Origin of the sequence: Leucobacter chromiisoli (genome assembly GCF_016522505.1) — a bacterium.
Classification (GTDB): domain Bacteria; phylum Actinomycetota; class Actinomycetes; order Actinomycetales; family Microbacteriaceae; genus Leucobacter; species Leucobacter chromiisoli.
Map to the genome: position 1 here is coordinate 57,228 of NZ_JAEHOH010000009.1, position 55,993 is coordinate 113,220.

Genomic DNA, 55,993 nt, shown 5'->3' on the forward strand with positions numbered 1-55,993 from the left:
CACCGCGACGATCGGCGGTGTTCCCTACGCGGACCTCGAGAGACCCGCCATCACGGTCGGTTCGTCCCTCTCGGCGAACTTCCATCCCGCGCACACCGGGAGGGCCCACCTCGACATCATGCGGCGAGGGATCGGGGTGTCGAAGCAGAGGGTCGACGAGGTGCTCGAGCTCGTGGGGATCGCCGACGCGGCCGACCGCAAGACCGGTGGCTACTCGCTCGGCATGCGGCAGCGTCTCGCGCTCGCGGCAGCGCTGCTCGGTGAGCCGCAGGTGATCCTGCTCGATGAGCCGATCAACGGGCTGGATCCCGAGGGGATCCGCTGGATCCGCATGTTCCTGCGGCACCTGGCGAGTGAGGGCCGCACCGTACTGCTCTCGTCGCACCTGCTCAGCGAGGTGCAGCAGACCGTCGACGACGTGATCGTGATCCGGCAGGGCCGGCTCGCCTTCGCCGGCACTCTCGAGGGGCTCCGCGGCGGCGAGGAACGCGCGGTGCTGGTCGCCGCCCCGGATCGCCAGGGGCTCGCGCGGGCGCTGCAGGCCGTCGGAGCAGAGGTGCACGGCCTGAGGGGCGAGACCATGCGTGTCACGGGGGCGGACGCCGAGCGCGTCGGCCTCGTGGCGCTCCAGGCCGGGATCCCGCTCACGCATCTCAGCGTCGAGGAGAGCGGGCTCGAGGAGAGCTTCCTCGAGCTCATCGACGGGGCGAGGGAGCCGGATCCTCGCGGGCTCGCCGACGGCATACCGCCGGGTGCGGTTCAGGATCCCGGTCCGGATGCCGCTTCCGCGACGGAAGGGGGTGCGCGATGAGCCGTTTCGGACGGACCCTGTCGGCGGAGTTCCGCAAGGTCACCGCGACGAAGATCTGGTGGATCCTCGCCGTCGTCCTCGCGGCGTACTCGGCCATGATGGCCGTGACCTTCGCCTTCCTGTTCGGCACGATGTCGGATCAGCTGGGCGAGGGCGTGCCGCTTCCCTCGGGCCAGGAGACCGCGAACATGGTCTACGCCTCGGTGGCGACCTTCGGATACGTCGTCCCGCTGCTGGTGGGGTCGCTCTTCGCGACCGGGGAGATCCGGCATCACATCCTCGGCCTCGCCTTCATCGCGGAGCCGAAGCGGGGCATCGTGCTGCTCAGCAAGACTCTCGTGCTGCTCGGCGTCGGAGCGCTGCTGGGCATCGCAGGGCTCATCGGGGCGGTACCCTCGGGCGCCGCGGTGATCGGTGCGACCGGTGGCGAGCCGATGCTCGGAACCACCGATACCTGGTCACTGATCACGCGCGTCGTCGCGGTGATCGCCGTGTGGGCCGTCATCGGGTTCGGCATCGGCCTGATCGTGCGCAACCAGGCATTCGCCATCGTCCTGGCCCTCGTGTTCACCCAGTTCCTCGAACCGGTGCTGCGCGCCGGCGCCCAGTTCTGGGACTGGAGCGCGAACATCGCCCGCTTCTTCCCCGGGGCCGCCACCGACGCATTCGTCGGCTCGAGCGCGATGAGCCTCGCCGCGGGCGACATGTCTGCGGCGGGCGGGGCGGATCCTCTCAGCTGGTGGCAGGGGCTTCTCGTGCTTCTCGTGTACGTGGTCGTGACCATCGCGGCGGGTTGGTGGCTTCGCTGGAGGCGAGACGTCGAGTAGACCTATGGTTCGGGGCGCCGCGGGGCGCGGGACTGCGTGCGCGCGCGGATCCGGGTAGCGGCGTCAAGCTCGCGGGCGAACCTACCGTGATCGCCGAGCTCATCATCGGGACCGGGATCCTCGAAGAGCGGGAGCCAGCGCTCGATCCTCGTGGTCTGAGCGACGTTATCGACCTCGGGATGCGCGATCGGGGCCAGGTTCATCATCGGCGATGCCGCCGAGGGCGAGACCGGCAGCGATCATGGTCCCACCGGGCTGGCGGGCGCGGTCAGTCGCTCGATCCAGCCCTTGGCGAGCCGCGCTCCCTCGGCCGGATCGGACACCCCGCTCGAACCGGCGATCAGATGGTGGATCGCATACCCGTCGACCAGCGCGACGATCTCGGCCGCGATCTCATCCACCGGGAGTGCCGGATCCATCGCGTCCCTCTCCTGACATCTTCGTATGGCTCGGGCAATGGTCCGTCGCCAATTCGCGAGATAGCTCGCGACCTCCTCACGAATACCGGCGTCATTGGTCGACTTCGCGTAGAAGTCGAGGAAGATGCTGATGGAGGCGACCCCCTGCGGGGGGAACGGCAGCCCCCGCTCCACCAGCAGTTGCAGCGCGCGCCGCGGATCTTCGCCGTGCTGCTCGTGGATCTGCCGGAAGAAGTCTCCCTCGATCTCGGCGGCTCGGCGGAGCGTGCCGAGCAGCAGCTCCTCGCGACTGGGGAAGTAGTAGGTCAGCGAGCCCGTGGAGCAGCCGGCCTCGGATGCGACGGTGCGATTGGTGATCTCGCTCAACCCCTGACGGGCGATCAGACGCAGTACGGCGTCTGCGAGTTCTCTTCGCTTCTCCGCGTGATCCACTATTTTCGGCATGAGAACTCAATGATATTCGCTCGTCACAAGCCCACAAACTCCCGCGTCCGCTGCAGGAGCGGCGCATCGATCACCTGCGCCGGAGGCCCCGACTCGACCACGTTCCCCTCCGAGAGGAAGTGGACCGTGTCGGCGATCCGCCGGGCGAAGCCGAGCTCGTGCGTCACGACGAGCATCGCGACGTTCTCCTCTTCGGCAATGCTGACGATCACCTCCAGCACACCGTCCACCAGCTGAGGGTCGAGAGCCGAGGTGACCTCGTCCAGGAGGAGCAACTGGGGTCGGGTCATGAGCGCGCGGGCGAGCGCCGCACGCTGCTGCTGGCCTCCGGAGAGCTCCGCCGGACGGCTGTCGACCTTCGCGCTGAGCCCGACTCGTTCGAGCAGGTCGTGCGCTCGCTCCACCGCCTGCTCGCGCGGCACCTTCTGCACGTGCACCGGAGCCTCGATGAGGTTCGCGAGTACCGTCATGTGCGGGAAGAGATTGTAGGACTGGAAGACGACGCCGAGCCCCGCCCGCACCTGCAGCAGGTTTCGGCGGATGTCACGGACGCTGCGCCCCTCGCCGACCGGGGTGCCGAGGGTCTCCACCGACCCCGAATCGGGAAACTCGAGACCGGCCGCCATCCGTAGCAGCGTGCTCTTCCCCGAGCCGCTCGGCCCGATCAGCGCCACCCGCTCATTGGCCTTCACGCTCAACGAGACCGCCTGGAGCACCTCGGTGGAACCGAACGCCTTGCGGACTCCCGCGAACCTCAGGACCTCGTTCATGTTCTTTTCTCCAATCGGCGGACGAGCAGCAGGGCGGGCACGGCGATCACGATGTAGATCAAACCGCAGATGGTGTAGGTCTCCAGGTACCGGAACGAGCTGTAGCCGATCTCCTGTGCGCGGCCCAGCAGCACGCCGAGGCCGATGGCCATGAGCACGGCGCTCTGCTGCAGCGCCATGATCAGGTAGTTCATCAGCGATGGCGAGGATCTCGGCACCGCGAGCGGCAGGATCACGCGCCGCCAGGCCTGGGCGGTCGTCAGATTGATCACGGCGCAGACCTCGATCAGGGTGGGGGAGACGGTCTGCACTCCGGAGATGAAGGCGTCGGCCATGTACACGCTGTAGTAGAGGCAGAGCACGATGACGCCCGTCCAGAAGGCGTCGATCCTGACGCCCCATTGCGGTAGCGCGTAGTAGACGAAGAAGAGCTGCACCAGGAACGGGGTGCCGCGCAGCAGCTTCGAGACGGTGCCTGAGCTTCTCGAAGCGAACGGATATGGCGAGAGCCGAGCGAGCGCGAGGAGCAGGCCGAGGACGATCGCGAGCACACCCCCTACCAGCGATACAACGAGCGTGAGCGGCAGGGCCTCCAGGATCTTCGGCAGGACCTCGACCGCGAATTCCCAGTCCCAGACGTCAGACATGGGCGTAACCTCCTCCCGCAGTGACGTTCACCGGCATCGCCGCGCGGGCGAGGCGGGCCTCTCGAGCGCCGCGACTCCGTCTCGGAGGCTCTGCGACGCCGAGCCCCAGACTCCGTCCGATCAGGCGATAGCCGGCGGCCACGCCGCGCCCGAGCAGGAAGTAGACGATCACAGCGATCACGTAGAGCATCGCGGTGTGCCCCGTCTGCGCTCGCGCCACCCCGATCCAGTAGAGGAAGTCGGGCACCGCCACGAGGCTCACGACCGCCGTCCACTTGAAGACCTCGACCGAGAGCGCCGAGAGCGAGGGAAGGGCGCTCGTGATGACCTGCGGCAGCACGATCCGCCCCTCCCTCGTCCAGAAGCCCATGTTCAGCACGGCGCATGCGTCGAGCTGCTGTACCGGGATCCCTTTCGCCGCACCGCGCAGGATCTCCGAGGCGTAGGCCCCGCCGCTGATCCCGAGCACGATGAGGGCGCTCACCGCGCCGCTCAGCTCCGCGCCCGGGATGAAGAGGGGGAGCGCGTAGAAGACCCAGAACACGCCGACGACGGCGGAGCCGCTCCGGAGGAACTCGATCAGGAAGGCTATGGCTCCCCCGACGACGCGGTGCTGCGTGCGCAGGAGCAGGAACAGCGCGACGCCGGTGACGAGCATCGTCAGGATCGATGCCAGGCCCACCCACACCGTGACCCAGAGCCCCTGGAGAAACCCTGGGAGGAAGTGCCAGAGGTCCGAGAGCATCAGCTATTCACAGCCCTCGGCGAACGGGTCCAGCGAGGTGGCTTCCGTCAGTCCGGGATTCTCCTCGCCGAACCACTCCTCGAACATCTGCTCCAGGGAGCCGTCGGAGCGGAGCTTCTCCAGCTGCTCGTTGAACTTGTCGCGGAAGTCACGATCCTCCTCGCGGAACGCAACTGCGGTCGCCGAGACGGGCGCTCCCTCGACGAGGTTGTACTCGAGCTGGTCCGCGTAGGGCTTGAGCAGCCCGACGATGCCGATGTTGCCGAGGGCGAAGGCGTCGGCTCGCCCGCTGACGACGCTGTCGATGAGGCCGCTGGAGTCGGAGACCTTGACGAGTCGCTCGGCGGGGACGCCTTGCTCGAGCGCGTACTTCTCCTGGCTGGAGCCGGTGAGCACCGCGAGGTTCAGTCCGGACTCGGTGGAGAAGTCGTCGTAGGAGGAGATATCGTCGGGATTCCCCGTCGGGTAGACCAGCGCCTCCTGGAGCACCGTCAGCGGGTTCGAGAAGAGCACCGCCTCGCAACGCTCCGAGGTCACGGTCAGGCCCGTAGTCACCATCGACCAGCGGCTGGCCTGGAGGCCGGGGATAAAGGCCTCGAACTCGGCGACAGAGCCGTTGAGCTTCGTGATGCCGTACTCCTCGAGCGCGGCGAGAGTGACTTCCGGGACGTATCCCGTCACCTCCCCACTCGGCGTGAGGTTGCTGTCCGGCTCGAGCGAGGCGAGAGCGACATCGACCTCGCCGGTCTTCTGGGCCTTCTCGAAGGTGGAGAGGTCCGCGTCGGAACTCCCCGAGCACGCCGCGAGCGACGTCGCCAATGCGACTGCGGCGATGGCCGCACCCGCTGTTCGCATGAGTTTCATGATGTTTCCTTTCTCAGGTTTTCCGGCATGCGCAAGTGATCAGGAGGCCTCGAGGTGACCGTGCTCCGCAGCGGTCATGGGGCGCGTCCTCCGGGTCGCGATATCCCAGACGACCACCCAGGATCGAGAGGTGAGGAGCACCTCCCCATCGGGAGAGGCGAGGGTCTCATCGAATCGCAGACTCTTGCGCCCGACATGGGTGAGCCGGACGGTGCAGTCGACATATCCCATCGCGAGGCTGATGGGGCGATGGTAGTCGGCTTCGACGCGCGCGATCACGTAGTCGGTGGTCTCTGCGTCGAAGCACCCTTCGAACCATCGCGCCCGCCCCTCGTCAACCAGGGATAGTGCGACGGCGTGGTATACGTGGCCCTGCGAGTCGATGTCGAGCCAGCGCAGCGGGATCCGATGCGAGGCGGACTGGGGATCGGGATCCAGCAGCGTGCTTTCCTCCACGGGGACAGCCTGCTCGTTCATTGGGCGCCCTCCGCGTCGTAGACGCCCTCGACGTCGCGTGAGAGCGCCGACTTGCGCACGCGCTGCGTCGCACCCCGAGGGAAGTCCTCGACGAACTCCACGTATCTGGGCACCTGGTAGTAGGCGAGGCGCTCTCTGCACCACTCGAGTACGGCCTCCGGTCCGATGTCCGATCCGGGCTCCCGACGAATGAAGATCTTAATGTCTTCCTCGCCCATCTCCGAGGGCACGCCGATTACGGCGGCCTCGGTGATCTCCGGGTTCTGCTCGGCGACCCGCTCGACCTCCCATGCCGAGACGTTCTCTCCCCGTCTGCGGAGGCTATCGGTGACACGTCCCTGGAACCCGAAGTAGCCGTCCTCCAGCTCCACGGCGAGATCACCCGTGCGCACCAGTCCGCCGCTGAGCACGCGCTCGCTCGCCTCGCCGTTCCGGAAGAACCCGGCCATCGTGAGCTTCTCGGCGTGCGGGCGCAGCACCAGCTCCCCGGGCGATCCCTGCGGAGCCCGGACTCCGGGCTGCGATTCCACCCAGGCCTCGAACTCGGGGATCGGCCGGCCCATCGACCCGACGGGGCCGTCGATGTTCAGCAGCGCGAAGTCGGCGCCCTCAGTCAGACCGTAGCCCTCGCGGACCTCGACTCCGAAGCGCTCCTCGAATCGGACCCAGCTGTCCTGCGGACAGGCCGCACCCCAGGCGATCTCAACCGGATTGTCAGCATCGTCGTCTCGCGGCTGCTGCTTCAAGAGCAGGTTCACGACCGCACCCAGGTAGTGCAGCCGGGTGCAGCCGAACTCGCGGGTCTGATCCCAGCAGCGGGAGGCGCTGAACTTCTCGACCATGGACACCGACGCGCCTGCGAGGATGGCGGCGTAGATGGCGGTCCAGCCGCCGCCGTGGTAGAGCGGTTCCCAGAGCAGCAGGTTGTCCGCAGGGCCGATCGAGGCCAGATCGCGCGCCGATCGCGCGCCGAGTTGCAGATAGCGATCGGTCAGCTTGGCGCCCTTCGGTGCTCCGGTGGTGCCCGAGGTGTACGAGACCTGATCCAGTCGATCGAGGTCGTACCAGACGGTGTCTACGGTCGGCCGGCCGCAGTCGAGCACCGCCCCCAGATCATCGCCTTCCCGCAGCAGCTCCTCGCTCGGTCGCCGCCACACCTGTCTCGGTCGCACCCGACTCCGCTGTGACGCGGCGCGCACTACGTCTGCAAACTCCGCCTCCGCGAAGAGGAGGTGGGGGCGCACATCGTCGAGCAGCAACTCGACCCCGGCCGACTTGAGGTGGATGCTGACCGGGACATGAACCGCGTTGACCCGTTTCAGGGCGTAGACGAGCACGAGGTGCTCGAAGTGGTTGCGGAGCATGACCGCGACACGGTCTCCCTCGCGTACGCCGATGAGGTCGAGGCCGGTCGCGCACCGCGACACGGCCGAGACGAACTCCTGATAGCTGAGCTCGCCGTCGGCGGAACGGACGAAGCATCTCTGCGGGTGCCGCTGCGCCTGTTCGCGAAGGGCGTCGATGAGGGTGTCCAAGATTACTCCCTTGGTTTATTCGACTGATCGATATAAAATAATTATCATGCCCTTCGAGGAACCCGCAAGGGTAACCTGCACCCGATGAGAGAGGAACGCCGTGACCGGAAAGATTCGCGTGGAGATCGATGACGAGGCGATCGCCACGCTCACAATCGACAATCCGCGCAAGCGCAACGCCTGGACCGAGCAGATGCGCGATGAGCTGATCCAGGCCGTCACGGAACTTTCCGCTGCTCCCCCGGACACTTGCCGGGCGATCGTGCTGACCGGAGAAGGCCCCGACGCCTTCTGCGCCGGCGAGGACCTGAGCGTCGCGATCGAGTTCACCCCGGAGAACGCCGGCGTCGACCAGTACCGGGATCTCTTCTCGCTCATCCGCAGAGCACCCAAGCCGATCATCGCTGCGATTCGCGGTGTCGCAGCCGGCTCGGGTATGCAGCTCGCCCTCTGCGCCGACTACCGCGTGAGCCACCCCGACGTCCGCTTTGGACAGCCTGAGGTGCGGACCGGGCAGGCGAGCGTGACGGGAAGTTGGCTGCTCGCGCAGAGCGTCGGCATCGCCAAGATGCGCTCTCTCGTCCTCAGCGGCGAGCTGGTCAGGGGCTCCGAAGCCTGGCGCCTCGGGCTGGTCGATCTCCTGACCGACTCCGATGCGGTCCACTCCACGGCGAGGACCGTCGCGCTCCGCCTCTCGGAGGCGCCGATCGAGGCCTATGCCGCCACCAAGCGAGCGATCTGCGACATGGAGGAGCAGAGCTTTCAGGCGGCGTTCGATATCGCGAACGAGACGCACGCCTGGGTGGCGAGTACCGACGCCGCTCAGCGGGGCATCTCGAAGTTCTTCGAGAGCAGGCCTTCGCGCGTGAAGTAGGGCGACTCTCGATCAGCGCTCGTCGTCGAGGCGCTCGGGCGGCAGCGTGCCGTATTCGATCCCCCACCGCACCGCCTGGCGCTCGACCCCTATCTTCCGGCAGGCCGACCGAATGTACGACTTGAGCGAGTTCATGCTGATGTAGCTCCGCGTCGCAATCTCCCAGTTAGTGAAGCCCTGGGTGATGAGTGAGATCACCTCATCCTCACGCGGGCTGAGGCCCTTGTTCTGCGCGTAGCGTGGACGTTCCGCTCTCGAGCTCTGGCCAGCCGGTCGTGAGGTAGGCCTCGAGGGCGCGGTGCCGGAAGGTGTACTTCCTGCCCCTGGAGATGATCCCGCGCACGGTGTCGAGCCGCTGCGCGAACGGGCCCGCGTTCGTGGCGTTGTCGTATCCCATCGCCCTGGCGATGCCGGTGAGGGTTCGATGCTTCGGATCCATCTCGGCCATGCGCGTCACGAATTCCTGCTCCTTCGGGGGCAGCCTGTCGAGAATGCGCTCGACGTGTGCCGTCGCCTCATGGCGAGCAGCCTCCCACCCGCTGACCACCTCGTCGAGCGTGATCACATCGCCCGTCCCCGCGTACCAGGCCCGCTCGCCCGCCAGCTGGAAGAGGAACGGCTCACCGCAGCTGACCGAGACGATCATCTCCGCGGCCTCGGGAGTCATCCGGATCGTGCTGATTCCACCGGTCTCGTCGGAAGATTCCCAGCCCGGGTCGATGAACGGGCTGAGGGCGAAGAGGAGATCCTCGTCCGATATCGGTTCGAGAGTGTTGGTCGCGAAGCGCCGGGCGAAGGTGGCGCCGCTTCGGGAAGAGGCCTTCTCGGCGAACTCGGGCAGGCCGGTGAGATAGACGGCGATCGGGAGCGCGCGCTGGTCGACGATGCCGCCCGGCAGTTCGACGGGCATCTTCGCGGTGATCGCGTCCCCCAGGCTGATCAGCAGCTGCGACAGCGCGTTCTCATCGGAGACGTTCTGGATTTCATCGATGTGGACGAGTACGACGCGTCCCGCCCGTCTCGCGGCCACCCCTACCTCGATGAGCAGCTCGGTGAGCACGGAGTACGGCTCGGGACCCGTAGCCCGGTCGATCGTCAGGGAGATCCCGCTCGCGGCGACCTGCCGCACTCGTTCGAGGATGCCGGTGATCCTCTGCTCGCGCGCGGCCGCCAGGCCTGCTTGATCGGAGAGTCGCAGGATCGCGGCGGCGACGGCCTTCAACGGATCCGCGCCTGCGGGAAGACGTACCTGCGGGGTCACCCAGTCGCCGTCCGCCGCGGCCTTCTCGGCGATGCGACGCACGAGTGTCGACTTGCCCAATCCGGGTTCGCCGAGGATGGTTCGACCGCGCTCCGGCATCCCGGCGTGCAGCCGCGGCCGCACGACCGCCGACCACTCGGTCAGTTGGCTGATCCGCCCGGCCCAGACAACGGGAACCGTGTCGGAGCCCGGGGTGAAGGGGTTATCGAGAGGGCTGCGCACGTATTAAAGTTATCACCGAACTGAGTAATTTAGTTAAGATTATCAGTGTCTTGGTTTCTGTCTGGAACTTCCTGTCGCTGAGAAAGAGGTTGCCCCTACCGCCGCGGAACCAGCGGCGAGTGCTGCTGCACCCAGCTGTACATCGCCACTGCGGCGGCGGCCGAGGCGTTGATGGAGCGGGTCGATCCGTACTGCGTGATCTCGACCACGGCCTCAGCGACCGCGACCGCCTCCGTGGTCAGCCCTGGGCCTTCCTGGCCGAACAGCATGACGCAGCGCTCGGGCCAGTCGAAGGTCTCCATCGGCACGCAGCCGGGCACGTTGTCGATCGCGATGATCGGGATCCCCTCGTCCCGCGCCCACGCCGCGAGCGCCGCGACGTCCTCGCGGTGCTCGACGTGCTGGTATCGGTCGGTGACCATGGCGCCGCGCTTGTTCCAGCGCCGCCGCCCCACGATGTGCACGGTGTCGGCCGCGAACGCGTTGGCGCTGCGCACGATCGAGCCGATGTTCATGTCGTGCTGCCAGTTCTCGATGGCCACGTGGAAGGGGTGCCGCTTCTCGTCGAGGTCGGCGACGATCGCCTCCATGCGCCAGTAGCGGTAGCGATCGATCACGTTCCGGGTGTCCCCGTGCTCGAGCAGCTCGGGATCGTAGCGATCCTCCGTCGGCCACGTCTCGCGCCCGCCCGGCCACGGCCCGACACCCGAGGTGGTGCGCTCCGGATGCCCGGTCGCAGCGGCCGCCGCGGGAAGGGCCGATCGACGGGGCGATGGATCCTCGAGGGCGGGATCGCGGTGCGGTGCGGAGGCGTCATCAGTCACCCGCCTATCCTCGCATTCCGCGCGGCTCGCCAGCGGCTACAGTGAAGCAATGGCACCCGCAGCTTCCCCACCCGATGCTCGCCCCGCGTCCCGTTCGCCGCTCCCTCCCGCGTTGACGACGCTGCTCGCTCTCGCCGCGGCGATCGTCGTGCTCGCCGGCATGTCCTTCGGGCGGGATCTCATCGGTCCGCTCGCCGTCGCCGCCGTCATCGTGGTGATCTGCCACCCGGTGCGCCACCCGCTCGAGCGCATCGGTTGCCCGCGCTGGCTCGCGACCACAGCGGTCATCGCGGTCGCCTACGCGGTCCTCGTCGCCATGGCGCTGCTGCTCACCTTCGCCGGGGTGGAGTTCACCGCCCTGGTGCTCGACTACGCCGGCGAGCTGCGTGCGACGGTCGACACGATCGTCGCCTGGCTGGGGGAGATGGGCCTGCACTCCCAGGCCTCAGACACCGTGGCCGCGATGCTCGCGCCGTCGTCGCTCATCCGCTTCATCACGTCGCTCGGCAGCGGCATGCTCGGAGTCGCCACCGCGCTCTTCTTCATCTTCGCCTACGTGCTGTTCATGGCGGCCGATGCCGCCCGCTACGATCGCGCGACATCGGACTTCGGGCCGTCGGCGAAGCCGGCCATGATCCGCTTCGAGGCCTTCAACCGGGGTGTGCGCCGCTACTACGTGGTCAACGCCTGCTTCGGTCTCGTCGTCGCGGTGATCGACGGGCTCGCCCTCTGGGCCCTCGGCGTACCCGCCCCTCTTGTCTGGGCGATCCTGTCGTTCGTCACCAATTTCGTGCCGAACATCGGTTTCGTGCTCGGGCTCGTGCCCCCGGCGGTGCTGGCGCTCGTGGTGGGAGGCTGGCCGCTGATGCTCGCGGTGATCGCCATCTACTGCGTCGTGAACGTCGTGCTGCAGGTGCTGGTGCAGCCGAAGTTCGTGAGCGACGCCGTCAATCTCAGCCTGACCCTGAGCTTCTTCTCGGTGCTGTTCTGGACCTTCGTGATCGGCCCTCTCGGTGCGATCCTCTCGATCCCGCTCACCCTGCTGCTGCGGGCGCTGATCCTCGAGAGGGATCCCGGCACCCGCTGGCTGCGCTGGCTCTCCGGGGACACCTCGGCGACGGAGGAGCAACTGGTCGCGGCCCGGAAGACCTCGTAGGCTGACGGTCATGGCCGGCCGTGCACCGCTGATCGTGATCGCCCCGGACTCGTTCAAGGGCAGTTGCTCCTCGCCCGAGGCCGGGAGTGCGCTCGCGCTCGGCGTGCGCGACGCGCTCGGGGACGGGATGCGGATCCGCGAGCTGCCCATGGCCGACGGCGGCGAGGGCACGCTCGACGCGCTCGCGGCGGCGTGGGGAGGCCGGGTGCTCGACGTCGAGACCGTCGATGCGCTGGGGCGGCCCTGTACGGCGCGGTTCGGTCTGAGCGCCGATGGTCGCACCGCGGTCGTCGAGGCCGCCGAGGCGAACGGGCTTCCTCGGGTGAGCGACGTGCCTGCGCAGCCGCTCCGCGCCGACACGTACGGCGTCGGTCTCATCGCGCTCGAGGCGCTGCGCCGAGGCGCCGAGGAGATCCTGCTCTGCGTCGGCGGTTCTGCCACGAGCGACGGCGGCTCGGGGTTCCTGCGGGCGCTGGGCGCTCGCCTGCTCGACGAATCCGGGGTCGAGATCGACCCCGGCGCGGCGGGGCTCCCGGCGCTGCGCAGCGTCGATCTCTCCGCCCTGGGTCCCGCCGCACGGGCCGCGCGGTGGCGGATCGCGGTGGACGTCGACAACCCCCTGGTCGGGCCGAGGGGCGCGGGTGCCGTCTTCGGGCCTCAGAAGGGCGCGGCGCCAGGCGACATCGCGGTGATCGACGCCGGCCTCGCGCGGCTGGCTGACGCGCTCGCCTCCCGCGGGGGAGCGAGCGCGGCCTCGCTGACCGCACGACCCGGTCTCGGCGCCGCCGGCGGCCTTCCCCTCGCGGCGGTGGCGGCGCTCGGCGCCGAGACCGTCCCGGGCGCGGAGCTCGTCGCAGGATCGATCGGCCTCGACGAGGCGCTGGCCGAGGCCTCGCTGGTGATCGCCGGGGAGGGGCGCCTCGATGCGCAGTCGCTCGGCGGCAAAGTGGTCTCGCGCATCCTCGAAGGGGCGAAGGCGGATCGGACCGGATCCGGGCGAACGCCGCCGGTCGTCGTCATCGCGGGATCCGTGGAGCTGAGCGCCGCCGAGTGCCGCGCGGCCGGGATCGCCGCGGCCCTCTCGATCGCCCGGGGGCCCGCGACGCTCGCTGAGCTCACCGACGACTGCGCCGAACTGCTGTCCGAGGCCGCGGCCCAGGCGTGCGGGCTGCTCGCCGCCGCGGCATCCGGCGTGCGTTCGCGCTGAGGGCCCGGCGGCGGGCCCGATCCCGCCCTAGGCGGACGCTGCGGCGGTGCTCAGCCGCTCGATCTCGGCCGGCGTCAACTCGAGTTCGAGCGAGGCGAGCAGCGCGCTCAGCTGCGACGTCGTGCGAGCGCTCGCGATCGGCGCCGCGATCGTGGGCTGCTGACGCAGCCACGCGAGCGACACCGACGCGAGCTCCACGTCGTGCGCACCGGCGACCTCGTCGAGTGCGGCAAGCACGGCGCGTCCGCGGTCGTCGAGGTAGGAGGAGGCGTCCTCGGCGCGTGGGCTCGCGTTCGCGGCGCTCGCGTCCGAGGCATCGCGGTACTTTCCCGCGAGGAAGCCCTTCGCCAGCGAGAAGTACGGGAACACCGCGAGATCCTCGCGCTCGGCGACATCGCGCAGCCCGTTTGTCTCGAAGTCGCGCTCCACCAGGTTGTAGTGGGGCTGAAGCGCGATGGGGAGGTGGTGACCGCCCGCACGGCCGATGCGGAACCACTCGTCGATCCGCTCGGCCGTGTAGTTCGAGACGGCGATCGCGAGGACCTTGCCCTCGTCGACGAGCTCGGAGAAGGAGACCACGGTCTCCTCGAGCGGTGTCTCGGCATCGTCGAAGTGCGCGTAGTAGAGGTCGATCCGGTCGGTCTGCAGACGCTGCAGCGATGCCTCGGCGGCGGCCTTCACATTCGCACCGGAGAGCCCCGAGAACTGCGGGTGCGTCGAGACCTTCGTCGCGATCGTCACTCGATCCCGGCCTCCCCGCGCTGCGAGCCACTCGCCGATGATCGTCTCCGATTCGCCCCCTCCGTTGCCGGGCGCCCAGCGCGAGTAGCCGTCGGCGGTGTCGAGGAAGTCGCCTCCGCCGGCGACGAACGCGTCGAGCACCCTGAACGACTCCTCCCGATCGGCGGTCCAGCCGAAGACATTGCCTCCGAGGGCGAGAGGGGTGATCTCGATGTCCGAAGCGCCGTTCTGCGCGTGAGTGGTGCTCATGCGATTCCCTTCATCATGCGTCTGGGTGCCGTGTGCACGGTCCAGTTCGACGCTATCAGCGCGCAAGCTGCGAAGGCCCTCAGATGACGAAGCGGGTCGGCTGTCTCCCGGCCCACTCGCTCGGGCAGGCAGGGATGGAGCCGATCCGTGCCCCGGTCGGCTGTCTTTCTCCGGTTCCTTCCACGCAGTGCTCCTCGACGGGAACCGTTTGGATCATCGGGATTCGCGGGTTCCTCGGAGATTGTCGGTGAGTACGGCGTCGTACTCGGCAGTGCGCCGGAGAAACTGCTCGCTCCGAAACCGCATGAGCCAGGTCCTCCGAGCGGCTGAGAGGAACGCGGGATCTGCCGCGGCCAGGTCCCTGAGAAGGGAATCGAGGTCGTGCTCGAATCCTCCCGGGGCCAGCACCGTGCTGATGAGCCCGAGCTGGAGGGCCTGTTGCGCCGTGACCCGTTCCTCGGTGAGGGCCAGCCAATGCGCCTGTCGCGGAGGCACTGTCTCTTCCAGATAGGCGAGCACCCGCCCGGGATACAGACCGAGGCGACGCTCGGGTAGCCAGAACGTCGCCTGCTCCCCCGCGACGGCGAGAGGACTGAGCGCGGCGAACATGAGGGCCCCGGCGAGCGCGGGGCCCTCGAAGACCGAGACGACGAACAGCTCCGTGCGCAGGAGAGTGTCGGCGATGACAAGCTCGGGGGAGTCTGAATCGAGGCGGATCGGTTCGCTGAGGTCGACGCCGGAGCTGAAGACGGGGATGGCCGAGCGGAGAACGAGGATGCGCGCTCCCCGATCCTCCGCCTCGTGCAGCGCACCGGCGATGGTGTGGGAAAAATCGGAGTCGAGGGCGTTGCGCTTCGCGGTGCGACGGAGAGTGACTGTCGCGATGGGGCCGTCTATGGAGAGGCGGATGTCGTCCTTGTGGCTCATCCGGGTGTCTCCGTCGCCGATCGATCGAGACGGTCGATGAGCTCCTGCCGCACGCGTCTGCGGTCGACCTTCCCGGAGTCGAGCATCGGGATGGTGTCCACCGCCTGCACGGTTCTCGGTGCCTTGAAGCCGGCCAGCTCACGGCGGCAGCGCGTGGCGATGCGGGTGATCGCAGCGCGCTGGTCGTCGGCGCCCTCGCGTGTGAGCTGGACCACGGCTGCCGGGATCTCGCCGAGGCGACGGTCGGGGATGCCGACGACGATCGCTTCCTCGATGAGGGGGTCGTCGCGCAGGAAGGACTCCACCTCGGCGACCGATACATTCTCGCCACCCGGTTTCAGACGGTCGTCGATGCGACCGGCGTAGCGGAGCACGTCGCCGTCGAAGCGCACGAGATCGCCGGTGCGCAGGCCTTCGGGGCCGAGCGGTGGCGATCCGAGATAACCGCGCATGACCATCGGCCCGCTGAGCCAGAGTTCTCCGATCTCTCCTGGCGCCACAGGGACATCCGTCTCGGGGTCCAGGACGCGGACCCGTGTTCCCGGCGTCGGGTGGCCGAGAGTGCCGAGGCGGACGGGCTCGGGGTCGGTCCGGACCGTGCAGGCGATCGTACCCGCCTCGCTGGATCCGAACATATTGACCAGTTCGCTCACGCCGAGTGTGTCCTGGATCTCCTGGAGCGAACCATGATCGCCGCTGGCCCACCCCCGCCGGAGGGAGGGGAGAGGGCGAGGCGCGGTGCGATAGGCGTCGAGCAGCATCCTCCACAGTGCACCGTGGCCCTGGAAGGCCGTGCATCCGCGTTCGATCTCCTGCAGCGCTGCCGCGGCGTCGAAGCGGCGAGGGATCACCATCGTGCAACCGCTGGTGATTGCGGCCAGGCATGTCGAGATCGTGCCGCCGATGTGGAAGAACGGCAGCGGGGAATACATCCGATCGTCGGGTCCGATGCCCAGGCATTCCGCTCCGTAGTGCGCAGCGGCGAGCGAGCCCGACTGTGTGATCAGTACGCCCTTCGGAGTCGACGTGCTCCCCGAGGTGAACTGGATGAGCGAAACCTCGTCATGATGCGGCGCAGGTACGTCGAGATCGCGTTCGCCCGCCGTGAGGTTGCCCAGGCGCGTCCCGAGCGGAGCTGTGACAAGAAGCTCTGCGTTCTCCGGTCCCAGGGCCTCGCGCAGGAGACCGGCGCTGTCGATGTCGAAGAAACCGGTCGCCGCCAGGACGAGGCGCGGCTGTAATGCGCCGAGCACCTGTGCGAGCTCTCCGGCCCGCAGGCGTGTGTTCAGTCCGCAGATCCGCGCGCCTATCCGCGCCGCACCGAGCATGGCCACGGGCCAGAGCGGCGATGGCGGTGACCAGACCGCTAAGGAATCACCCCGTGCGAGGCCGGCGTTCCGCAGAGCGGATGCGAAGTCAGCCGAGAGCTCGATGAGGTCACCCACGGTCAGTTGTGAATGCTCATCGGGGAACTCGTACAGGACGTGGTCTGCGCCGAAGCGTCGTTCAGCATCTGCGAGTGCCTCGGCATATCCCTGTCGCGGCATCGGGCGCAGACCCAGTCGATGCGCCTGGGTGAGCTCTCCCTCAGCGAACCCGGCACCAGCCGGCTGGTGCCGGGAGAGGGTGGACGCCACGGGATTCATCCGGGCCATCCTCAACATCCCCGGAAGCGGGGGGCGCGCTTCTCCTGCCACGCGGCGATGCCCTCCTTCGCGTCCTCGGTGTCCTGCAGCAGGCGCACCATGAGGTCCTCCATGCGGATCCCGTCGGAGAGGGTGGTGTCGTAGGCGCGCAGGGCGAGCTCCTTCGTCGCCTGGGCGGCGAGGGGCGATCGCTCGGCGACGGTCTTCGCGTACGCGATGGCCTGGGCGCGGACGTCGCCCTCGACGACGTGGGAGACGAGTCCGTGCCGGATGGCGTCCTCGGCCTGCAGGACGTCGCCACCGAGCAGCATCGACAGCGCGACGGCGTGCGGGATCTGACGCAGGAGGCGCTGAGTCCCGCCGAATGAGGCGAGTACTCCCCACCCGGTCTCTGGCGTCGCGAAGCGGGAGCGCGCGGACGCGAAGCGGATATCCGTCGCCAGCAGCAGGGTGAGTCCGCCGCCGAAGCACACTCCGTCGACTGCGGCGATCACGGGCTTGCGCAGTTCCAGGCCGCGATCGGGGCGAAGATCCGCGAACGGTGCGAGCAGCCGCTGAAGATCGACGGGATCCGAGAGATACTCGTCGATGTCCGCGCCGGCGCAGAACGCGCGACCCGCCCCGGTGAAAACGACGACGCGGACGTCCGCGCGGTCGCTCGCGATGCGCCAGGCCCGTTCAAGACCGTCGAGGAGCTCGAAGGTGAGGGCGTTGAGGCGTTCCGGCCTGTTCAAAGTGATGATCCCGACCTGATCCTCGATCCGCATGAGTACGGTCGGGGTGCCGAGTTCCAGATGTTCTGCGGTTTCTCGCACGTCTTCGTGTGGCATGGTTCCACACTCGATGCCGCGCCGCGATACGGCAACTGGCATTAGTGACAGCAGACGGCGGCACGGCCGATTGCGCGATCGGTCAGCCGGGCCCCACTGGTAGCCGGAGGGACGCACGGGTGCCGCCCGTGGTGAGGCTCTCGACGGTGAGCTCACCGCCTTGCGCCTCTGCACGCCGGTGCATGGCGCGCAGGCCGTGCTTCATCGTCTCAGGCCTGCGCGCCCGCTCGGACGTTCTCTTCCCGCCATCGAGCTCGCTGAGGCCGACTCCATCGTCCACGACGACGAGCTCGACGGACCGTCCGTCGTCGACGACGCGCACGGTGATCCGGACCCTGCTCGCGTCCGAGTGCTTGGCCGCGTTCACCAGACATTCGCGAGCGGCTCTCAGCAGTTCAGCGCCGGTCGGGTCCGAGACGCCGTCGACCGCCTGCTCGATGACGGACTCGATCGCCAGCCCCCACTGCTCGCGGACGGAGGCGAGTGTGCCTTCGATCTGCCGGGAGAGAGGATCGGGAGGTGCCTCGAGCAGGAAGATCGCGTCTCGCAGTGCCGCCTCGGCCGTGCGGACGAGTTCGATCGCCCGGGGTACTTCCGGCTCCGGTTCGGCGGTGAGGGCGAGTTGCGCGGCGAACAGCAGCTGCGAGACGTCGTCGTGCAGGTCATCGGCTATACGCTGGCGTTCGCGGTGCTGGGCGAGCTCCTCCTCTTGGCGGCGTGTCTGCTGCAGTGATGCCGCCTCACTCAGCACCTGGGCGAGGTCCGCCAACAGTGCGCGCTCGCTCCGTCCGAATCCGTTCGAGGCTCTCTCCGCGCGCAGGACCAGGTTCCCGGCGTTGCCGCCGCAGGGCAGCTCCATCAGCGAGCCGAGCGGTCCGCGGGACGGAATCTCCATTCTGCTGCCGGACGAGGAGGCCGCTCGACCCCGATGCACGGCGAGGTGATCGGCGGCCAGGAGGCGACGGGTCTCGTCCACGATCCCTGTGATCCGCGTCTCGTCCGGCGGGGAGGCGAGTGCCGCGATGCGGAGTGCGGCGACGATACCGTCTGCCTCATACGCGAATCGCCGACGCTCGGAGAGCCGTGTCAGCTCGACGGCGAGCGAGAGACGGGGGAGGACGGGGAGTACGACGCCCATGTCGTCCGCGTCGAAGCCGTTCTCCTTGTTGACGATCATCAGCACGCCGATCGAGCGGGCAGCGACAACGAGCGGGAGGGCCAGCATGCTCCGGATTCCGAATGCCTGCGGATAGTTCTGGAGGACGGCGGGATCGCCGATGACATGATTGCTGGCGAACGGCTGCTGCAGTTCGAACACGCGCGCAGCGTTGCTGTGCAGGTCGCCGGGGTCGATGGGGAAGCGGCGGGTGACGGATGCCGGGAGCCCGAAGGAGCCGTCTGCGGTGATCAGCAGCCCGGTGTCGTCGTCCGCGACGGAGAGCCCCACGCCGACTTCTCCCAGCTTCGCGGACAGAGCGACGGTCATCGCTTCGATGAGGGTCGTGAACGAGTCGGTCGACAACACGAGGGCGTCGAGGTCAGTGAGGTCCGGCGCCGCGGTGGGGGCTTGTCGATACTCGAGCGCCGATTCGCAGACGCGTGCGAGTGCGCTGAGAAGCGGGGGGTCGGGATGCCGGGGCTCCGCCGCCAGGACCACGAGGAGCCCGATCACCTGGTCGTCTCTGGTCACCGGAACCCGCGATGATGAGGTGAAGCCGAACTCGGTAAGGCGCTGGCGGAAGGAGCCGTCTGCGCTGCCCTGCGCGCCGCCCCCGCCCGCGCCGGTGTCGCGGGCGGGGAGGATGAGACGTGCGAGGTCGTTCGCGCGCGACTTGCTGATGCCGTGCGAGCCGACGGCCGGATCTCCGCTCTCTCCCCAGACGGTGAGGATTGCGGCGTCGAAGCGGGTCACGGTGGCCACCGTGACGCAGAGCCGTTCGAGCAGCCGCCGGTCGACGTGCCCTGTTCTCGGGTTCGTGCGGTTCATGGCGAATCGGGGGTGATGAGCTCGCGGCGGATGGCTTCGGCGATGACCTGCGTCTTCGATCGCGCCCCCAGGAGCTCCTTGGCCCGTTGCATGTGAAAGCGGACGGTCGATTCGCTGATGTGGAGGGTGTGTGCGACCTCCTTGTCCGTCGCGCCCTGGGCAGCGAGGGAGAGGACGCGTTCTTGCTGAGGGGTCAGTTGCGGTGAGAGCGGGGTGCCCCCGCGGAGGCGCTGCACCAGATCGGCGGGAGACTCCTCGCGGATATGCCCTTGCAGTACTCCGGTGAGCGCCGTGCGCAGCTCCTCGCTGCCCGCCGACTTGGCGACATAGACGTCGGCGCCTGCTTCGTACGAGGCCCGGACGCTCCGCTCGCTCAGGTGGGTGCTCAGCACGACGATCCGGAGCTCTGGATGCTCCTTCCGCAGGCTGGCGATGAGATCGTGCCCTGACATACCTGGCAGACGCAGATCGACGATGACTGCTGCCGGCCGTTCGCGGTGGACGGACTCCAGCGCCTCCTCTCCGGTGGCCACGCCGATGACGCGGCGCTCGTCCGAGGAGAGCGTCGCGATCAGGCCGTCGCGCACCACCTCGTGATCGTCGACGATGAGGATGAGGGTCGGAGCCGTGGGGTCCATGTCGCCAATTCCATCATCCTGTCGACGGTGCGCGGTAGGGCGCCGCGGCCTCCGCCGCAGCCCAGAGCGCGGCGGCGGTAGGGCGGGACGTCTCATCCCAGAGGTGGCCGACGAGACCGGCCGTGCGCGCGACGAGTGCGATGCCGCGCAGGATCTGCCATGGCAGGCCGATAGCCGAGAGCAGCGCAGCGCCGGCGCCGTCGACGTTGACCGGGAGCGCCCGCCCAGACGCTTCCTCGGCTGCCTCCCGAAGCATGTCGAGGCGGTCCCGGGTGAGAGAAGGCAATTCGGTCTCATCCGCGAGTGCGTACAGTGCACGTGTCCGTGGATCGCCGTCCTTGTGGGTGGGGTGCCCGAGGCCGGGAATCCGGAAGCCCGCCGCTCGCATATCGGTCACCACCGTTCTCGCATGTGCCTGCGGATCTGCCTCTTCCGGCCACTCCTGCAGGATGCGGCCGCAGCCGTCGAGGGCGCCGAGGAAGTGATCGCCCGCTCCCAGGAGGCCGGCGGCGACCGCGCCCTGCAGGGCGCCGGGGGCGCCGAGGTCGGTCAGGCGGGCCACGACCGCGGTGGGCGTAAGGCCGTGCTCCGTGAGAGCGACGAGCACCGCATCCAGGATCCGGCGTTCCTGTTCACCGGGCAGCTGCGCCTGGATTTCAAGAGCGACCATGTCGGTGAAGGTGATCCGGCCGATCAGCTCGTGCGAGAGGTCGCGGCCGCGAACTGCGACGGCGTCCGAGGTGGCCTCGCCCATAGTTTGGTGTGTGGTCATCAGATGCTCTCCTGTGCGAATAGGGACCCCGTCGGGGCGCGGTCGGGACGGCTCCAGGCGACGGCGAGGTCGGAACGACGGAGCTCTTCCTTCTTCACCCTCGCGGTGTGGGTCTTTGGAAGCTCCTCGACGAGGCAGATGCGTGATGGGCGCATGAAGCGCGGCAGTCTCTCGTCCAGGTCCTCGGCGATCTTGGCAGCATCCGCAGAAGGCTCACCGACGATGAAGAGGACGACGTCTCGGTCGCCATGGGTGTTCGGGATGCCGACCGCGGCGCACTCGCGCACCAGCGGATGTTCGGCCACGATCGATTCGAGCTCGACGGAGGATATGTTCTCTCCTCCGCGGCGGATCGTGTCCTTCAAGCGGTCGACGAAGTAGAACCACCCGTCCCCGTCGCATCGGGCGGCGTCGCCCGTGTGGAACCAGAGGTCGCTCCACGTCTCGACGGTGGCGGCCGGCGCACGCCAGTATCCGGCCATGATCTCGTGGGGGGCGGACATCCGCAGGACGAGCTCGCCGACCCCGCCCACCGGGACCTCGTGTCCGAACTCGTCGACGATACGCGCGTCGACGCCTTCGCGTGCCCGTCCACAGCTTCCCTGCGGCGCATCGCTCCAGCCGGTGGCGATGGGCGAGGCGACCTCCGTCATGTTGAACAGGGTGCTCACACGGACGCCGAAGCGCTCCTGGAATGCGGCGGTGTCCGCCGGCAGCGGAGCCGCGCAGACGTTGCGCAGTGTGTGGTCGCCGTCCGAGGTGGTCGGCGGCTGTTGAACGAGGTACGAGACGGTGGAGGCGACGAGCATCGTCGAGGTGACCCCGTACTCGCGGATATCGTTCCAGAACTGCGAACTGCTGAACCCGTCGCGGATGATCAATTGACCGTTCAGGAGTGCGCTGGAGTAGACGCCGACTTTTCCTGAGACGTGATACATCGCCCACGGGCTGTACCAGACATCGCCCTGCCGTCCGTCGACCGGCATGAGCCACCGGGCCGTCGCGTACTCCTGGGCCCAGGGGACGAGGACGCCCTTCGAACGTCCACTGGTGCCCGACGTGTAGACGATGGTGGCGATCTCGTGAGGGAGCGGGTCGCGGTCGTCGACGGCGACTTCGGCCCCGAAGTCCGCGCGGCTGAATCCCGTGCGAGCATCGGAGGACTCGGATGCTCCGTCGACGAGGTAGACCGGCGGTGCTGCAGGCGAACCGTGCAACGCGTCTCGGAGAACGACGGAGAACCTCGGTGAGGCGATGATGCACCGCGGGTCTGCATCTGAGAGGACGTAGCTGAGGAGCGAGCCTCTCAATGCGGTATTGACGGGTGTCTCGATCGCACCGATCCGAGCCGCAGCCATCCAGACGGCGGTGGCATCGGACGAGGGTGGAAGGAGCGTGACGAGCCGATCGCCGCGCTCGACTCCTGCGGCGGTGAGCGCGCGCATCCACTCCTGCACTCTCGTCTCGAGCCCGAGATAGGTGACGTCGTCGCCGTCGACGGTTCGGATGAAGACGTGATCGGGCTGTTCGAGCGCCCGTCTTCTGAGGAGCGTCGGCAGGGTCAGGGAGATATCGGTGTCGAGCCGGTCGGGGAGGAGCAACGTCATTCGAGGCCTTCTCGTGTCTACGGTTGTTTGTCCGGGTCGTGCGTCGGGATGATGGGAATGGATCGACGCGGGGAAGCCTTCGTCAGGAGGGGGTGCCCTCGTCGGTGGGCTTGGGCTCGTGCATGATGAGCCCGGTGATGAGCGTGATGAGGCAGGCGCCGATGACGTACAGAGACACCGGCCAGGATTCGCCGCCGGCAGCACCCACGAGGCTCGCGGCGACGAAGGGCGTGGCGCCGGCGAAGACGATCGAACCGATCTCGCGGCTCACCGAGAACCCGGTGAATCGGTTCCTGGTCGAGAAGAGCTCGCTCAGCAAGACCCCCTGTACGCCGAGGATCGTGGGCACTCCGATTCCGATCCCGCCGATCATCGCCAGAATGATCAGCAGATCCTGTCCGGTATTGAGGAGCATGAAGAACGGGAACGCGAACAGGGCGGAGATCGCGGATCCGGCGATGAGGACCGGCCGACGGCCGACACGGTCCGAGAGCGCGCCCATGAGCGGCACCATGAACATCGCGAGGAAGGCGGCGATAGCGACCGCCCACGTGCCGATCGACGTCTCGATGCCGAGGTTGTTGCGCATGTAGGACAGGGAGTACGTCTGGTAGGCGTACGTCGCCGTGAAGGCGCCCGCCACGATACCGATGACCAGCAGCACGCTTCGCCATTCGTGGCGGAACACTGAGATCAGCGGGACCTTGGCGATCTCTTCGCGTTGCTCGACCTGCTTGAACTCGGGTGTCTCGTCCAGGCGCAGCCGAATGTAGAGGCCCACGGCTACGACGACGACGCTGAGGAGGAATGGGATGCGCCAGCCCCAGCTCATGAAGGCATCTGTCGGCATGAGGGCGAACAGGGCGAACACCGTCGACGAGAGCACGGTTCCCGAGTAGGTCCCGATCGTCGCTATCGACCCGAAGAGCCCTCGGCGGTTCTTCGGGGCGAATTCCGCGGAGTAGATCGTCGCTCCGGCGAGCTCCGCTCCCGCGCCGAGACCCTGAGCGAGCCTCAGGATCACCAGAAGGATCGGTGCGAGGATCCCGATCGTCGCATAGCCGGGCAGCAGACCGATGACCGCGGTGCTGACGCCCATGAGGATGAGGGTGGCGACCAGGGCCGGCTTCCGGCCGACGCGGTCACCGACGGCGCCGAAGATGATCGATCCGATCGGACGGGCTGCGAAGCCGACGCCGAAGGTTGCAAACGAGAGGAGCGTGCTCACAACCGGGTCGACGGACGGGAAGAAGACCGGTCCGAGGACGAGTGCGGATGCCGTCGCGTAGAGGAAGAAGTCGTACCACTCCAGAGTGGAGCCGATCACGGACGCGCCGGCGACCCGACGCAGTGTCGAGAGGGTCTGCGCCGGAGTCGCGTCGGCCGCAGAGGAGGATGGATCCAGTTTCGTCATTGAAACCTCGATTGTCATGTGCTCATCGAGCACGAGCGGATGGGGCATCCCTCACTCTCTCGAAGGCTCGCCGTCGGGGTAACTGCCGAAACCGACAGTCTGCGCGCACGGGGAACGCATTGAGCTTCGCGCGCCTCTCCGGACACGATCCGTTTCCCATGCCGGCCGCTGGCGCGGCGGCCGACGCTGAGAACACGTAGGCGCGCCTCCGCGCGGCAGCGGTCCCGCAGGCTTACGGCCGCAGCCGGGTATCCCCGCGCGCGGATCCCGCTACTCGCGCCATTCCGGGTAGTCGAGTTCGATCCAGTCGCTCTCGCAGGGCGGCCCGGCGGTGTACCCGAACCGGCGATCGAACGGCGAGATCAGCACTCCCGCGAGGGTCTTCCAGCGCGCCGCCGGCTCCGACCGCTCGTCGGGATGACAGCACACCGAGTTCGGGTAGCCGACGTGATCCTGCAGCGCGCCTCGCAGATCCGCGTCCGCGAACCCGCCTCCCACCGAGGCGAAGCGTCGCCGCATGCGCCCGAGACGCGCGTAGCTGTCGGCCATCGCGATCGGGGCGAGATCGAAGCCGCCGACGATGGGCTCCGTGAAGTGATTGGCGTGCGTGAGCGTGCCATCGTCCGATGCGGTGATCGAGAGATTGTCGGGACCGCCCGGAGAGGCCTCGACATTCAGGATCGCGCCGCTCGCATCCGCCAGCACGAAGTTACCCGAGGTCGCACGGGGCATGCCGGCCAGGATCTCGAGCGCCTCCGCCGCGTGAGCCGCGTCCGCCACCGAGCGGATCTGCAGATGGTAGGGCACCCCGGCCGTGACGGCGTCGCGAGAGCTCACCAGCGTGTTCATGCCCAGGGCGAGCCCCGAGGCGGTGAGCACCATCTTCGCCAGCAGCCCCGCCTCGACGAGCGTCACGTAGTCGGGGCCGTCGGGGCGCGCGACCTCGAGGATGACGACCCCGCCCTCGAGCTCCTCGAGCCAGTCCCAGTTCTGCCCGACGACCGCGCCGCGGAACGGGCTGCGATCCGCCTCGACCGCGAACGAGGTGCACTCGCCCCTGAGCGCGGCGCCCTTCGCCCGGGTGGCGCCGTTCAGCACCTCCGAGCGGCAGTTGATCGCCAGGATGTCGTCGAACGGGAGCCCGCTGCCCTCGGCGATCCCGCGGATCTCGACGAGCAGGTGCGGCGCGTGCCGTTCGATGGCCGGCAGGTATCCGCGCGCGATCCGGATGGCGGCCTCCCACTCGACCCCCTTCGCCGCGAAGGCGCGTTCGTAGCCCGAGCGGATGATCGCGATCTGCGCCGCGGCGAGCTCGCCGTACTGACGCGACCGATCGGCCGCCTCGCCGCTGATCCGCACCCGAGGGTACGCACGCGCGGGGGTCGCCGCGCCGCTCATCGGTCACCGCCGAGGTCGAGCTCCAGCGGCCCGTGCTCGCGGGCGTAGGCGGCCACCTCGCGGGTCGTGGCGATCCAGGCGCCGGTGTCCTGCAGGTGGCCGATCACGGTGTCGAGCATCTCGAGGCGAGACGGTCGGCCGGAGATCATCGGGTGCGCGGTGACCATGACGTGGCCGCCGTGCCGAGCGATGCCGTCGATCTCCGGGATCCAGACGTCGAGCACCTCGCGCGGCGACCGGATCGTCTTCTCCCAGGTGTCGTTCGCGAACCAGAAATGCGGCGCATCGTCGAGGATCCAGGAGACGGGGACCTCCATGATGTCGTGCGACGGGTGCCGGTACGGCACGATGTCGTCGAGGAGGTTGGAGCTGTACGCGAAGCCGGCCTCGACGAGGAGGTCGAGCGTGTGCGCACTGAACTCCCACGACGGCGAGCGGTATCCGACGACGTCGGCGCCGAGCGCCCGCAGCGCATCCAGCCCCGCCCGGAGCTCCTCGCGCTCCTGCTGCTCGGTCATCCCGGTCGGCGAGCTGTGCGAGTGCCCGTGATGGGCGACCTCGTGACCGGCGGCGACGATGGCGCGGACGGCATCGGGGTGCCGCAGCGCGTCCTTGCCGCAGATGTAGAAGCTCGCCGTCACTGCGTGCTTCTCGAGCAGTCGCAGGATCAGGGGGACGCCGACCTTGGGGCCGAACGCCCCTTGCGACAGCACTCCGGGCGCCGAGGCGTTGGCGGGGTTCTCGCCGATCCACACCTCCTCGGCGTCGAAGTCGAAGCTCAGGGTCGCCCCGTACCGGCGGCCATCGGGCCACTGCGCCATGTCATTCCCTCCCTGCGGGATCCGCGCTCGCGCGCGAGGATCCGTCGTCGTCGCTCCGCGCCTCGGTCCCGCCGAGCCGCCCCTCGCGCGCGTCCCACTCGTGCAGCTCTGCGGGGCGCTCCGCCGGGTCGCCGTAGCCGCCACCGCCGCCGCTCTCGACCCGCACGACGGTGCCGGGTGCGAGCACGCGCGAGGTCTTCATCGGCCGATCGATGACGGCGCCGTCCGGGCCGATGACCGTGATGGTCGTCGGCAGCGCGTCGCCGCCGCCCGCCGCCCCGGCCGGGGCGAATCGCGCATCGGTCTGCTCCGCGTAGAAGGTCGCGTGCTGCGGGTGCTCGAGGATCTCGTACTCCCGCACCAGGCCGAGGCCGCCGTGGTACTTGCCCAGGCCCTGCGATCCGGGGCGGAACTCCGTGCGCAGGATCCGCACGTTGTAGTTCGTCTCGACGACCTCGGTCGGCATCACCCCCACGTTCGCCATGTAGGTGTCGACGCCGTCAAGCCCGTCTCCCTCCCGCGTGGCTCCCGTGCCGCCGCCCACGACATCGGCCATCACGGACGGGGCGCCGGTGCGCGGGTGGGTCGAGCCGATGTTGAAGCTGAAGAAGCTCACCTGGCTCGAGGCGACCGCGAGGTCGGGCCAGATCCGGTGCATGGCGTGGATCAGGGTGTCGGCCAGTCGCTGGCACGAGTTGTGCCGGATCGACACCGCCGCGGGCGGCAGCGGGTTCACGACCGAACCCTGCGGAGCCGTGATGTCGAGCACCCTGAGCAGGCCGTCGTTCGCGCTCACCGCGGGAGCCACGACCGCGCGCACCGCGTACACGAGGGCGGCGCGCGCGCTCGCCCAGGGGATGTTCATCGCTCCGGCGGTCTGGGGCCCGCAGCCGGTGAGGTCGATGGCCAGGCGGCCGCCGCGCTTCTCGATGCGCGCGTGGATGCGCGTGGGGTCGCCGCCGCGGCCGTCGTCGTCGAGCGCTCCCTCGGCCTCGCCCGCACCGTCGGGCAAGGCCGAGAGGAGGCGCCCGATGGTCGTCTCGACGCCGTCCAGCATGCGCTGCATGACCTCGAGCAGCTCGGCCGTGCCGTACAGGGCGGCGAGCTCGTGCACCCGCTCGGCTCCGAGGTGGCAGGCCGCGCGCTGCGCGCGGAGGTCGCTGAGCGTCGACAGCGGATCGCGGAAGTTCTCGGTGAGGAGGGCGACGAGGTCCTCGTTCTCCTCGCCGGCGATCGAGAGTCGGATCGGGGGCATGACGACCCCCTCGCCGTAGAGGTCGCCGAGCTCCGGCCCCTCGCTTCCGGGATTGACGCCGCCGACGTCGATGTGGTGGGCCGCGGTGCCCGCCCACGCCATCAGCGCCCCTCCGACGAAGATCGGTGTGACGATGTTGACGTCGGGCAGGTGCATCGCACCCTGATACGGATGGTTGCAGATGTACGCGTCGCCGGCTCGGATGCGACCCTGCCAGGCGCGGAGCACCGACTTCACCACGAGCGACATCGCCCCGAGCTGAGCCGGGATGTAGTCGGCCTGCGCCACGAGGTCGCCGTCCGCGGTGAAGAGCGCGCACGAGAAGTCGTCCATGTCGCGGATGATGGGGCTGTAGCTCGAGCGCTTCAGCACGCTGCCCATCTCCTCCGCGGCCGACTGCAGCGCGGCCGCGGCCACCTCGAAGGTGACGGTGTCCACTGGGGTGCTCATCGCGACTCCTCGTCTCGGTCTGATTCGGTGACTATGAGGTCGAGCGTGCTGGCCACGCGTACGAGCTGGCCGGGCAGGATGACGGAGGTGGCGTCCATCTGCTGGATGATCGCCGGCCCGGTGAACTCGGCGCCCGCGACCAGTGCGCCGCGTTCGATGACGGGCGTGCGCATGCGCCCGCACCCGGGGAGCAGGACCTCTCGCTCGGCGACGACCGCGTCCTCGGGCAGGGCCCGTGCCGCGACGGGGACCGCGGGCTCGGCGCCGCGGTCGATCACGCCGGTCGAGGTGAGGCGCACGGTCACGATCTCGACCGGCTCTGCTGCGTTGCTGTGCCCGTATCGCTCATGATGCGCCTCGTGGAAGCGCTCGGGGATGTCCGCGAGCTCCTCCTCGCCCCACCCCGAGAGCGGAATGTTGAGCTCGAACCCCTGGCCCCGGTAGCGGCAGTCGACCGTCGCCGTGTACTCGATGCGGCCGGGGTCCACGCCGTCCTCGGCGAGCTGCTCGGCGGCCTCCTGCGCAGCCTCTTCGAACCACTCCCGGATCCCGGGGATGCGCGCGGGTTCGGCTTCGAAGAGCAGGGTCTGGGAGTGGTCGAGCTTGAGCCCGGCGACCAGCAGGCCGTCGGCGGCGAAGAGGCCGGGGCGCAGGGGGATGATCGCGCTCTTGAGCGCCATGTGCCGCAGGATCAGCCCGGCGTGGAGCGGGCCGGCCCCGCCGAACGCCACGAGCGAGAACTCGCGCGCGTCCAGGCCCCGCTCGACGCTCACCTTGCGCACGGCGCGGACCATGTGGGCGAGCCCGATGGCGAGGATCGCCTCCGCCGCCTCCTCGACGGCCATGCCGAGCGGCTCGGCGATCCGGCCGACGGCGGTCACGGCGAGGTCGCGGTCGATGACGAGACCGCCCGCGAGCTCTCCCGAGCCCAGCGTGCCGAGCACGACGTGGGCGTCGCTGATCGTGGGTTCGACGCCGCCGCGCCCGTACGAGGCCGGGCCCGGAACGGCCTTCGCCGACATGGGTCCCACCTTCAGGCTGCCGGCCTGATCGATCCAGGCGATGCTGCCGCCTCCGGCGCCGATCGTGTGGATGTCGACGGTCGGTGCGAGCAGGGTGTGGTCCTGCACCTCCTGCACGGTCGTGAAGGGGATGCTCGCGTCGCGCAGCAGGCAGACGTCGGTCGAGGTGCCGCCCATGTCGAGGCTGATGAGGTTCGGCTCGCCGAGCGACTCGGCGAGCGCGTGCAGCCCCGCGACCCCTCCGGCCGGCCCCGAGAGTACCAGGCGGTGCGCTTCCGCCCCCGCGCGAGACGCGGGCACGCAGCCGCCGTTGGACTGCATGACCAGCAGCTGCGACCCGACGCCGCTGGCAGCGAGCGCGCTGCCGGCGCGGCCCAGATACGCTTCGACGATGGGGCGCAGCGCGGCGTTGATCGCGGTCGTCGCCGTGCGGGGATACTCGCGGAACTCCCGGACGAGCTCGGACGAGAGGGTCACGGGGGTGTCGGGGAACGCCGCGCGCAGCGCTTCGCCGACCTCGCGCTCGTGCGCGTCGTTGAGGTAGCTGAAGAGCAGGGAGACGGCGATGGCCTCGGGCGCGGCCGCGCGCAGCTGCTCGATGATCGCCTCGAGGCCGGCGCGGTCCACCGGCTTCAGCACGCGACCCGCCGAGTCGAGGCGCTCCCCGATCTCGAAGCGCAGCTCGCGCGGCACGAGCTCGGCCGGGCGCCGCGGGGTGAGACTGTAGACATCGGGGCGGTGCTGCTGCCGGTAGCCCAGCACATCGCGGAACCCCTCGGTGGTGACGAGCGCCGCGCGACCGAGCGAGCCCGTGAGCGTGGCGTTCGTCGCGACGGTCGTGCCGTGGCAGACGAGGGACACGTCGGGCAGCTTCACACCCTGATCCTCGAGGGCCGCGACGGCGCTGCGCAGGCCGAGCGACGGATCCGCCGGCGTCGAGGCCACTTTGGCCTCGACGATCTCGCCACCGCTGCTGCGCGCGATGGCGTCGGTGAAGGTTCCCCCGGCGTCGATGCTGATCGTCCACCTCGGCAAGGTCATCGTCGATTCCCCTCGGTCGTCCGGGATGGCGGTCCCGCCCCGGGTCACCTCATTGTGCTGCGGCTGCTCGGCCCCGTGCATGGGTCATTCGACGTACGGCGCGCGGCGGTCTCGCGCCCGCATCGGCGCCCGCACCGACCCCATACGTCAATCGACCGATGATCCCGGGCGGCGCGGCGGCGAGAGTAGGAGGCAGACGTCAGCGCACGAGGTTCGAGGAGCACATGCCATCACCACCCCCCGCCCAGAGGAACGGCGCCGATCGCGCCGCAGTCGCGATCGTCACGGGAGCGGCCTCGGGCATCGGCCTCGCGACCGCGAGGCGCCTGCTCGCCGACGGGTACCGGCTCGGGCTCGGCGACACCTCGCCGCGGCTCGCCGAGCTCTTCGCCCCCGAGGTCTCGGAGGGCGCCGTCGTGACCGTCGTGGGCGACCTCGCAGACGAGGCCGTCCGGAGGGAGCTCGTCGAGGCGGCGACGGAGGCGTTCGGGGGCATCGACGCGCTCGTCAACAACGCCGCCGCGCCGGGTGAGTCCGCCGAGGTCGCCGCGATCGACCTCGACGCCCTGCGGCGCACGCTCGAGGTCAACGTGGTCGCGGTGATCGGGCTCACCCAGCTGGTCGTGCCGCTGCTCGAGCGCTCGCCGCGCGGGCGCATCGTCAACATGGGTTCACTGTTCGGCGACGAGCCCGTCGCCGGCGGCGGACCCTACTGCGCGAGCAAGGGCGCGATCCACACCCTGACGCGGGTGCTCGCGATCGAACTGGGCCCGGCGGGCATCACCTGCAACACCGTGGCGCCCGGCTTCATCCTCACCCCGATGCACGCGGAGGAGGTGGAGTTCCAGGCGAGGGAGCAGGGGATCACCGCCGAGCAGCGCTACGCCGAGCTGCGGGAGCGCGTCCCGCTGCGGCGTCACGGCGCCCCCGAGGACGTCGCCGACACCGTCGCCTGGCTGCTCGGCGACGACAGCCGCTACGTGTCGGGTCAGCGCATCGCCGTGAACGGCGGCGTGCAGTTCGGCTGAGCCCGCCCCGCCGCACGGGGCGCCGCCCGGGCCCGCGCCCCGCCGGCGTCGTGCCCCGCTTGCTACTATCTCCCTACCACCCGGGGAGCGATCGGACGGAGAGGTGCTCGTGCTGCAGGCAGTCGTTGAGCGCACCATCTCGGCGGCCACTCCGGTGGACTCGCTCCCGAAGCACGTCCCGCCGGAGATCTGGGGCTACGCCAAGGCGTTCCTGCAGATCCGCCGCCCCGCACTGAGGTTCATCTGGCGCGATGAGAGCCAGTGGGTCGACGTGCAGCTCACGCTCGAGCACGCTCCCGGGGAACGCAGGCCCGGAACCGAGCGCGTGTTCGTGCGCCTCCGGCCGAGCGAGATGCCGCGAGGGCTCACGGTGCGCGAGCTCGACGTGCTCACCCTCGTCGCCCTCGGGCACACCAACGGCGGAGTGGCGGAGCGGCTCGGCACCTCCGCGAGGACCGTCTCGACCCAGATCGAGCGGCTGCTCGAGAAGCTCGCCCAGAGCTCGCGCGGGGGCCTCGCCGCGCTCGCGGTCGACCTCGGTCTGCTGCGCCTGCCCCTGCCCGGCGGCCCCCCGGAGAGCACCGGGCTCGGCGTGGCGGAGCTCGAGCTGGCGTACCGGCGGCGCCTCGGGATCGACTACCGGCCGATCCGGGAGGACTTCGCCGCACGCGTGCCGATCCGCGTCGGAATCCTCAGCCCGGGGACCTCGGTCTCCGACGGGGCCCAGGTGCTGGGCGGCGCGCTCCTGGCGATCGACGAGATCAACCGGCACGGCGGCATCGGGGGGCGGAGCATCGAGGCCGTCGCCGTCGAGGTCGACATGTTCGACTGGGCGAGCGTCAGCGCGGGGCTCGGCATGCTCTTCGAGGCGGACGTCGACGCGATCGTCACGAGCTATGTGAGCGCGGAGCAGCCCGAGGCGCTCGACCTGATCGCCGAGTACGGCAAGCCGTTCCTGCACACGGCCACGTTCGAGGCCGACGTGCAGCGGGCCGAGCGCGAGCCCTGGAAGTACGGCACGGTGTTCCAGACCTGCGCGTCCGAGAATCACTACGCCCCCGGGATGCTGCGCCTGCTCGGACAGCTCGAGCGGCTCGGCGCCTGGACTCCGCCGAGCCGGGTCATCGTGCCGCTCGAGCTGCCCACGGCGAGCATGCACCTGGCGACCCCGGCGCTGCGCGAGTCTGCGGCGGCGCAGGGGTGGGAGGTCGCCGAGCCGATCCTGACACCACCCGGCGTCACCGACTGGGACGGCGTGGTCGCGCGGCTGGCGCGGCTGCGCCCCGCCGCGATCCTGTTCGCGAGCTACCTGGAGCAGGAGTTCGCCGCCTTCCAGCGGGCGTTCCTGCGCCACCCGTTCCCCGCGCTCGTCTACGGCATCTACGCGCCGTCGAACCCGGCCTTCATCGAGGCGCTCGGCCCGGCGGCCGACGGCGTGCTCTGGTCGACCACGACGGGCACGTACGACGACGAGTTCGGCGGTCGCTTCCGCGAGCAGTACCGGGCGAAGTACCGCGAGGATCCGGGCTGGTCGATCGGCGGCGCGCTCTACGACCAGGTGCGCATGCTCGCCGCGGCCTGGTCCTCCGTCGACCCCGACGACGTGGACGACGTGGTCAAGCACCTCCGGCGCTGGCCCTACCGGGGCGTGAACGGCGTCTACTACTTCGGCGAGACGGGCCAGTCGCCGAAGCTCTACCCCGACACCACCAACGACGCTGCGCTGAGTCAGGCTCACCAGATCTACCAGATCCAGGACGGCGAGCACGTGCTGCTCAGCCCGGCGCCCTTCGGCCGCATCTCGGACTTCCGCTCGCCCGCCTGGCTCTCCTGACCGCTTCGCGGTCCTCCCGAGATCCGTCAAATGACGCATGCCGACGTCTCGACGGGTGACCTAGCGTAAGAGCCGACGTGGCAGGGGGTACCCGGCGGCGCGCGGTCGTTCGCACGAAGGAGTGGAAGAGTATGAGCGAGAACCAGCCTCCGAGTGGAGTGAAGAGGAAACGGATCACCCGACGCGATCTGGTGCGCACCGCCGGCGCGACCGGACTCCTCGGCATCGTGGCTGGAGCCGCAGGAGGATACTTCGCGGCGCCGCGCGGCGGAGCGGCGGGCGCCTCGGGCGGCGGGGGCACCATCAAGTTCGGTCTCGTCGCCCCGGTGACCGGCCCCTACTCGGGCGACGGCCAGGAGATGGAGCGCGGCGCGAGACTGGCCGTCGAGGACATCAACGCCGAGGGCGGCGTGCTCGGCCAGCAGGTGGAGCTCGTCGTCGGCGACGTCGGAGACCAGGCGCCGGAGAACTTCATCCAGGTGGCGGAGCGCCTCGTCTCCCGCGAGAAGGTCGCGGCGGCGTCGGGCGGCTACACGACCACCACGTCGGTCGAGTTCGACACCTACGCGGAGGGCGGGGTTCCGCTCTTCCACACCAACACGCTGCAGGCGAACTCCGACTACGTCGCGGAGAACGGCATCACGAACATCTTCCAGTGCTGCCCCACAGAGCCCTGGTACGCGAGCGGCTTCCTCCAGCTGATGACGCAGTGGATCGACTCGGGCGTCTGGACGCCCTCCTCCACGACCGCCGCGGTGATCGCGAGCAACGACTCGTACTCGATCTCCATCGCCACGGTGATGATGGACGGGCTCAAAGAGCTCGGCTGGGACATCACCATGTACGAGGAGGTCTCCGTCCCCTACGTCGACTGGGGTCCGCAGCTCTCGAAGATCCGCAACAACCCGCCCGGCCTCATCTTCGTCACCGACTACCTCGCCGGCGATCTCGCGAGCTTCGCGAAGCAGTTCGCGACCGCCCCGACCCCGTCGCTGCTCTACCAGCAGTACGGACCGAGCGTGCCCGAGTACCTCGAGCTCGCGGGCGACGCCGCCAACGGGGTGATCTGGTCGACCACGATCGGCACGCTGCCCGACGACATGGGCACGAGCTTCCGCGAGCGCTACCGCGACACCTACGGCACCGAGGCGGGCCTCAGCCAGTCGGGCGCGCAGTACGACATCCTGCGCCTCTGGGCGCTGGCGGCCTCGCGAGCCGGCGACGCGTACGACACCGAGGGGATCACCGCCGCCATGCGGGGGATCACGTTCCGCGGCGTGGTCGGCACCTACCGCTTCGATCAGACGGACCTCACCGCGATCCCGTACCCCGACGCGGTGGACGACCCGAGCCTGGGCATGCCGCACCTGACCTATCAGATCCAGGACAAGCAGCAGGTGCTCATCTCGCCCGCGCCGTACATCAACGGCGAGTTCACCCTTCCGGGCTGGCTCTGATGGGCGCGGGCACGGAGGTGCTCCTCGACGTGCGGGGAGCCACGAAGCGCTACGGCGGCCTGATCGCGGTGAACGACGTCAGCTTCAGCGTGCGCCGGGGGGAGATATTCGGGATCGCCGGTCCGAATGGCGCTGGCAAGACCACGCTGTTCGACGTCGTCACCGGCATGGTGCGCGCGACGGGCGGCGAGATCGACTTCGACGGAGTCTCGATCGTGAGATCGTCGGTGCACGCGATCTGCCACCGCGGCATCACCCGCACGTTCCAGAAGCCCTCGGTGTTCGACAGCGAGACGGTCATGGGCAACGTGGTCGTCGGGGCCCACTTCGGTTCGGGGAAGCCGTGGTGGAAGAGCCTGAGCCGCGACCCTCTCGTGTGGGACCGCTCGGTCGAGGCCCTCGAGTTCGTCGGCCTGGCCGAGCGCGCCGAGGAGCGCTCGGGCGACCTCCCCGTCTACGACAAGAAGCGCCTCATGATCGCATCGGCGCTGGCGAGCTCGCCGAAGATGCTGTTCCTCGACGAGCCGTTCGGCGGCCTCAACGACGAGGAGATCGACGCGATGCTCGCCCTGCTCTCGCGCATCAACGCCGAGCGCGGGATCACGATCGTGCTCATCGAGCACGTCATGCGCGCGCTCATGACGCTCGCGGATCGCGTGCTCATCATGGACCAGGGCAGGACGCTGCGGCAGGGCGATCCGCACACCGTCATGACCGACCCGGACGTCGTCCGGGTCTACCTCGGCTCCTCGGCGGAGGAGGCGGCCTCGACGGCCGCGATCAAGATCGCCCGTGAGGAGGAGCGCAATGCTTGAGCTGACCGACGTGGTGGCCGGCTACGGCACCACCACCATCGTGCAGGGCATCTCCCTCGAGGTGGACCAGGGCGAGTGCTCGGTGCTCGTCGGGCCGAACGGCCACGGGAAGACCACGCTGCTGCGCACCATCAGCGGCCTGATCCGCGCCAGGTCGGGCAGGATCCGGTTCGACGGGACGGACATCACGCGCGAGCGGGCCGAGAGGCTCGTCGAACGGGGCCTGATCCACATGCCCCAGGGCGACCTGGTGTTCCCCGACATGACGGTGGAGGAGAACCTGGCGCTCGGAGCGTTCACGAGGCGCGCGTCGAAGCGGGCGAAGCAGCGTCAGGAGGAGGTCTACGCCGTCTTCCCCCGGCTGCTCGAGCGTCGCACGCAGCGCGCCCGCACCCTCTCGGGCGGCGAGCGCAGGATGCTCGCCATCGGCCGCGGCCTCATGGGCGACGGCAAGCTCATCATGATCGACGAGCCGAGCCTGGGGCTGGCGCCCGTGATCGTCGACGAGGTCTACTCGCGGATCCGCCGCATCGTGGACTCGGGCATGACCGTGCTGCTCGTCGAGGAGAACGTCACGCGGGCGCAGACGCTCGCCGATCGGATCCACCTCGTCGAGAACGGCGGGATCGTCCGCTCGGCGGAGGGTTCGGAGCTCCTCGACGAGCGGGCGCTCCGAGAGACCTACCTGGGGGTGACGGAATGAATCTGATCCTGCAGACCCTGGTCAGCACGCTGGTGCAGGGATCGATGCTCGCGCTCATCACGATCGGCATGAACCTCGTGTACGGCACGCTCCGCGTGCTGAACATGGCGCAGGGCGTGATGGTGATGGTCGGGGGCATCGCGGCCTGGACCTTCGTGGCGAACTTCGGCCTCTCGCCCTGGCTGGGGCTGATCATCGCCGTGCTCGCCGCCGCGCTGCTCGGCATGCTGAGCTACGCCGTCGGCGTCAGCCGGCTGATCGGCCGCGCGGGCATCGACTTCGAGATGACGGCGTTCATCTCGACGTTCGCGATCGCATCGATCGTGCAGAACCTGGTGCAGCTCTTCTACGGACCGCGCCAGAAGGACTTCCCGACGCTCGTGCCCGGGCGGCTCCAGCTCACGGACGGGGTCTCCATCACGTGGCATCAGCTGCTGACCGCGGGGATCGCGATCTTCGCGCTCACCGCGCTCGGCCTCTTCCTCGCCAAGTCGCGGTACGGCCTCGCCATCGTGGCGGTGGCGCAGAACCTCGATGCGGCGAGGCTCATGGGCATCCCCGCCCGCCGGGCCTACGTGCTCACGATGGGGCTCGCCGCGGGCCTCGCGGGTCTCGCGGGCGTGCTGCTCGCCCCCGTGTACTTCGTCTCGCCCAACATGGGCGACCTGCCGATGCTGCAAGCGCTGATCGTCGCGATCTTCGCGGGCCTCGGCAGCACGCGCGGCACCATCATCGCCGCGTACATCATCGGTTTCGTGCAGGCGGCGGTCTCCATCTTCTGGACGTCGACGTACGCGATGCCGGTGCTCTACGCGCTGATCGTCGTGGTGCTCATCGCGCGTCCCTTCGGTATCGCCGGCAAGCCGCAGGAGGCAAGGCTATGAACTCGAATCGCACGCAGGCCCTCGACGCGTCGGCCGGGTCCGCGCTCGGGCGAGGGGAGGCACCCCGCTGGGGCGCGACCTCGATGGGGTGGCCCACCCCTCGGCCCGCGCTCGCGGGAGCGGTGCTGCTCGTCGCCGTCGTCTTCCCGTTCATCGCGCCGGATCGCAGCTGGCTGAGCACGGCGGCGCTCGCGATGATCACCATCACGCTCGCGCAGAGCTGGAACCTCGTGCTCGGCTACGGCGGGGTGTGGAACTTCGGCCAGCTCGCCTTCTACGCGCTCGGCGCCTACTCGGCGGCCCTCGTCGCCACCTACCTGCCGCTCTCGCCGTGGATCTCGATTCCGCTCGCGGGCCTCGTGTCGGGTGCGATCGCGCTGCTGCTGTCGATCCCCGTGCTCAGGCTGCGCGGCATCTACGTGTCGCTGCTCACGTTCGGCTTCGCCGAGGTCGTGCGCCTCCTGATCGTGGCCGACCAGAGCGGCGTGACCGGCGGCAGCTACGGCATGTCCGGATTCGCGGGCTTCGGGTTCTCGGGGCCGCAGGCGCTGAGCGTCAACTACTGGATCGGGCTCGGCGCGGCCGTGCTCACGACCCTGATCCTGTACGCGATGATCCGCTCGCCGCTCGGCAACGGGATGATCGCGATGCGGGACAACCCGGCGCTGGCGTCGGCGCGCGGCATCGGACAGCGGACCTATCAGATGCTGATCTTCGCGATCTCGGGCTTCCTCGCCGGCGTGGCCGGGGCCGTGTACGCGAACGTCTTCGAGGTCGCGTCGCCCACGCTGATGGGGCTCGGGCCGATGACCCTCATCGTCACGATGATGGTGGTCGGCGGGCTCGGCACGATCACGGGACCCATCATCGGCACGCTGCTGATCTCGTTCGTGCAGATGCAGTTGCAGGACGTGCCCGAGATCCGATTCATCGCGCTCGGAGCGGTGCTGCTCGTCGTGATCCTCCTGATGCCCCGAGGGCTCGTCCCGTACCTCAGCGAGGCCTGGGCGAGGTTCCGGTTCTGGGTGGACGAGGATCAGGACTGGACGGACGAGGACTACGAGGACGACCCGCAGCCGCGTCGCGCTCAGCTGGCGAGGTAGCCGCCGTCCACGTGCACGGTGGTTCCGGTGATGTAGGCGGCGGAACCGCTCGCGAGGAACAGGCACGCCGCCGCGACGTCGTCGACCGTGCCGAGGCGGCGCGCCGGCAGGTGCGCGGTGAGCGCCTCGACGGCCCTCGGGGTGTTCCCGAGGGTCAGCATCGGAGTATCGATCATGCCCGGGGCGACGGCGTTCACGCGGATCCCCCGCCCGCCGAGCTCGGCCGCCAGCTGCTGGGCGAGGCTCACGATCGCGCCCTTGCTCGCGGCGTAGGCCGATCCGGGCTCCGTCTCGTCGCCGCGGCCGTACGCGACCGAGCTGAGCAGCACGATCGCTCCCTCGTCGATGATCCGCGAAGCCTCCCGCGAGACGAGGAAGGAGCCGCGGCCGTTGACGCGCATCGAGAGATCCCACTCCTCGGCCGACGTCTCGGCGAGCGCCTTCCAGCGGTAGACGCCGGCGCAGTGCACCACGGCGTCGGGGGCGCCGCCCAGCAGCGCCGGAGCCTGCGAGAAGACCTCGGTGATCCGCGCCTCGTCCGAGACGTCGGCGGCCCGCTGGACGAGCCCCGGGGCGTCCCAGGCCGCGTCGGGGTGCAGGTCGATGGCGAGCACCCGGCCGCCGGAGGCGAGCGCGCCCTCCGCGACGGCTCGGCCGATGCCCGAAGCGGCGCCCGTCACGACGACTCGGCGCGGCAGGGTGCTGTTGAGATCCATCGGGTGTCCTCTCCACGGTGCGGTACCACCTCATCAGACCACGCCGGCCCGGATCGCCGCGTCCGTGATTTGGCGGATATCGGTCGGCCGGAGCCGTGCGCCCTCAGGCCTCAGGCACGACCGACATGCGCTGGGTGAAGGTCATCCGGTCGCGCACCACACGCTCGGGATCCCAGTCGGGGCCGGGCGTCGACGCGACGAGCAGCTGAGAGTAGGGATGCTCGGGCGCTTCGAGGACCCTGCCGGTCGCGCCCTGCTCGACGATCGAGCCGCGGAAGAGCACGATCACCCGCTGGCACAGCTCCTGGACCACGGCGAGGTCGTGGCTCACGAACAGATAGCTCACACCCGAATCGCGCTGGATCTCGGCCAGCAGGTCGAGCACCTGCGCCTGCACCGACACGTCGAGGGCCGACACCGCCTCGTCGAGCACCACGAGCTTCGGCTCGACCGCGAGCGCCCGGGCGATCGCGACCCGCTGCCGCTGGCCGCCGGAGAGCTCGTGCGGTCGAGCGGCGGCTTGGCGCTCCGTGAGGCGCACGCGATCGAGCAGCCGGAGCGCACCGGAGCGCGCTTCGGCCCGCCCGCTCGCTCTCCCGTGCTGCAGCAGTGTGCGCTGCAGCATCTCGCCGACCGCGAGGCGTCGATCCAGCGAACCGTTCGGATCCTGGAACACCATCTGCGCCGCCCGTGCCCGCGCCAGACGCGCGCCGCGTCCCCGCGCGGGCCGCAGCACGTCGGCTCCGTCGATGAGCGCCTCTCCGGAGTCCGCCCGTTCCAGCCCCACGAGGATGCGCGCGATCGTCGACTTGCCCGACCCGGATTCCCCCACGAGCCCGAGCGCCTCGCCGGCCTCGATCGAGAAGCTCGTCCGGTTCACGGCCGTCACGTCCTCGGCGCCCCGGCCCATCTGGAACACGCGGTGCAACTCGGTGACCTCGACGAGACTCATGACTGTGCCCTCCGTTCGAGCGCCGGCGCCGACTCTATGAGCGAGCGCGTGTAGGGGTGCCGCGCCTCGGCGAAGAGGCCCGGACGCCCGAGAGTCTCCACGATCTCCCCCTGCTGCAGCACGTGGATGCGATCGCAGATCGCGCCCGCCAGGTGGAGGTCGTGGGTGATGAAGAGCATTCCGAGGCCGCGCTCTCGGATCTGACGCTGGAAGATCGCGATGATCTCGGCCTGGGTCGTGACGTCGAGCGCGCTGGTCGCCTCGTCGGCCAGCACCAGCTTCGGGTCGGTGCTGAGCGCCGCCGCGATGACGACGCGCTGCAGCATGCCGCCCGACAGTTCGTGCGGGTACTGCCGCATGCGCCGCTCCGGCTGCGTGAGCCCGACCTCGGTGAGGAGGGCGAGGATCCGCTCGTCGGCGTCTCTCCGGCGCTTGCCGTGCACGCGCACGAGGCGCTCGGCGAGGGAGTCCCCGATGCGGCGGACCGGGTTGAGCGCGGCTCGGGGATCTTGCTGCACGAGCGCGACGGATTCGGCGCGCAGCCGGCGGCACGTCGCCGCGTCGGCGCCCACCATCTCGGTGCCGTCGACGCGGATGCTGCCGGTGATCTCGGCCTCGTCGCCGTAGAGCCGAAGCGCTGCGCGCACCGAGGTCGACTTTCCGGAGCCCGATTCGCCGACGAGCCCGACCAGCTCCCCGGCGGCGACGTGCAGGTCGATGCCCTTGAGGATGTGGGCCGGCTCGTCGCCTCCGACGAAGCTCAGGTGCAGTTCGTTGATGTCCAGGAGCATCGGTTCATCCTCTCGCTAGCAGCCGGTCGGCGACGCGGACCCCGACGATGTTGACCGCGATCACCACGAGCGCGATCGCAGCGCCGGGCACCAGCGTCGGCAGGAACTGGCCCTGCACGATGCCGGCCTGCCCCTCCTGCACCATGAGGCCCCACTCCGAACTCGGGGGCTGTGCGCCGAACCCCAGGAAGCTCAGGGTCGCGAGGCTCATGAGCGCCTCCCCGAACAGCACGACGAGATAGCCGACGAGCGGGGGCAGCAGGTTGGGCACGACGCCCCTGAGGCAGATCGCGAGCCCGCCCATGCCCTGCACGCGGTAGGCGTCGATGTAGGGGCGCGCCATCTCGCTGAGTGCGAGACTGCGGGTGTACTTCGCGATGACCGGGGCGTAGGCGAGCGCGAGCGCCACCACGGCGGTGATCGGCCCCTTGCCGAACACGGCGATCACGAGCACCACGAACAGCAGCCCCGGGAACGCGAACATGACGTCCGTGATCCTCGCGAGCAGCGTATCGACCCAGCCGCCCCGCCAGGCCGCGAGCACGCCGATGGCGACGCCGAGCGCCGTGGCGAGGGCGAGCAGCAGGACCGGCCCGATGAGCGTCTCGCCGGCCCCGATGAGCAGGCGGGAGAACAGGTCGCGTCCGAGCTGGTCGGTGCCGAGCAGGTGGGCGCCGCTCGGCGCGGACCACACGGCGGCGAAGTCGATCTCGTCGGCTTCGTAAGGCGCCACTACCGAGCCGAGCAGCGCTCCGATCACGACGAGGACGAGGAAGCCGAGGGAGACCCAGTATCCGATCGCGGTTCCGGAGCGGCGTCGCGCGCGCAGGCGCGGGGGAACCAGTGCGGTCATGCGGACACCGCCCTTCGATTGATGCGGGGGTCGAGCATGGGCAGCAGGAGGTCGACCGCCGTCGTGACGACCATGTAGGCGACCACCATGAAGAGCAGCACCGCTTGCACGACCGGGAAGTCATGGGTGTTGATCGCGTCCACGAGCAGCGAGCCGACGCCCGAGATCCCGAACACGGTCTCGACCGCGACGGTGCCGGCGATCATGCTCGCGATCACGAGGGCGACCATCGTGATGATGGGTCCCCACGAGCCGCGCAGCACGTGGTCGCGCACCACGAAGCGCTCGGCGAGACCCGTCGCCCGCGCCGCTTCGACGTGCTCCGAGGAGAACTGCTCGATCATGGATTGACGGGTGACGCGGCTGACGATCGCGAGCGCGGTGATCGCGAGCGTGAACGCGGGCAGGGTGAGCGCGTAGAGCCGGTCGAGCCCTCCGCTGCCCGCCCCCGCGACCGGGAACCAGCCCAGCTGCACCGCGAACAGTGCGACCAGGGCGATGCCGAGTACGAACGATGGAATGCTCGCCGCGAGCGTCGTGCCGCCGACGATGACCGTGTCGGTGGGGCGGCCCCGTCGCACCGCGGCGAGCACGCCGAGTCCGATCCCGAAGACTGCGAGCAGCACCGCGGCGTAGCCGACGAGGGCCAGCGTCACCGGAATGCGCGCCGCGAGGATCTGACTCACCGGCTGGTGGTACTGGAATGAGCGCCCGAAGTCGCCCGTGAGGGCGCCCGAGGCCCAGTGCCAGTACTGGGCGAGCATCGGCTCGTCCAGGTGGTACTGGGCCCGGACGCTCGCGATCCGCTCCGGAGTCATGTTCTCGGGGTTCCCGATCAGGAATGTGACCGGGTCCCCCGGCGCGGCGAACATCGCGGCGAAGATGATGAAGGAGGCGACGATGAGCGTGAGCAGCATGCCGCCGAGCTTCCGGATCGCGTGGGACATGTCGGGCTATCCCTCCGCGGTGCCCAGGTCGGCCGCCCACGGGTAGTAGATGTAGGCGGCGGATGACGGGACGCCCGTGACCTCGTTCGACATCACCAGAGTGGAGGGCGTCGCGACGACGGGGATCCAGACGGCGTTCTCCACCCAGCGGCGCTGCAGCTCGATCGTGATCTCGGCGCGCTCGGCATCGTCGGTGGCGGCGTAGGCCTCGTCGACGAGCGTGTCGTACTCGGGGTCGTCCAGGATGCCGAAGTTCACGCTCGCGTCGGACTTGCCGTTCTTGTAGAAGCCGAGCGGATCGTTCTTCGAGATGTAGTACTCGTCCGGCCAGAGGTCGGCCTGACCGCGCAGGTCGGTGTCCGAGTAGAAGTCGCCGTACTGCGCCTGCGGCACGACGAGGATCTCGGCCTCGAGGCCGACGGACTTCGCCGCGGCGACGAGCGCGTTGGCGATCACGTTGTGGCTCGATGAGCCGTTCGAGGCGACCACGAGCTTCTCGCTCGGAGCCCCGGCCTCCTCCACCAGCGCCTTCGCCTCGGCGAGGTCCTCCTCGCTCGGCTTGGCCGGCGCGCCTTCGAGATCGTCGAAGGCCTGCTCGAAGGCGTCGACCTCGTACCCCCAGGCTCCGGATCCGACCGGCGTCTTCCAGGGCTCGGCGAGGCCGCTGAAGGCCGCGGTCGCGATGCCCTCGCGGTCGAGAGCGAGCGAGAGCGCCTTTCGCAGCCGAACGTCGGTGAGTGCGCCGCGATCCGTGGCCTCGAGCACCCACGCGTTCGTCGAGGGCCCCTGGAACACGGATACGTCTCCGCTGTTCGCGAATGCGACGGCGGCGCCCGCGTTCTCGAGGTAGGAGCCCTGCGCCTCGCCCGCGCTGAGGCTGTTCGCGATGGCCGATTCGTCGGCCCAGCGGAAGGTCACCCGCTCGGCGAGCGCGTCGATGTCGGGGTTCCAGTAGTCGTCGAACTTCGCGATGGTGAGCTGGGAGCCCGGCTCCCACGATTCGATCTGGTAGGGGCCGCTGCACGCGGATGCGGAGCCGGGCCCGCCGAAGGCCTCTCCCTCGGCCTCGATGACGCGCGGGTTCCAGATGATGCCACCGTCGCCGGCCATCGCCTGCAGGAAGATCGCGTCGGGCTGGGTGGTGGTGACGGTGATCTGATCGTCCGCCGTCTGCTCGATCGAGACCACGTTCAGGTACTCGTCCGACTCGGCGGCGCCTTCCGCCGCGTGGCGCTGCATGCTCCAGAGCACGTCCGCGGTGCTCGCGGGGCTGCCGTCGTGGAAGACGGCGTCTTGCCGGATAGTGAAGACGACGTGGGTGTCGTCAGTCCACTCCGCCTCCGACGCGATGCCCTGCCCGAGTGTGAGGTCGGGCTGCACCTGCATCAGGCGGTCGCAGGTGTTCGCGAGCACCGTGTCGTCGGCCGTGGTCGCGTCGATGTCCGCGTCCATCGTGGTCGGCTCGGAGCCGAGCATCCAGGTCACTGATTCGACGGGACCGGCAGCGGCCGGCGTGCTCACGGAGAACGGTGCGTCGAGGGCCGGGTTCGCCTTTCCCTCGCCGCCGCCGCCCGAGCAGCCAGTGAGCGCGAGCGCGGCGACGGTCGCCGTTCCCAGCGCGATCCGCGCCCCGTGTTGCTGTGGTTTCTTCATCGAAAACGCCTCCTTGTCAGCGTATGTGTTCATCAAACTTCGTTGTTTGGCCGATCGCCCGGCGTCCCTGCTGATCGTCGCGGGCGGCGGGCTCGGGATCAGTCCGGTGCCCCCGGGCCGTCGTAGAGGTTCCAGGGCAGTAACTCGTAGTCGGTCTCGCATGGATACCCGGCAGCGATCCGGTACTCGCCGCTCGTGAGGTCGACGCAGCTCGAGAGCAGGGTCGACCACTGCTTGAGAGGCGGCGAGCCGGGGTTGGGGTGCGTGCAGACCCCCTCCGGATAGCCGAGGTGATCGGACATCGCGGCCCGCACGAGCGCGAAGCCCTCTTCGGCGTCTCCGGCCTCCGCTACGCGCGCGAGGCCCGCCCGCACCCGAGGAAGACGCAGCAGGGAGTCGGCGGAGACGGGACGGTAGCGGCCGGCGAGCTGCGGTGGCACCGAGGCCTGGAAGTGGTTGGTGTGGGCGATCATGCCGCGCTCGTCGGGATAGATCCAGTCGACGCCGTGCGGGGTGGTCTCGAGATCGATGCCGAAGCCGCTGCTGTGGGCGAGCAGCGCATTGCTCGCGATGTGCGGGCGGGTCCTCACGAGGGTCTTCAGGGCCGACGCGAGATCGGCGTCGTCGAGCACGAGGCGGCGGATCAGTGTCTGCGGAAGACCGATCTCGTTGCCGAAACTGCCCCCCAGGCCGTTCGCGTTGAGGGCGATCCCCGCCGAGTTCGCGCCGTGGCGACCCACCTGACCCGCCTCGACCTGCATGATCAGGGTCGGGAGCGGATCCTGCACGACTCGCAGTACGAGAGTCGTCTCCGCCGTCAGCGTGCGCCAGTCCCAGTTCTGCCCCACGAGGGTGTGCCCCGTGCCGCTCGCCTCGCCCGTGAGGAAGAAGGAGGTGCAGCCGTCGACCGCGTCGCGCTCCTCCTCCTGCTCGTCGTCGGGCTCGGGAACGGTCGCCGGGCTGGCGGCCTGGTGGTCGTAGACGAACTCGCCCCGCACGTTCAGGGTGAAGATCTCCGAGAACGAGGCGCCCGAACCCTCCGCGATCCCGCGCATCTCGTCGACGAGGTGCGGTGCGAGCTGCTCCGAGATCGGCAGCCACTGCGATACCGAGTCGGTGATGGCGCTCCAGCTCATGCCCGTTTGCAGGCTGAGCGCTTCGGAGTAGTAGTCGATCGCGACGGCGATGAGGTCGCGGGCGCCTTCGCCGTACTGGCGGCCGCGCTCGCGCGGCGAACCGCTCACCTCGAGCACTCGGATGCGCCCTGCATCAGTCATGGAGACCTCCCTGTCTTATCGCGGTCGGGCCGCGATCCGGCTTGCGATCCTCCGCTCGGCGGAGAAAGATGAGTGGAACATCCGTTACGGATATCCACCTTCTAGTACGAGATGATACATCTATGGAACCGTTTGTAACAAGCGATACGGATAATCGTGCGCTCACGAAGCTGCGCGACCGTATCGCCGATCGCTGGAACGAGCTGTCGAAGTCGGAGCGTGCGGTGTGCAGCGTGCTCACCGCCATGTCGGCGGAGCGTCTGCTCTACGCGAGCGCGGCGGAGCTCGGGTCGCAGAGCCGCACCTCCAACGCGACCGCCGTGCGCACGCTGCAGTCTCTCGGGTACTCCGGCCTCTCCGAGCTCAAGCACGAGGTGGCGGCGCCGTTCAGCTCGAGCGTCGCTCCCGACATCAGGCTCCGGCAGCGCCTCGAGCACGTGGGGCAGGACCTCCGGCAGATCCAGCGCGAGGTCTGGGCCGAGGCGGAGGAGCTCGTGCAGCTCGGACGCGGGGCGAACAATGACGAACGCTACTCCGTGGCGGTCAACCTCATCGTTCACGCCGACACCGTCTTCTGCTACGGGTTGGGCGCCTCGGGCATCGCCTCCGAGCACCTTGCGCTGCGCCTGCGGCGCATCGGGGTCTCCACGCGTCGACTCGCGACCGACGGCTTCCGGCTCGCCGACGAGGTCATGAGTCTGGGATCGCGCGACCTGCTCGTGGTGTTCGCGCCCGGTCGCGTGACCCGCGACATCGAAGCGCTGCTCGACCAGGCGCAGCTCGTGGGCGCGAGTGTGCTGCTCATCACCGACGAACTGCACGAACAGCTCGCCCCGCGCGTCACCGCCTCGCTCACCGCGCCCCACACGCCGACCGGTCTCACGGCGGAGGGGCTCGCCGGCATTCTCGTCAGCGACGTGCTGGTGCAGGCGGTGTCCGCCGTCGGTCCCGACACCGCACTGCGCTCGTCGCAGCTGCTCAACGATCTGCGCGCGCGGCTCGGGTACTGACGCCGGAGCCGCGCGCGCTCGCCGCTAGTCGTCGAGCAGCTCGGCCTCGATCACGTCGTCGTCCGAACCGTCCCCGCTCGCGGGCATCGACCCGACGCTCTCCAGTACGAGCCCGTCGCCGTCGGCCGCGACGTCGACCCGCACCGTCGCCCCGTCGTGCACCTCGCCGCCCAGGATCGCCCGGGCGAGGCGGTCGTCGATCTCCTTCTGCATGAGACGGCGCAGCGGCCGGGCCCCGTAGATGGGGTCGTAGCCGCGGGCGGCGAGCCAGGCGCGCGCGTCGGGGGTCACCCCGAGCGTCAGCCGGCGCTCGGCCAGGCGGTGCTGCAGCCGGTCGATCGACAGCCCCACGATCTGCGCGAGATCGTCCTCGGAGAGCGGCCGGAAGATCACCATCTCGTCGAGGCGGTTGATGAACTCGGGCTTGAAGGCGCGCCGCACAGTCTCGCGCACCGCGTCCTCCTTCTCGCCCCACGCCATATCGGGGTCGATCAGGTACTGGCTGCCCAGGTTCGAGGTGAGGATCAGGATCACGTTGCGGAAGTCGACCGTGCGGCCCTGGCCGTCGGTCAGCCGCCCGTCGTCGAGCACCTGCAGCAGCACGTCGAACACCTCGGGGTGCGCCTTCTCGACCTCGTCGAGCAGCACGACCGAGTAGGGGCGCCGGCGAACGGCCTCGGTGAGCTGCCCGCCCTGCTCGTAGCCGACGTAGCCGGGAGGGGCGCCGACCAGGCGGGAGACCGAGTGCTTCTCGCCGTACTCGCTCATGTCGATCCGCACCATGGCGTGCTCGTCGTCGAAGAGGAACTCGGCGAGCGCCTTCGCGAGCTCGGTCTTGCCGACGCCCGTGGGGCCGAGGAACAGGAACGAGCCCGTGGGCCGGTTCGGGTCGGCGATCCCGGCTCGCGTGCGGCGCACCGCGTCCGCGACGGCCGCGACCGCGTCGCCCTGACCGATGAGGCGCTTGCCGAGCTCGCTCTCGAGCGCGAGCAGCTTCTCGGTCTCGCCCTGCAGCAGGCGGCCGACGGGAATGCCCGTCCAGGCGGCGACGACGCCCGCGATGTCCTCGTCGGTGACCTGCTCGTTGACCATGCGCGGCTCGCCGTCCACCTCGCCCGCGAGCTCGGCGTTCTCGGCCTCGGTGAGCTGCTTCTGGATCACGGGGATCTCCCCGTAGAGCAGCTTCGAGGCCTTCTCGAGGCGGCCCTCGCGCTGGGCGACCTCCGCCTCCATGCGCAGCTGGTCGAGCTTCTCACGCAGCTCGCCCACCCGGTTGAGCGAGGAGCGCTCGCGCTCCCACCGCGCCTCGAGCACGCCGAGCTCGGCCTGGCGCTCGGCCAGGTCGGAGCGCAGCTTCGCCAGCCGCTCCTTCGAGGCCTCGTCCTTCTCCTTCTTGAGGGCGAGCTCCTCGAGCTTGAGGCGGTCGACGGAGCGGCGCAGCTCGTCGATCTCGAGGGGCGCCGAGTCGATCTCCATGCGCAGTCGCGAGGCCGCCTCGTCGATCAGGTCGATCGCCTTGTCGGGCAGCTGGCGCGCGGTGATGTAGCGATTGCTCAGCGAAGCGGCGGCGACCAGGGCCGAGTCGGCGATCGTCACCTTGTGGTGCGCCTCGTAGCGCTCCTTGAGGCCGCGCAGGATCGCGATCGTGTCCTCGACGGAGGGCTCGCCCACGTACACCTGCTGGAAGCGGCGCTCGAGCGCGGCATCCTTCTCGATGTACTCGCGGTACTCGTCGAGCGTGGTCGCCCCGATGAGGCGCAGCTCGCCGCGGGCGAGCATCGGCTTGAGCATCTGCGACGCCGCGACGGACGACTCGCCGCCGCCGGCCCCCATGAGCGTGTGCAGCTCGTCGATGAAGGTGATGACCTTGCCGTCGGAGTCCTTGATCTCCTGCAGCACCGCCTTCATGCGCTCCTCGAACTCGCCGCGGTACTTCGCGCCCGCGATGAGCGCCGAGATGTCGAGGGAGATGAGCTCCTTGTCCTTCAGGGACTCGGCCACGTCGCCCGCCACGATGCGCTGGGCGAGCCCCTCGACGACGGCGGTCTTGCCGACGCCCGGCTCGCCGATGAGCACGGGGTTGTTCTTGGTGCGCCGCGTGAGCACCTGGCTCACCCGGCGGATCTCGGAGTCGCGTCCGATGACGGGGTCGAGCTTGCCCGAGCGGGCGACCTCCGTGAGGTTGACGCCGTACTGCTCGAGGGCGCTCTGCTCTTCTTCGCCCTGGGCGGGCTGCCAGTTTGCCTGCATCTGGGTCCCTTCTCGTTCCGCAGACTGCGACCGCCCGGACGGGCCGTCGCAAACTTGAGTGATGATGACTCAAGTTTAGCTCAGCGGGGTCGGCTCCGCTAGGTCGTCGTGCGATCGTGCGGCTGGGAGTTCGCCGAGCGGGTGACGACCCCGTCGCTCCAGCGGCCCATGACCGGGCCGACCACGACGAGCGCGGCCCACGTCAGCCGGCCCCAGTCCGTTCCCGCCAGATAGGCGACGGGGATCGACACCGCGAAGACCGCGACCTGCGCGAGCACGTCGAGGCGCACCGCCCAGCGCGCTGCGTCCGGCACGTCCTCGGCCACCAGGCCGCGCACGCGCGCGATCTCGAACATCGCCGTCTGCGCGAGGATCGCCGCCGCGACGTTCACCGCGTACAGCGCCGTCGGCAGCGGCAGCTCGGAGATCTCGGGGTCGCTGATCCCCTGCGTGGTGAAGGGGAGCAGCACGACGAGCGCCGCGACGACCAGGTTCGCGGCGATGACCGCGCCGTCCATCCCCCGCAGCCGCCCCACGAGCCGCGTGTTCGTCCACCAGAAGAGGGCGATCACCGCGAAGCTGATCACGAACCCGAACAGCTGCGAGCCGAGCCCGTGCGCCAGCAGAGCACCCGGATCCGTCCACGCGTCGGCCGGGGGAGCGTCGACGTTCGCGATCAGCAGGGTGATCGCGAAGCCGTAGACCGCGTCGAAGAACCCGAGCCCGCGATCGAACTCGGCGCGGTCGCGCCCGAAGATCATCCTCGCCATCCCACTCCCTCGTGCGAAACCGCCGGTCCCTCCTCACACCCTAGGCTGCCGTCGGCGTCCGTTCCAGGCCCCGGGCCGGTACGCTGGGAGCGCACCGCCCAGGAATCCGGAGGAGACGCCGCCATGTCCAAGATCGCCCTCGTGCGCCAGCCCAGCTCTCTGCTCGACGACGGCATCGTCGACCACATCGAGAAGGTCGCCGTCGACATCGAGCGCGCTCGCGAGCAGTGGCGCGGATACGTCGCGGCGCTCGAGGGGCACGGCTGGCAGACGATCGAGGTCGACCCCGCCGACGACTGCCCCGACTCGGTCTTCGTCGAGGACACCGTCGTGATGTTCCGCAACGTCGCGGTCATCAGCCGCCCCGGCGCCGACAGCCGCAAGCCGGAGACCGAGGGCACGCGCCGCGCGCTGCAGGCGCTCGGCTGCCCCGTCGCGCAGATCCAGGCGCCGGGCACCCTCGACGGCGGGGATGTGCTCAAGGTGGGCGACACCGTGTACGTGGGTCGCGGCGGCCGCACCAACGCCGAGGGGATCGCGCAACTGCGCCGGATCCTCGCCCCGCTCGGCGGCAGGGTGGTGGCCGTGCCGGTGACCAAGGTGCTGCACCTCAAGACCGCCGTCACCGCGCTGCCCGACGGCACCGTCATCGGCTACCCCGACTTCGTCGACAACCCGGCGATCTTCGACCGCTTCCTCCCCGTCCCCGAGCCGCACGGCACCGCGGTCGTGTGTCTCAGCGATTCGGAGCTGCTGATCTCCGCCTCGGCGCCGCGGACCGCCGAGATGCTGCGGGATCTCGGCTACGCCGTCACCGAGGTCGCGATCTCGGAGTACGAGAAGCTCGAGGGCTGCCCCACCTGCCTCTCGGTGCGGGTGCGGGCCCTCGCGTAGCGCGCCCGCGTCGGGCGAGAGCCTGCAGCGCCCCACGCGGCGCACGGACGCACCGGGACGCGAAGCCCTCGACTGACGGATCGCGCTCCCGCGCTATCGTGGAGGCAGGGTGACGCCGCGCACCCGACGGCTGATGCGCGGCGCGAACGGCCCGAGAAGGAGCGAGGTCTTGGACGAACAGGGGGAGAGCATCCCGGCGCCGGGCGGCGCCGACTCCTGGACGACGGCGGATCCCGAGGCGGGAGCCGGTGCGGCGGTGACGCTGCTGCGGGCGCTGATCCGCGAGGCCTGCGTCAATGACGGGGATCCGGCCTCGGGCCAGGAGATCCGCAACGTCCGGGTGCTGCAGCGCTTCCTCTCCGGCGTTCCCGACGGCGCGCTCGAGATGCAGGTGTTCGAATCGGCCCCGGGTCGCGCGTCGCTGATCGCGCGGGTGCGCGGCACGGATCCCGAGGCTCCGGCGCTGGGCCTGCTCGGGCACCTCGACGTGGTGCCCGTCGACCCCGACGGCTGGAGCCGCGACCCCTTCAGCGGCGAGATCATCGACGGCGAGGTGTGGGGCCGCGGGGCGGTCGACATGCTCTACCTCACGGCGGTGTTCGCCTGCGTGCTGCGCGAGGCGGCGCTCGCCCCCGAGCGGCCGCGCGGCGACCTCGTGCTGCTCGCCGTCGCCGACGAGGAGGCCGGCGGCGAGTACGGCCTGCACTGGCTGCTCCGCGAGCATCCCGGGGCGCTGCGCGTCACCGAGGTGCTCTCGGAATCGGGCGGCATGCGCTTCGGCGACCACGTCGCGATCGGCGTCGCGGAGAAGGGATCGGCCGGCCGTCGCCTGATCGTGCGCGGGGTGCCCGGGCACGCCTCGATCCCCTACGGCGCGCAGAGCGCGGCGGTGCGCCTGGGCGAGGTGATGCAGCGGCTGGCGCTCTTCGAGCCCGCGATCCAGCTGGGCGAGCTGTGGAGCAGATTCGTGTCCGCCCGCGTCTCGGATCCACGGCTCGCCGAGCGGCTGCGCGATCCCGTGCGGCTCGACGCCGCCCTCGGGGAGCTCGGCGGCATCGCGGGATACGCCCACGCGATCTCGCGGGTCACGCTCTCGCCGACGGTGCTGCGCGCGGGCAAGACGCACAACGTGATCCCGGGCAAGGGGCGCATCGACCTCGACATCCGCACGCTGCCCGGCACGACGGACGAGGAGGTCGACGAGCTGCTGCGGCAGATGCTCGGCGAACTCGCGGACCGCGTCGAGATCCGTCACCTGCGCGGCTGGGCGGCCACCTCCTCGCCCACCGACACGCCCCTCTACGCCGCCGTGGAGCGCGCGGTGACGGCGGTCTCAGGCGCACCGGTCGTCCCGAACATGGCGGCGGGCGGTTCCGACGCGCGGCTCTTCAGAGAGCTCGGGATCCCGGCCTACGGTTTCGGCCTGCTCGGCCCGTCCTGGAGCTACGAGCGCTACCGCGAGCACATCCACGGGCACGACGAGCGGATCGACACAGGTTCGGTGGGCCTGGCCCTGGAGGCTCTCCGCAGGATCGTGCGGGACAGGATCGGCTGACGCGGATCGCGGGATGCACGAGCGGGCGGGCGGGAGCGGGCCGCACGAGCGGGCGGCCGCGAGGATACGAGGAAGGGCGCGAATGGCGGCGACGGCGGTGTACCTCGGCGTGGACCTCGGCACCTCGAGCGTGAAGGCGGTGCTGCTGGACGCCCTCGGTCGCACGGTGGCCGACGCCCAGGTGCGCTACGGGGTCTCCCGGCCGCGCCCCTCCTGGGCGGAGCAGGATCCCGAGGCGTGGTGGCGGGCGTGCTGCGAGGCGATCCGAGCCGTCCTCGGCGCGGGGGCGTTCGACGTGCGCGCCGTCGGGCTCTCGGGGCAGATGCACGGGCTCGTGCTCGTGGACGCCGCCGGAGCGCCGCTGCGCCCGGCGATCATCTGGTCGGACGCTCGGTCGGGCGCGCAGGTGCGCGAGTGGGATCGCGTCGTCGGCGGCGACGCCGTCGAGGCGATCACCGGGATGCCCGTCGCGACCGGCATGCTGGGGGTCAGCCTCTCCTGGGTGCGCGAGAACGAGCCCGAGACCTACCTCGCCGCCCGCTACGCCGTGCTCCCCAAGGACTACGTGCGCTTCCGCCTGATCGGCGAGATCGCGACCGAGGCCACCGACGCCGCGGGGTCGCTGCTGTACGCGGTCCGCGAGCGGGAACCCGCCCTGGGCATCGCGGCCGCGCTCGGGCTCGACGCCGCGCTCCTGCCCCCGATCGGCCAGTCCCTCTCGACGGCGGGAGCCGTGACGGCCGAAGCAGGCGAGGCGACCGGCCTCGCTCCGGGGACGCCGGTCGCGTTCGGGGGAGGGGATCAGCAGATGGCGGCGCTGGCGCTGGGCCTCGAGGATGCGGGGAGCGCCGCCGCGGCCATCAGCTCCGGCGGAACCGTGGTCAGGCGCACGCCCGCCCCGCTGGAGCCGGCATCGGGGGTGCACGTGATGCCGGCCGCGCGCCCGGAGCAGTGGTTCGCGATGGGCGTGGTGCTGGCCGCCGGGCTGGCCGTCGACTGGGTCGTGACCGGGCTGCTCGGGCGGCCCACGGCGTCCCCGGCCGCGATCGAGCGCATCATGGCGGAGGCGGCCGGAGTGCCGAGGGGCGCCGATGGGCTGATGGCGTCGCCCCACCTCGGCGGCACCCGCACCCCGGTCGTCGACGCCCGCGCCCGCGCGCATCTCTTCGGGCTCGGGTACCAGCACTCCGGCGCGCACGCGGCCCGCGCCGTGGTCGAGGGGGTCTGCCTGTCGCTCGCGGGGTCGCTGGCGAGGATGTCGACGGCCGGCGAGCCGGTGCGCCGCCTCGTGATGACCGGCGGCGGCGCCCGCTTCCCCCTCTGGCGGCAGACCCTGGCCGACGCTGCGGGGCTCCCGGTCCTGGTGTCGTCCGACCTCGAGCACGCCGCCATGGGCGCCGCGATGGCGGGCGCCGCCGCGGTCGGCGAGGAGATCGCCTTCGACCCCGCGGAGCGCATCCGGATGACCGTGGAACCGGATCCGGCCGGGGTCGAGCTCTACCGGGAGCGCGCCGGGACGCTCGCGGCCCTCGAGGCGGCGGTGGGCCCGCTGCTCCGCGGAGCGCCGGCCTGAGCGCCTGAGCGCCTGAGCCCCCGAACGCCTGAGACCGGAGCCGAGGGCCGCGGTGCGCGCGGCCCGCGGTCGCCCGGATCACATCGGCTCGGCCGCGCTCCAGAGGCTCCAGACCGTGGTGCGCAGGCGGCGCGGCTGGCCGAGCACGGTGACGACGGCGAACGCGACGTCCTCGGGCCGGAGATAGGGCCCCTCCTCGGGCGGGAGCCCGCCGAAGCGGCCGGTCGAGGCCGCGAACCCCGTGTTCACGGCGGCCGGGGCGATCGTGCTGACCCGAATGCCCTCGGCACGCACCTCCCGGTCGAGCGACAGCGCGAACTGCCGCTGCGCCGCCTTGGTGGCGGCGTACACGGCCTCGCTGCCGCCGCCGTGGCCGAGCCCGGCGGCCGAGCTCATGACGACGACGTCGCCGCCTCCCTCCCGCGAGCGGAAGTGCGCGACGGCGGCCCTGGCGAGCCAGACGGTGCCGAGGAAGTTCGTGTCGCTCATGGCGGCGATCTCGTCGTCGGTGTGGTCCAGCAGCCCGCCGAAGCGGCCCACCCCGGCGTTCGCGACGACGCTGTCGACGCGGCCCCACCGGTCCGCTCCGGCGCGGATCGCCCGCTGCGCGACCTCGGGGTCGCCGGCGTCGCCGACCACGATCTCCGTGCAGTCCGGCCCGAGCCCGGCGGCGATCCCGCGCACGGCCTCGGGGCGCAGGTCGACCAGCACGACGCGCGCGCCGCGCTCCGTCAGGTCGCGCGCGATCGCGGCGCCGATCCCGGATCCCGCCCCGGTCACGACGACGACGGTTCCGGCGAGGTCGCGCGCGTCCGATCCCATGCGTGTGCCTTTCGACGGGGTGGCCTCTGGAGTACTCTGATTCTGCATCCAGGTGAGCACTGCGCACAAACGAACGGACCCGGTCGCGGGTCGCGAGGCGCCGAGCCGGCGCGAGAGGATCCGAATGAAGCTGTACGCCGATAGCGCGAGGGTCGAAGAGGTCGTGCCGATGCTGCAGGACGGGCTCATCGCGGGGGTGACGTCGAACCCGACGATCCTCCACCGGGACGGGCGTACGCGGGCCGAGCTTCCGGAGCTCTACGAGGCGTTCGCCGAGGCGGGCGCCGGCGAGATCTTCATGCAGGCGACCGGCGGCGACCGCGCGCAGCTCCTCGCGGACGCCGAGCGGATCGCGGCCTTCGGCGAGCTGGCCGTCGTGAAGCTCCCGGCGACGCCCGCGGGCTTCCGGGTCGCGGCGACCCTGGTGCGGCGCGATGTGCGCGTGCTGCTGACCGCGGTGTACAGCCTGGCCCAGACGGCCTACGCAGGATCCCTCGGCGTCGACTACATCGCGCCGTACTACGGGAGGATCGTCGACTCGGGCGCCGACGGGCTGGCGACGATCACCCGGATGGAGCGGATCCTCGCCCCGACGCGCACCCGCACGCTGGTCGCGAGCGTGCGTTCGGCGGAGGCCGCCGCGACCCTCGCGCTGAACGGCGCGACGCACCTCACCGCCGGGGTCCCGGTGCTGGAGGCGATGCTCGTGGACCCGGAGACCGAGGCCACGGCCTCCGAGTTCGAGAGGATCGCACGATGAACGAGACGCACACGGGATCGCACGGCGAGGTGCAGCTCGAGAACGAGATCTTCCGGGTGACGCGGTGGACGATCGAGCCGGGCGGCGCCATCCCCATGCACCGACACGAGCACGAGTACGTGGTGGTGCCGATGGTCACCGACACCATGCACGTGACCGACGCCGACGGCGCGGAGACCGTGTCGGAGCTCGTGGCGGGGCGCAGCTACACGCGGCCGGCCGGGTCCGAGCACCGGATCGAGAACCGCGGATCCGGCACGATCGCGTTCGTGGAGGTCGAGCGCCTGGCGTAGGGGCTCGCTCCATCCGTCCGAGCGGCTTCCGGAGCCTCTTCGTTGTAGGAACCTACACTTCCGTCGTGTCCCGTTGGAGGGCGCGACGGCCTTTCGGCGCAGTGCTAGGCCGTGCCCGCGACGGTGGGAACAATGGATGCGACGACTGTGGGGCCTTCACCGCCGAAGCGCTCCGAAACGGAGGAAATCGTGTCTTTGGATCTTGTGGTCATCCTCGCCTACCTCGTGGTGATGCTGCTCTTCGGCTACCTCGGGTACCGGCGTGCGAACAGCAACGACGACTTCCTGGTCGCGGGCCGCCGTCTCGGCCCGCTGTTCTACATGGGCACCCTCGCCGCGGTCGTGCTGGGCGGCGCCTCGACCATCGGCGGTGTGCGACTGGGCTACACGTACGGCATCTCCGGCATGTGGATGGTGTTCTGGCTGGGCGTCGGCATCGTCGCGCTGAGCCTGCTCTTCTCGGGCACGCTCACCCGCCTGCGCGTCTACTCCCTCCCGGAGATGCTGGAGCGCCGGTACGGCACGGCGACCAGCCGGGTGATCGGCGGAGTCGTGATGATCGCCTACGACCTGATGGTGGCCGTCACCTCGGTGCTCGCCATCGCCGCCGTGGTCGACGTGATCCTCGGGGTGCCGGCGACCCCCGCGATCCTGATCGGCGGAGGCGTTGTCGTGATCTACAGCGTGCTCGGCGGTATGTGGTCGATCTCCCTGACCGACATCCTCCAGTTCCTGATCATGACCGTCGGCATCTTCCTGATCCTCCTGCCCATGGGCGTCGGGCAGGCGGGCGGCTGGTCCGGCCTGAAGCTGGAGCTCCCCGAGAGCTACTTCGACCTCGGCAGCATGGGCGGCAGCACGATCTTCACGTACTTCCTCATCTACTTCTTCGGCATCATCATCGGGCAGGACGTCTGGCAGCGGGTGTTCACCGCGCGCTCCCCGAAGATCGCGAAGTACGGCGGGCTCGGCGCGGGCGTCTACTGCATGATCTACGCCGTGGCCGGCGCGGTCATCGGCATGGCCGCTGCGGCCCTCTTCCCCGATCTGGATGCGCCCGACAAGGCGTTCGCCGTGCTGGCCGAGGGCGTGCTGCCCGACGGTCTGAGCGGCCTGGTGCTCGCCGCCGCGCTCGCGGCGATCATGTCGACGGCGAGCGCGACGATCCTCGC

General features: G+C 69.9%; 52 protein-coding genes (2 of these 52 only partly in view). 19 read left to right on the top strand and 33 right to left on the bottom strand.

The features are described 5' to 3' along the window. Both JD276_RS07075 and JD276_RS07080 read left to right on the top strand, forming a co-directional pair. Positions 1-811, top strand: partial view of an ATP-binding cassette domain-containing protein gene (locus tag JD276_RS07075; RefSeq protein WP_307866493.1) — the 3' portion only. 182 nt of this gene lie to the left of the window's left edge; only the last 811 of its 993 coding nucleotides appear in the window; the start codon falls outside the window, past its left edge; the stop codon is at positions 809-811. Next, positions 808-1,638, top strand: a complete 831-nt coding sequence (locus tag JD276_RS07080) for an ABC transporter permease (RefSeq protein WP_200114945.1) — start codon at positions 808-810, stop codon at positions 1,636-1,638. The genes JD276_RS07075 and JD276_RS07080 overlap by 4 nt, the downstream gene beginning before the upstream one ends. Positions 1,639-1,877: 239 nt before the next feature. Here JD276_RS07080 and JD276_RS07085 read toward each other — a convergent pair whose 3' ends face one another. The 7 genes from JD276_RS07085 to JD276_RS07115 are packed head-to-tail and all read right to left on the bottom strand — an operon-like array spanning position 1,878 to position 7,539. Next, positions 1,878-2,501 carry a TetR/AcrR family transcriptional regulator gene (locus JD276_RS07085; RefSeq protein ID WP_200114946.1) on the bottom strand — a complete coding sequence of 208 codons (624 nt, stop codon included), beginning with the start codon at positions 2,499-2,501 and terminating at the stop codon, positions 1,878-1,880. Between the two features lie 23 nt (positions 2,502-2,524). Further along, positions 2,525-3,271 (bottom strand): amino acid ABC transporter ATP-binding protein, encoded by a 747-nt coding sequence (locus JD276_RS07090; protein WP_200114947.1) that lies wholly within the window; start codon positions 3,269-3,271, stop codon positions 2,525-2,527. Next, positions 3,268-3,918: an amino acid ABC transporter permease gene (locus tag JD276_RS07095; protein ID WP_200114948.1), complete on the bottom strand. Its 651-nt coding sequence runs from the start codon at positions 3,916-3,918 to the stop codon at positions 3,268-3,270. Before JD276_RS07095 ends, JD276_RS07090 begins: the two co-directional genes overlap by 4 nt. Beyond that, complete coding sequence (locus tag JD276_RS07100) at positions 3,911-4,663, bottom strand: ABC transporter permease subunit (RefSeq protein ID WP_200114949.1); 753 nt, start codon at positions 4,661-4,663, stop codon at positions 3,911-3,913. The genes JD276_RS07095 and JD276_RS07100 overlap by 8 nt, the downstream gene beginning before the upstream one ends. A gap of 3 nt (positions 4,664-4,666) precedes the next feature. Next, complete coding sequence (locus tag JD276_RS07105; RefSeq protein ID WP_200114950.1) at positions 4,667-5,527, bottom strand: transporter substrate-binding domain-containing protein; 861 nt, start codon at positions 5,525-5,527, stop codon at positions 4,667-4,669. A 39-nt stretch (positions 5,528-5,566) separates the two neighbouring features. After that, positions 5,567-6,004, bottom strand: a complete 438-nt coding sequence (locus JD276_RS07110) for an acyl-CoA thioesterase (RefSeq protein WP_200114951.1) — start codon at positions 6,002-6,004, stop codon at positions 5,567-5,569. After that, positions 6,001-7,539 carry an AMP-binding protein gene (locus JD276_RS07115; RefSeq protein ID WP_200114952.1) on the bottom strand — a complete coding sequence of 513 codons (1,539 nt, stop codon included), beginning with the start codon at positions 7,537-7,539 and terminating at the stop codon, positions 6,001-6,003. Before JD276_RS07115 ends, JD276_RS07110 begins: the two co-directional genes overlap by 4 nt. A gap of 100 nt (positions 7,540-7,639) precedes the next feature. Between JD276_RS07115 and JD276_RS07120 the strand changes: the two genes are divergently transcribed. After that, positions 7,640-8,413: an enoyl-CoA hydratase/isomerase family protein gene (locus JD276_RS07120; protein ID WP_200114953.1), complete on the top strand. Its 774-nt coding sequence runs from the start codon at positions 7,640-7,642 to the stop codon at positions 8,411-8,413. 12 nt (positions 8,414-8,425) lie between these two features. Here the strand turns inward: JD276_RS07120 and JD276_RS07125 are convergent, their stop codons facing one another. From JD276_RS07125 to JD276_RS07135, 3 genes are all read right to left on the bottom strand, one after another. Then, complete coding sequence (locus tag JD276_RS07125) at positions 8,426-8,611, bottom strand: LuxR C-terminal-related transcriptional regulator (protein WP_200114954.1); 186 nt, start codon at positions 8,609-8,611, stop codon at positions 8,426-8,428. A 7-nt stretch (positions 8,612-8,618) separates the two neighbouring features. Further along, positions 8,619-9,896, bottom strand: a complete 1,278-nt coding sequence (locus JD276_RS07130) for an ATP-binding protein (protein ID WP_200114955.1) — start codon at positions 9,894-9,896, stop codon at positions 8,619-8,621. 95 nt (positions 9,897-9,991) lie between these two features. After that, positions 9,992-10,720: a TrmH family RNA methyltransferase gene (locus JD276_RS07135; protein ID WP_200114956.1), complete on the bottom strand. Its 729-nt coding sequence runs from the start codon at positions 10,718-10,720 to the stop codon at positions 9,992-9,994. A gap of 49 nt (positions 10,721-10,769) precedes the next feature. Here JD276_RS07135 and JD276_RS07140 point away from each other — a divergent pair, with 49 nt between their 5' ends. Both JD276_RS07140 and JD276_RS07145 read left to right on the top strand, forming a co-directional pair. Then, positions 10,770-11,876 carry an AI-2E family transporter gene (locus tag JD276_RS07140; protein WP_200114957.1) on the top strand — a complete coding sequence of 369 codons (1,107 nt, stop codon included), beginning with the start codon at positions 10,770-10,772 and terminating at the stop codon, positions 11,874-11,876. Between the two features lie 10 nt (positions 11,877-11,886). Next, a complete protein-coding gene (locus tag JD276_RS07145; RefSeq protein WP_200114958.1) occupies positions 11,887-13,083 on the top strand; it encodes a glycerate kinase in 1,197 nt (398 codons plus the stop codon). A 27-nt stretch (positions 13,084-13,110) separates the two neighbouring features. On the opposite strand, the gene JD276_RS07150 is transcribed toward JD276_RS07145, so the two are convergent. The 13 genes from JD276_RS07150 to JD276_RS07205 form a co-directional block, all read right to left on the bottom strand. After that, positions 13,111-14,073 carry an aldo/keto reductase gene (locus JD276_RS07150; RefSeq protein WP_200114959.1) on the bottom strand — a complete coding sequence of 321 codons (963 nt, stop codon included), beginning with the start codon at positions 14,071-14,073 and terminating at the stop codon, positions 13,111-13,113. Positions 14,074-14,286: 213 nt separating this feature from the next. Next, positions 14,287-15,000: an enoyl-CoA hydratase/isomerase family protein gene (locus JD276_RS07155; RefSeq protein WP_200114960.1), complete on the bottom strand. Its 714-nt coding sequence runs from the start codon at positions 14,998-15,000 to the stop codon at positions 14,287-14,289. Continuing rightward, the gene (locus tag JD276_RS07160; RefSeq protein ID WP_307866494.1) at positions 14,997-16,664 is read right to left on the bottom strand and encodes a class I adenylate-forming enzyme family protein; all 1,668 of its coding nucleotides are present in this window, start codon (positions 16,662-16,664) and stop codon (positions 14,997-14,999) included. The genes JD276_RS07155 and JD276_RS07160 overlap by 4 nt, the downstream gene beginning before the upstream one ends. Beyond that, entirely contained in the window at positions 16,658-17,476 is an 819-nt protein-coding gene (locus JD276_RS07165) for an enoyl-CoA hydratase/isomerase family protein (RefSeq protein WP_200114962.1), read from the bottom strand. Before JD276_RS07165 ends, JD276_RS07160 begins: the two co-directional genes overlap by 7 nt. Positions 17,477-17,558: 82 nt before the next feature. Continuing rightward, positions 17,559-19,463, bottom strand: coding sequence for a GAF domain-containing sensor histidine kinase (locus JD276_RS07170; RefSeq protein WP_200114963.1), 1,905 nt, complete (start codon positions 19,461-19,463; stop codon positions 17,559-17,561). Continuing rightward, entirely contained in the window at positions 19,460-20,101 is a 642-nt protein-coding gene (locus JD276_RS07175; protein ID WP_200114964.1) for a response regulator, read from the bottom strand. The genes JD276_RS07170 and JD276_RS07175 overlap by 4 nt, the downstream gene beginning before the upstream one ends. 13 nt (positions 20,102-20,114) lie before the next feature. Next, on the bottom strand, positions 20,115-20,873 hold the full coding sequence (locus JD276_RS07180; RefSeq protein ID WP_200114965.1) for a citryl-CoA lyase: 759 nt from the start codon (positions 20,871-20,873) through the stop codon (positions 20,115-20,117). Next, on the bottom strand, positions 20,873-22,681 hold the full coding sequence (locus tag JD276_RS07185) for an AMP-binding protein (protein ID WP_233615451.1): 1,809 nt from the start codon (positions 22,679-22,681) through the stop codon (positions 20,873-20,875). The genes JD276_RS07180 and JD276_RS07185 overlap by 1 nt, the downstream gene beginning before the upstream one ends. Continuing rightward, the gene (locus JD276_RS15905) at positions 22,563-23,894 is read right to left on the bottom strand and encodes an MFS transporter (protein ID WP_233615440.1); all 1,332 of its coding nucleotides are present in this window, start codon (positions 23,892-23,894) and stop codon (positions 22,563-22,565) included. The genes JD276_RS07185 and JD276_RS15905 overlap by 119 nt, the downstream gene beginning before the upstream one ends. A 270-nt stretch (positions 23,895-24,164) precedes the next feature. Further along, positions 24,165-25,292, bottom strand: a complete 1,128-nt coding sequence (locus JD276_RS07190) for a C45 family autoproteolytic acyltransferase/hydrolase (protein ID WP_200114967.1) — start codon at positions 25,290-25,292, stop codon at positions 24,165-24,167. Next, positions 25,289-26,113 (bottom strand): polysaccharide deacetylase family protein, encoded by an 825-nt coding sequence (locus JD276_RS07195; protein ID WP_200114968.1) that lies wholly within the window; start codon positions 26,111-26,113, stop codon positions 25,289-25,291. Before JD276_RS07195 ends, JD276_RS07190 begins: the two co-directional genes overlap by 4 nt. A 1-nt stretch (position 26,114) precedes the next feature. Continuing rightward, complete coding sequence (locus JD276_RS07200) at positions 26,115-27,818, bottom strand: hydantoinase B/oxoprolinase family protein (RefSeq protein ID WP_200114969.1); 1,704 nt, start codon at positions 27,816-27,818, stop codon at positions 26,115-26,117. Further along, on the bottom strand, positions 27,815-29,881 hold the full coding sequence (locus tag JD276_RS07205) for a hydantoinase/oxoprolinase family protein (protein WP_200114970.1): 2,067 nt from the start codon (positions 29,879-29,881) through the stop codon (positions 27,815-27,817). Before JD276_RS07205 ends, JD276_RS07200 begins: the two co-directional genes overlap by 4 nt. Positions 29,882-30,105: 224 nt before the next feature. Between JD276_RS07205 and JD276_RS07210 the strand changes: the two genes are divergently transcribed. From JD276_RS07210 to JD276_RS07240, 7 genes are all read left to right on the top strand, one after another. Beyond that, positions 30,106-30,909 carry an SDR family NAD(P)-dependent oxidoreductase gene (locus JD276_RS07210; RefSeq protein ID WP_200114971.1) on the top strand — a complete coding sequence of 268 codons (804 nt, stop codon included), beginning with the start codon at positions 30,106-30,108 and terminating at the stop codon, positions 30,907-30,909. Between the two features lie 109 nt (positions 30,910-31,018). After that, positions 31,019-32,743, top strand: a complete 1,725-nt coding sequence (locus tag JD276_RS07215; RefSeq protein WP_200114972.1) for an ABC transporter substrate-binding protein — start codon at positions 31,019-31,021, stop codon at positions 32,741-32,743. Between the two features lie 131 nt (positions 32,744-32,874). Beyond that, positions 32,875-34,200: an ABC transporter substrate-binding protein gene (locus JD276_RS07220; protein ID WP_200114973.1), complete on the top strand. Its 1,326-nt coding sequence runs from the start codon at positions 32,875-32,877 to the stop codon at positions 34,198-34,200. Continuing rightward, positions 34,200-35,015, top strand: coding sequence for an ABC transporter ATP-binding protein (locus JD276_RS07225; RefSeq protein ID WP_200114974.1), 816 nt, complete (start codon positions 34,200-34,202; stop codon positions 35,013-35,015). Before JD276_RS07220 ends, JD276_RS07225 begins: the two co-directional genes overlap by 1 nt. After that, positions 35,008-35,718 carry an ABC transporter ATP-binding protein gene (locus tag JD276_RS07230; RefSeq protein WP_200114975.1) on the top strand — a complete coding sequence of 237 codons (711 nt, stop codon included), beginning with the start codon at positions 35,008-35,010 and terminating at the stop codon, positions 35,716-35,718. The genes JD276_RS07225 and JD276_RS07230 overlap by 8 nt, the downstream gene beginning before the upstream one ends. Beyond that, on the top strand, positions 35,715-36,602 hold the full coding sequence (locus JD276_RS07235) for a branched-chain amino acid ABC transporter permease (protein WP_200114976.1): 888 nt from the start codon (positions 35,715-35,717) through the stop codon (positions 36,600-36,602). Before JD276_RS07230 ends, JD276_RS07235 begins: the two co-directional genes overlap by 4 nt. Beyond that, positions 36,599-37,705 (top strand): branched-chain amino acid ABC transporter permease, encoded by a 1,107-nt coding sequence (locus JD276_RS07240; RefSeq protein ID WP_200114977.1) that lies wholly within the window; start codon positions 36,599-36,601, stop codon positions 37,703-37,705. Before JD276_RS07235 ends, JD276_RS07240 begins: the two co-directional genes overlap by 4 nt. Here JD276_RS07240 and JD276_RS07245 read toward each other — a convergent pair. From JD276_RS07245 to JD276_RS07275, 7 genes are all read right to left on the bottom strand, one after another. Continuing rightward, a complete protein-coding gene (locus tag JD276_RS07245; protein ID WP_200114978.1) occupies positions 37,690-38,421 on the bottom strand; it encodes an SDR family NAD(P)-dependent oxidoreductase in 732 nt (243 codons plus the stop codon). The genes JD276_RS07240 and JD276_RS07245 overlap by 16 nt on opposite strands. 103 nt (positions 38,422-38,524) lie before the next feature. Beyond that, positions 38,525-39,373 carry an ABC transporter ATP-binding protein gene (locus tag JD276_RS07250; RefSeq protein WP_200114979.1) on the bottom strand — a complete coding sequence of 283 codons (849 nt, stop codon included), beginning with the start codon at positions 39,371-39,373 and terminating at the stop codon, positions 38,525-38,527. Then, positions 39,370-40,164: an ABC transporter ATP-binding protein gene (locus JD276_RS07255; RefSeq protein ID WP_200114980.1), complete on the bottom strand. Its 795-nt coding sequence runs from the start codon at positions 40,162-40,164 to the stop codon at positions 39,370-39,372. The genes JD276_RS07250 and JD276_RS07255 overlap by 4 nt, the downstream gene beginning before the upstream one ends. Before the next feature lie 4 nt (positions 40,165-40,168). Next, entirely contained in the window at positions 40,169-41,017 is an 849-nt protein-coding gene (locus JD276_RS07260) for an ABC transporter permease (protein WP_200114981.1), read from the bottom strand. Then, on the bottom strand, positions 41,014-41,964 hold the full coding sequence (locus tag JD276_RS07265) for an ABC transporter permease (RefSeq protein WP_200114982.1): 951 nt from the start codon (positions 41,962-41,964) through the stop codon (positions 41,014-41,016). Before JD276_RS07265 ends, JD276_RS07260 begins: the two co-directional genes overlap by 4 nt. Positions 41,965-41,970: 6 nt before the next feature. Continuing rightward, positions 41,971-43,617, bottom strand: coding sequence for an ABC transporter substrate-binding protein (locus JD276_RS07270; protein WP_200114983.1), 1,647 nt, complete (start codon positions 43,615-43,617; stop codon positions 41,971-41,973). 98 nt (positions 43,618-43,715) lie between these two features. Then, complete coding sequence (locus JD276_RS07275) at positions 43,716-44,894, bottom strand: C45 family autoproteolytic acyltransferase/hydrolase (RefSeq protein WP_200114984.1); 1,179 nt, start codon at positions 44,892-44,894, stop codon at positions 43,716-43,718. A gap of 122 nt (positions 44,895-45,016) precedes the next feature. Between JD276_RS07275 and JD276_RS07280 the strand changes: the two genes are divergently transcribed. After that, on the top strand, positions 45,017-45,904 hold the full coding sequence (locus JD276_RS07280) for a MurR/RpiR family transcriptional regulator (protein WP_200114985.1): 888 nt from the start codon (positions 45,017-45,019) through the stop codon (positions 45,902-45,904). Positions 45,905-45,928: 24 nt separating this feature from the next. On the opposite strand, the gene JD276_RS07285 is transcribed toward JD276_RS07280, so the two are convergent. Together JD276_RS07285 and JD276_RS07290 are read right to left on the bottom strand one after the other, a co-directional pair. Beyond that, the gene (locus JD276_RS07285; protein ID WP_200114986.1) at positions 45,929-48,154 is read right to left on the bottom strand and encodes an ATP-dependent Clp protease ATP-binding subunit; all 2,226 of its coding nucleotides are present in this window, start codon (positions 48,152-48,154) and stop codon (positions 45,929-45,931) included. A gap of 98 nt (positions 48,155-48,252) precedes the next feature. After that, positions 48,253-48,924 (bottom strand): TMEM175 family protein, encoded by a 672-nt coding sequence (locus tag JD276_RS07290; protein WP_200114987.1) that lies wholly within the window; start codon positions 48,922-48,924, stop codon positions 48,253-48,255. Positions 48,925-49,047: 123 nt separating this feature from the next. Between JD276_RS07290 and ddaH the strand changes: the two genes are divergently transcribed. The 3 genes from ddaH to xylB all read left to right on the top strand — a co-directional run bounded on the left by ddaH (position 49,048) and on the right by xylB (position 52,946). Continuing rightward, complete coding sequence (ddaH, locus tag JD276_RS07295) at positions 49,048-49,818, top strand: dimethylargininase (protein ID WP_200114988.1); 771 nt, start codon at positions 49,048-49,050, stop codon at positions 49,816-49,818. 169 nt (positions 49,819-49,987) lie between these two features. Continuing rightward, entirely contained in the window at positions 49,988-51,373 is a 1,386-nt protein-coding gene (locus JD276_RS07300; RefSeq protein WP_233615441.1) for a M20/M25/M40 family metallo-hydrolase, read from the top strand. An 82-nt stretch (positions 51,374-51,455) separates the two neighbouring features. Beyond that, a complete protein-coding gene (xylB, locus tag JD276_RS07305) occupies positions 51,456-52,946 on the top strand; it encodes a xylulokinase (RefSeq protein WP_200114989.1) in 1,491 nt (496 codons plus the stop codon). Positions 52,947-53,024: 78 nt separating this feature from the next. Here xylB and JD276_RS07310 read toward each other — a convergent pair whose 3' ends face one another. After that, the gene (locus JD276_RS07310) at positions 53,025-53,768 is read right to left on the bottom strand and encodes an SDR family oxidoreductase (protein ID WP_200114990.1); all 744 of its coding nucleotides are present in this window, start codon (positions 53,766-53,768) and stop codon (positions 53,025-53,027) included. Positions 53,769-53,892: 124 nt separating this feature from the next. Between JD276_RS07310 and JD276_RS07315 the strand changes: the two genes are divergently transcribed. The 3 genes from JD276_RS07315 to JD276_RS07325 all read left to right on the top strand — a co-directional run. Then, positions 53,893-54,528: a transaldolase family protein gene (locus JD276_RS07315; protein ID WP_200114991.1), complete on the top strand. Its 636-nt coding sequence runs from the start codon at positions 53,893-53,895 to the stop codon at positions 54,526-54,528. Beyond that, positions 54,525-54,821, top strand: a complete 297-nt coding sequence (locus JD276_RS07320) for a cupin domain-containing protein (protein ID WP_200114992.1) — start codon at positions 54,525-54,527, stop codon at positions 54,819-54,821. Before JD276_RS07315 ends, JD276_RS07320 begins: the two co-directional genes overlap by 4 nt. A gap of 189 nt (positions 54,822-55,010) precedes the next feature. After that, positions 55,011-55,993, top strand: partial view of a sodium:solute symporter family protein gene (locus JD276_RS07325; RefSeq protein ID WP_307866496.1) — the 5' portion only. It continues 451 nt past the right edge of the window; 983 of the gene's 1,434 nt are visible here — the first part of the coding sequence; the start codon lies at positions 55,011-55,013; the stop codon falls past the right edge of the window.

Bases quoted from the DNA above. Each gene is read 5' to 3' on its own strand.
- JD276_RS07080 (WP_200114945.1), top strand. From the start codon at position 808: ATGAGCCGTTTCGGACGGACCCTGTCGGCGGAGTTCCGCAAGGTCACC.
- JD276_RS07085 (WP_200114946.1), bottom strand. From the start codon at position 2,501: ATGCCGAAAATAGTGGATCACGCGGAGAAGCGAAGAGAACTCGCAGAC.
- JD276_RS07090 (WP_200114947.1), bottom strand. From the start codon at position 3,271: ATGAACGAGGTCCTGAGGTTCGCGGGAGTCCGCAAGGCGTTCGGTTCC.
- JD276_RS07095 (WP_200114948.1), bottom strand. From the start codon at position 3,918: ATGTCTGACGTCTGGGACTGGGAATTCGCGGTCGAGGTCCTGCCGAAG.
- JD276_RS07100 (WP_200114949.1), bottom strand. From the start codon at position 4,663: ATGCTCTCGGACCTCTGGCACTTCCTCCCAGGGTTTCTCCAGGGGCTC.
- JD276_RS07105 (WP_200114950.1), bottom strand. From the start codon at position 5,527: ATGAAACTCATGCGAACAGCGGGTGCGGCCATCGCCGCAGTCGCATTG.
- JD276_RS07110 (WP_200114951.1), bottom strand. From the start codon at position 6,004: ATGAACGAGCAGGCTGTCCCCGTGGAGGAAAGCACGCTGCTGGATCCC.
- JD276_RS07140 (WP_200114957.1), top strand. From the start codon at position 10,770: ATGGCACCCGCAGCTTCCCCACCCGATGCTCGCCCCGCGTCCCGTTCG.
- JD276_RS07145 (WP_200114958.1), top strand. From the start codon at position 11,887: ATGGCCGGCCGTGCACCGCTGATCGTGATCGCCCCGGACTCGTTCAAG.
- JD276_RS07150 (WP_200114959.1), bottom strand. From the start codon at position 14,073: ATGAGCACCACTCACGCGCAGAACGGCGCTTCGGACATCGAGATCACC.
- JD276_RS07155 (WP_200114960.1), bottom strand. From the start codon at position 15,000: ATGAGCCACAAGGACGACATCCGCCTCTCCATAGACGGCCCCATCGCG.
- JD276_RS07160 (WP_307866494.1), bottom strand. From the start codon at position 16,664: ATGTTGAGGATGGCCCGGATGAATCCCGTGGCGTCCACCCTCTCCCGG.
- JD276_RS07165 (WP_200114962.1), bottom strand. From the start codon at position 17,476: ATGCCACACGAAGACGTGCGAGAAACCGCAGAACATCTGGAACTCGGC.
- JD276_RS07170 (WP_200114963.1), bottom strand. From the start codon at position 19,463: ATGAACCGCACGAACCCGAGAACAGGGCACGTCGACCGGCGGCTGCTC.
- JD276_RS07175 (WP_200114964.1), bottom strand. From the start codon at position 20,101: ATGGACCCCACGGCTCCGACCCTCATCCTCATCGTCGACGATCACGAG.
- JD276_RS07180 (WP_200114965.1), bottom strand. From the start codon at position 20,873: ATGACCACACACCAAACTATGGGCGAGGCCACCTCGGACGCCGTCGCA.
- JD276_RS15905 (WP_233615440.1), bottom strand. From the start codon at position 23,894: ATGACGAAACTGGATCCATCCTCCTCTGCGGCCGACGCGACTCCGGCG.
- JD276_RS07190 (WP_200114967.1), bottom strand. From the start codon at position 25,292: ATGAGCGGCGCGGCGACCCCCGCGCGTGCGTACCCTCGGGTGCGGATC.
- JD276_RS07195 (WP_200114968.1), bottom strand. From the start codon at position 26,113: ATGGCGCAGTGGCCCGATGGCCGCCGGTACGGGGCGACCCTGAGCTTC.
- JD276_RS07200 (WP_200114969.1), bottom strand. From the start codon at position 27,818: ATGAGCACCCCAGTGGACACCGTCACCTTCGAGGTGGCCGCGGCCGCG.
- JD276_RS07205 (WP_200114970.1), bottom strand. From the start codon at position 29,881: ATGACCTTGCCGAGGTGGACGATCAGCATCGACGCCGGGGGAACCTTC.
- JD276_RS07210 (WP_200114971.1), top strand. From the start codon at position 30,106: ATGCCATCACCACCCCCCGCCCAGAGGAACGGCGCCGATCGCGCCGCA.
- JD276_RS07220 (WP_200114973.1), top strand. From the start codon at position 32,875: ATGAGCGAGAACCAGCCTCCGAGTGGAGTGAAGAGGAAACGGATCACC.
- JD276_RS07225 (WP_200114974.1), top strand. From the start codon at position 34,200: ATGGGCGCGGGCACGGAGGTGCTCCTCGACGTGCGGGGAGCCACGAAG.
- JD276_RS07230 (WP_200114975.1), top strand. From the start codon at position 35,008: ATGCTTGAGCTGACCGACGTGGTGGCCGGCTACGGCACCACCACCATC.
- JD276_RS07235 (WP_200114976.1), top strand. From the start codon at position 35,715: ATGAATCTGATCCTGCAGACCCTGGTCAGCACGCTGGTGCAGGGATCG.
- JD276_RS07240 (WP_200114977.1), top strand. From the start codon at position 36,599: ATGAACTCGAATCGCACGCAGGCCCTCGACGCGTCGGCCGGGTCCGCG.
- JD276_RS07245 (WP_200114978.1), bottom strand. From the start codon at position 38,421: ATGGATCTCAACAGCACCCTGCCGCGCCGAGTCGTCGTGACGGGCGCC.
- JD276_RS07250 (WP_200114979.1), bottom strand. From the start codon at position 39,373: ATGAGTCTCGTCGAGGTCACCGAGTTGCACCGCGTGTTCCAGATGGGC.
- JD276_RS07255 (WP_200114980.1), bottom strand. From the start codon at position 40,164: ATGCTCCTGGACATCAACGAACTGCACCTGAGCTTCGTCGGAGGCGAC.
- JD276_RS07260 (WP_200114981.1), bottom strand. From the start codon at position 41,017: ATGACCGCACTGGTTCCCCCGCGCCTGCGCGCGCGACGCCGCTCCGGA.
- JD276_RS07265 (WP_200114982.1), bottom strand. From the start codon at position 41,964: ATGTCCCACGCGATCCGGAAGCTCGGCGGCATGCTGCTCACGCTCATC.
- JD276_RS07270 (WP_200114983.1), bottom strand. From the start codon at position 43,617: ATGAAGAAACCACAGCAACACGGGGCGCGGATCGCGCTGGGAACGGCG.
- JD276_RS07275 (WP_200114984.1), bottom strand. From the start codon at position 44,894: ATGACTGATGCAGGGCGCATCCGAGTGCTCGAGGTGAGCGGTTCGCCG.
- JD276_RS07280 (WP_200114985.1), top strand. From the start codon at position 45,017: ATGGAACCGTTTGTAACAAGCGATACGGATAATCGTGCGCTCACGAAG.
- JD276_RS07285 (WP_200114986.1), bottom strand. From the start codon at position 48,154: ATGCAGGCAAACTGGCAGCCCGCCCAGGGCGAAGAAGAGCAGAGCGCC.
- JD276_RS07290 (WP_200114987.1), bottom strand. From the start codon at position 48,924: ATGGCGAGGATGATCTTCGGGCGCGACCGCGCCGAGTTCGATCGCGGG.
- ddaH (WP_200114988.1), top strand. From the start codon at position 49,048: ATGTCCAAGATCGCCCTCGTGCGCCAGCCCAGCTCTCTGCTCGACGAC.
- xylB (WP_200114989.1), top strand. From the start codon at position 51,456: ATGGCGGCGACGGCGGTGTACCTCGGCGTGGACCTCGGCACCTCGAGC.
- JD276_RS07310 (WP_200114990.1), bottom strand. From the start codon at position 53,768: ATGGGATCGGACGCGCGCGACCTCGCCGGAACCGTCGTCGTCGTGACC.
- JD276_RS07315 (WP_200114991.1), top strand. From the start codon at position 53,893: ATGAAGCTGTACGCCGATAGCGCGAGGGTCGAAGAGGTCGTGCCGATG.
- JD276_RS07320 (WP_200114992.1), top strand. From the start codon at position 54,525: ATGAACGAGACGCACACGGGATCGCACGGCGAGGTGCAGCTCGAGAAC.